Source organism: Sphingobium anseongense (assembly GCF_037725245.1).
Lineage (GTDB): Bacteria > Pseudomonadota > Alphaproteobacteria > Sphingomonadales > Sphingomonadaceae > Sphingobium.
On record NZ_JBBJUL010000004.1, the window covers coordinates 169,817 to 227,288 of the forward strand.

The 57,472-nt window shown below is 66.3% G+C and carries 52 protein-coding genes (2 of these 52 cut by a window edge); 33 read left to right on the forward strand and 19 right to left on the reverse strand.

All coding sequences use genetic code 11. The features are described 5' to 3' along the window. Window positions 1–262, reverse strand: partial view of a phosphopantetheine-binding protein gene (locus WG908_RS07175; protein ID WP_340185882.1) — the 5' portion only. The gene continues 26 nt to the left of window position 1, outside the view; only the first 262 of its 288 coding nucleotides appear in the window; the start codon lies at window positions 260–262; the stop codon falls past the left edge of the window. 27 nt (window positions 263–289) lie between these two features. Then, window positions 290–1,306, reverse strand: coding sequence for a GNAT family N-acetyltransferase (locus tag WG908_RS07180; protein ID WP_340185883.1), 1,017 nt, complete (start codon window positions 1,304–1,306; stop codon window positions 290–292). 49 nt (window positions 1,307–1,355) lie between these two features. Between WG908_RS07180 and WG908_RS07185 the strand changes: the two genes are divergently transcribed. From WG908_RS07185 to WG908_RS07245, 13 genes are all read left to right on the forward strand, one after another. Then, a complete protein-coding gene (locus WG908_RS07185) occupies window positions 1,356–2,876 on the forward strand; it encodes an acyl-CoA ligase (AMP-forming), exosortase A system-associated (RefSeq protein WP_340185884.1) in 1,521 nt (506 codons plus the stop codon). Continuing rightward, window positions 2,873–4,105 carry a pyridoxal-dependent decarboxylase, exosortase A system-associated gene (locus tag WG908_RS07190; protein ID WP_340185885.1) on the forward strand — a complete coding sequence of 411 codons (1,233 nt, stop codon included), beginning with the start codon at window positions 2,873–2,875 and terminating at the stop codon, window positions 4,103–4,105. Before WG908_RS07185 ends, WG908_RS07190 begins: the two co-directional genes overlap by 4 nt. 133 nt (window positions 4,106–4,238) lie before the next feature. Continuing rightward, the gene (locus tag WG908_RS07195; RefSeq protein ID WP_340186066.1) at window positions 4,239–4,883 is read left to right on the forward strand and encodes an XrtA/PEP-CTERM system exopolysaccharide export protein; all 645 of its coding nucleotides are present in this window, start codon (window positions 4,239–4,241) and stop codon (window positions 4,881–4,883) included. Between the two features lie 2 nt (window positions 4,884–4,885). Continuing rightward, window positions 4,886–6,403: an XrtA system polysaccharide chain length determinant gene (locus WG908_RS07200; RefSeq protein ID WP_340185886.1), complete on the forward strand. Its 1,518-nt coding sequence runs from the start codon at window positions 4,886–4,888 to the stop codon at window positions 6,401–6,403. 14 nt (window positions 6,404–6,417) lie between these two features. Next, window positions 6,418–7,338 carry an AAA family ATPase gene (locus tag WG908_RS07205; RefSeq protein WP_340185887.1) on the forward strand — a complete coding sequence of 307 codons (921 nt, stop codon included), beginning with the start codon at window positions 6,418–6,420 and terminating at the stop codon, window positions 7,336–7,338. Window positions 7,339–7,341: 3 nt separating this feature from the next. Further along, window positions 7,342–8,943, forward strand: a complete 1,602-nt coding sequence (locus WG908_RS07210; protein WP_445326678.1) for a hypothetical protein — start codon at window positions 7,342–7,344, stop codon at window positions 8,941–8,943. A gap of 32 nt (window positions 8,944–8,975) precedes the next feature. Next, entirely contained in the window at window positions 8,976–10,322 is a 1,347-nt protein-coding gene (locus tag WG908_RS07215; RefSeq protein WP_340185888.1) for an XrtA/PEP-CTERM system-associated ATPase, read from the forward strand. Window positions 10,323–10,380: 58 nt separating this feature from the next. Beyond that, the gene (locus tag WG908_RS07220; RefSeq protein WP_340185889.1) at window positions 10,381–11,229 is read left to right on the forward strand and encodes an XrtA system polysaccharide deacetylase; all 849 of its coding nucleotides are present in this window, start codon (window positions 10,381–10,383) and stop codon (window positions 11,227–11,229) included. Beyond that, entirely contained in the window at window positions 11,226–12,287 is a 1,062-nt protein-coding gene (locus WG908_RS07225) for a FemAB family XrtA/PEP-CTERM system-associated protein (protein WP_340185890.1), read from the forward strand. Before WG908_RS07220 ends, WG908_RS07225 begins: the two co-directional genes overlap by 4 nt. A 73-nt stretch (window positions 12,288–12,360) precedes the next feature. Further along, complete coding sequence (locus WG908_RS07230; RefSeq protein WP_445326679.1) at window positions 12,361–13,419, forward strand: FemAB family XrtA/PEP-CTERM system-associated protein; 1,059 nt, start codon at window positions 12,361–12,363, stop codon at window positions 13,417–13,419. Continuing rightward, window positions 13,416–14,615, forward strand: coding sequence for a TIGR03087 family PEP-CTERM/XrtA system glycosyltransferase (locus WG908_RS07235; RefSeq protein ID WP_340185891.1), 1,200 nt, complete (start codon window positions 13,416–13,418; stop codon window positions 14,613–14,615). Before WG908_RS07230 ends, WG908_RS07235 begins: the two co-directional genes overlap by 4 nt. Then, window positions 14,612–16,141: an exosortase A gene (xrtA, locus tag WG908_RS07240; RefSeq protein WP_340185892.1), complete on the forward strand. Its 1,530-nt coding sequence runs from the start codon at window positions 14,612–14,614 to the stop codon at window positions 16,139–16,141. Before WG908_RS07235 ends, xrtA begins: the two co-directional genes overlap by 4 nt. A gap of 10 nt (window positions 16,142–16,151) precedes the next feature. After that, window positions 16,152–18,050: an XrtA/PEP-CTERM system amidotransferase gene (locus WG908_RS07245; RefSeq protein ID WP_340185893.1), complete on the forward strand. Its 1,899-nt coding sequence runs from the start codon at window positions 16,152–16,154 to the stop codon at window positions 18,048–18,050. Between the two features lie 6 nt (window positions 18,051–18,056). On the opposite strand, the gene WG908_RS07250 is transcribed toward WG908_RS07245, so the two are convergent. Then, a complete protein-coding gene (locus tag WG908_RS07250) occupies window positions 18,057–19,121 on the reverse strand; it encodes a PA0069 family radical SAM protein (RefSeq protein ID WP_340185894.1) in 1,065 nt (354 codons plus the stop codon). A gap of 77 nt (window positions 19,122–19,198) precedes the next feature. On the opposite strand from WG908_RS07250, the gene WG908_RS07255 reads away from it, so the two are divergent. Continuing rightward, window positions 19,199–19,705, forward strand: coding sequence for a YbjN domain-containing protein (locus WG908_RS07255; RefSeq protein WP_340185895.1), 507 nt, complete (start codon window positions 19,199–19,201; stop codon window positions 19,703–19,705). A gap of 19 nt (window positions 19,706–19,724) precedes the next feature. On the opposite strand, the gene moaB is transcribed toward WG908_RS07255, so the two are convergent. From moaB to WG908_RS07270, 3 genes are read right to left on the reverse strand one after another with little or no spacing between them, the layout of a single operon-like run. Further along, a complete protein-coding gene (gene moaB, locus WG908_RS07260; RefSeq protein ID WP_340185896.1) occupies window positions 19,725–20,252 on the reverse strand; it encodes a molybdenum cofactor biosynthesis protein B in 528 nt (175 codons plus the stop codon). Continuing rightward, window positions 20,252–22,045 carry a lytic transglycosylase domain-containing protein gene (locus WG908_RS07265; protein WP_340185897.1) on the reverse strand — a complete coding sequence of 598 codons (1,794 nt, stop codon included), beginning with the start codon at window positions 22,043–22,045 and terminating at the stop codon, window positions 20,252–20,254. Before WG908_RS07265 ends, moaB begins: the two co-directional genes overlap by 1 nt. After that, a complete protein-coding gene (locus tag WG908_RS07270) occupies window positions 22,042–22,764 on the reverse strand; it encodes a uracil-DNA glycosylase family protein (RefSeq protein ID WP_340185898.1) in 723 nt (240 codons plus the stop codon). The genes WG908_RS07265 and WG908_RS07270 overlap by 4 nt, the downstream gene beginning before the upstream one ends. A gap of 125 nt (window positions 22,765–22,889) precedes the next feature. On the opposite strand from WG908_RS07270, the gene WG908_RS07275 reads away from it, so the two are divergent. From WG908_RS07275 to WG908_RS07305, 7 genes are read left to right on the forward strand one after another with little or no spacing between them, the layout of a single operon-like run. Further along, window positions 22,890–24,542, forward strand: a complete 1,653-nt coding sequence (locus tag WG908_RS07275; protein ID WP_340185899.1) for an electron transfer flavoprotein-ubiquinone oxidoreductase — start codon at window positions 22,890–22,892, stop codon at window positions 24,540–24,542. 28 nt (window positions 24,543–24,570) lie between these two features. Next, window positions 24,571–26,205, forward strand: coding sequence for a tetratricopeptide repeat protein (locus WG908_RS07280; protein ID WP_340186069.1), 1,635 nt, complete (start codon window positions 24,571–24,573; stop codon window positions 26,203–26,205). Then, window positions 26,192–27,076, forward strand: coding sequence for a 4-(cytidine 5'-diphospho)-2-C-methyl-D-erythritol kinase (locus tag WG908_RS07285; RefSeq protein ID WP_340185900.1), 885 nt, complete (start codon window positions 26,192–26,194; stop codon window positions 27,074–27,076). The genes WG908_RS07280 and WG908_RS07285 overlap by 14 nt, the downstream gene beginning before the upstream one ends. Further along, window positions 27,073–27,789 carry an N-formylglutamate amidohydrolase gene (locus tag WG908_RS07290; protein WP_340185901.1) on the forward strand — a complete coding sequence of 239 codons (717 nt, stop codon included), beginning with the start codon at window positions 27,073–27,075 and terminating at the stop codon, window positions 27,787–27,789. Before WG908_RS07285 ends, WG908_RS07290 begins: the two co-directional genes overlap by 4 nt. Window positions 27,790–27,829: 40 nt before the next feature. Next, window positions 27,830–28,213 (forward strand): hypothetical protein, encoded by a 384-nt coding sequence (locus tag WG908_RS07295; RefSeq protein WP_340185902.1) that lies wholly within the window; start codon window positions 27,830–27,832, stop codon window positions 28,211–28,213. A 3-nt stretch (window positions 28,214–28,216) separates the two neighbouring features. Further along, the gene (locus WG908_RS07300; RefSeq protein WP_340185903.1) at window positions 28,217–29,587 is read left to right on the forward strand and encodes an NAD(P)H-hydrate dehydratase; all 1,371 of its coding nucleotides are present in this window, start codon (window positions 28,217–28,219) and stop codon (window positions 29,585–29,587) included. Beyond that, complete coding sequence (locus WG908_RS07305; protein WP_340185904.1) at window positions 29,584–30,792, forward strand: class I SAM-dependent RNA methyltransferase; 1,209 nt, start codon at window positions 29,584–29,586, stop codon at window positions 30,790–30,792. The genes WG908_RS07300 and WG908_RS07305 overlap by 4 nt, the downstream gene beginning before the upstream one ends. 68 nt (window positions 30,793–30,860) lie before the next feature. On the opposite strand, the gene WG908_RS07310 is transcribed toward WG908_RS07305, so the two are convergent. The 6 genes from WG908_RS07310 to WG908_RS07335 all read right to left on the reverse strand — a co-directional run bounded on the left by WG908_RS07310 (window position 30,861) and on the right by WG908_RS07335 (window position 37,780). Then, window positions 30,861–32,051: a type III PLP-dependent enzyme gene (locus WG908_RS07310; RefSeq protein ID WP_340185905.1), complete on the reverse strand. Its 1,191-nt coding sequence runs from the start codon at window positions 32,049–32,051 to the stop codon at window positions 30,861–30,863. 149 nt (window positions 32,052–32,200) lie between these two features. Beyond that, window positions 32,201–33,373, reverse strand: a complete 1,173-nt coding sequence (locus WG908_RS07315; RefSeq protein WP_340185906.1) for a carboxynorspermidine decarboxylase — start codon at window positions 33,371–33,373, stop codon at window positions 32,201–32,203. Window positions 33,374–33,475: 102 nt separating this feature from the next. Then, window positions 33,476–34,681 carry a saccharopine dehydrogenase family protein gene (locus tag WG908_RS07320; RefSeq protein ID WP_340185907.1) on the reverse strand — a complete coding sequence of 402 codons (1,206 nt, stop codon included), beginning with the start codon at window positions 34,679–34,681 and terminating at the stop codon, window positions 33,476–33,478. A gap of 85 nt (window positions 34,682–34,766) precedes the next feature. Further along, on the reverse strand, window positions 34,767–34,976 hold the full coding sequence (locus WG908_RS07325) for a hypothetical protein (protein ID WP_340185908.1): 210 nt from the start codon (window positions 34,974–34,976) through the stop codon (window positions 34,767–34,769). A gap of 181 nt (window positions 34,977–35,157) precedes the next feature. Continuing rightward, a complete protein-coding gene (locus WG908_RS07330; protein ID WP_340185909.1) occupies window positions 35,158–36,756 on the reverse strand; it encodes a cisplatin damage response ATP-dependent DNA ligase in 1,599 nt (532 codons plus the stop codon). Window positions 36,757–36,778: 22 nt separating this feature from the next. Then, window positions 36,779–37,780: a ligase-associated DNA damage response exonuclease gene (locus WG908_RS07335; protein ID WP_340185910.1), complete on the reverse strand. Its 1,002-nt coding sequence runs from the start codon at window positions 37,778–37,780 to the stop codon at window positions 36,779–36,781. 130 nt (window positions 37,781–37,910) lie between these two features. Here WG908_RS07335 and WG908_RS07340 point away from each other — a divergent pair, with 130 nt between their 5' ends. The 4 genes from WG908_RS07340 to WG908_RS07355 all read left to right on the forward strand — a co-directional run bounded on the left by WG908_RS07340 (window position 37,911) and on the right by WG908_RS07355 (window position 40,638). Next, a complete protein-coding gene (locus WG908_RS07340; protein WP_340185911.1) occupies window positions 37,911–39,134 on the forward strand; it encodes a BtaA family protein in 1,224 nt (407 codons plus the stop codon). Next, entirely contained in the window at window positions 39,131–39,781 is a 651-nt protein-coding gene (locus WG908_RS07345; RefSeq protein WP_340185912.1) for a class I SAM-dependent methyltransferase, read from the forward strand. Before WG908_RS07340 ends, WG908_RS07345 begins: the two co-directional genes overlap by 4 nt. A 193-nt stretch (window positions 39,782–39,974) precedes the next feature. Beyond that, window positions 39,975–40,232, forward strand: coding sequence for a hypothetical protein (locus WG908_RS07350; protein WP_340185913.1), 258 nt, complete (start codon window positions 39,975–39,977; stop codon window positions 40,230–40,232). Between the two features lie 115 nt (window positions 40,233–40,347). Continuing rightward, window positions 40,348–40,638, forward strand: coding sequence for a GIY-YIG nuclease family protein (locus WG908_RS07355; RefSeq protein WP_340185914.1), 291 nt, complete (start codon window positions 40,348–40,350; stop codon window positions 40,636–40,638). A 312-nt stretch (window positions 40,639–40,950) separates the two neighbouring features. On the opposite strand, the gene hemA is transcribed toward WG908_RS07355, so the two are convergent. After that, window positions 40,951–42,177: a 5-aminolevulinate synthase gene (gene hemA / locus WG908_RS07360; RefSeq protein ID WP_340185915.1), complete on the reverse strand. Its 1,227-nt coding sequence runs from the start codon at window positions 42,175–42,177 to the stop codon at window positions 40,951–40,953. A gap of 138 nt (window positions 42,178–42,315) precedes the next feature. Then, a complete protein-coding gene (gene murI / locus WG908_RS07365; RefSeq protein WP_340185916.1) occupies window positions 42,316–43,131 on the reverse strand; it encodes a glutamate racemase in 816 nt (271 codons plus the stop codon). A gap of 124 nt (window positions 43,132–43,255) precedes the next feature. Between murI and plsY the strand changes: the two genes are divergently transcribed. The 5 genes from plsY to WG908_RS07390 all read left to right on the forward strand — a co-directional run bounded on the left by plsY (window position 43,256) and on the right by WG908_RS07390 (window position 48,596). Next, on the forward strand, window positions 43,256–43,861 hold the full coding sequence (plsY, locus tag WG908_RS07370) for a glycerol-3-phosphate 1-O-acyltransferase PlsY (protein WP_340185917.1): 606 nt from the start codon (window positions 43,256–43,258) through the stop codon (window positions 43,859–43,861). Then, on the forward strand, window positions 43,858–44,940 hold the full coding sequence (dprA, locus tag WG908_RS07375; RefSeq protein WP_340185918.1) for a DNA-processing protein DprA: 1,083 nt from the start codon (window positions 43,858–43,860) through the stop codon (window positions 44,938–44,940). Before plsY ends, dprA begins: the two co-directional genes overlap by 4 nt. Window positions 44,941–44,977: 37 nt before the next feature. Beyond that, window positions 44,978–45,130 (forward strand): DUF1275 family protein, encoded by a 153-nt coding sequence (locus WG908_RS07380; RefSeq protein WP_340185919.1) that lies wholly within the window; start codon window positions 44,978–44,980, stop codon window positions 45,128–45,130. A gap of 213 nt (window positions 45,131–45,343) precedes the next feature. Then, entirely contained in the window at window positions 45,344–47,950 is a 2,607-nt protein-coding gene (gene topA, locus WG908_RS07385) for a type I DNA topoisomerase (protein WP_340185920.1), read from the forward strand. Between the two features lie 13 nt (window positions 47,951–47,963). Next, window positions 47,964–48,596, forward strand: a complete 633-nt coding sequence (locus WG908_RS07390; RefSeq protein WP_340185921.1) for a DUF1345 domain-containing protein — start codon at window positions 47,964–47,966, stop codon at window positions 48,594–48,596. A gap of 1 nt (window position 48,597) precedes the next feature. Here the strand turns inward: WG908_RS07390 and era are convergent, their stop codons facing one another. The 3 genes from era to lepB are packed head-to-tail and all read right to left on the reverse strand — an operon-like array spanning window position 48,598 to window position 51,071. Continuing rightward, window positions 48,598–49,503: a GTPase Era gene (era, locus tag WG908_RS07395; protein ID WP_445326684.1), complete on the reverse strand. Its 906-nt coding sequence runs from the start codon at window positions 49,501–49,503 to the stop codon at window positions 48,598–48,600. A gap of 60 nt (window positions 49,504–49,563) precedes the next feature. Then, entirely contained in the window at window positions 49,564–50,235 is a 672-nt protein-coding gene (gene rnc, locus WG908_RS07400) for a ribonuclease III (RefSeq protein WP_340185923.1), read from the reverse strand. Then, complete coding sequence (gene lepB, locus WG908_RS07405) at window positions 50,232–51,071, reverse strand: signal peptidase I (protein ID WP_340185924.1); 840 nt, start codon at window positions 51,069–51,071, stop codon at window positions 50,232–50,234. Before lepB ends, rnc begins: the two co-directional genes overlap by 4 nt. 170 nt (window positions 51,072–51,241) lie before the next feature. Between lepB and pgi the strand changes: the two genes are divergently transcribed. Together pgi and gorA are read left to right on the forward strand one after the other, a co-directional pair. Further along, entirely contained in the window at window positions 51,242–52,747 is a 1,506-nt protein-coding gene (pgi, locus tag WG908_RS07410) for a glucose-6-phosphate isomerase (RefSeq protein WP_340185925.1), read from the forward strand. A gap of 20 nt (window positions 52,748–52,767) precedes the next feature. Then, complete coding sequence (gene gorA, locus WG908_RS07415) at window positions 52,768–54,114, forward strand: glutathione-disulfide reductase (RefSeq protein WP_340185926.1); 1,347 nt, start codon at window positions 52,768–52,770, stop codon at window positions 54,112–54,114. A gap of 3 nt (window positions 54,115–54,117) precedes the next feature. Here the strand turns inward: gorA and WG908_RS07420 are convergent, their stop codons facing one another. Together WG908_RS07420 and WG908_RS07425 are read right to left on the reverse strand one after the other, a co-directional pair. Further along, window positions 54,118–54,834: a 2OG-Fe dioxygenase family protein gene (locus WG908_RS07420; protein WP_340185927.1), complete on the reverse strand. Its 717-nt coding sequence runs from the start codon at window positions 54,832–54,834 to the stop codon at window positions 54,118–54,120. 60 nt (window positions 54,835–54,894) lie between these two features. Next, window positions 54,895–56,310: a helix-turn-helix domain-containing protein gene (locus WG908_RS07425; RefSeq protein WP_340185928.1), complete on the reverse strand. Its 1,416-nt coding sequence runs from the start codon at window positions 56,308–56,310 to the stop codon at window positions 54,895–54,897. A gap of 122 nt (window positions 56,311–56,432) precedes the next feature. Here WG908_RS07425 and WG908_RS07430 point away from each other — a divergent pair, with 122 nt between their 5' ends. After that, window positions 56,433–57,472, forward strand: the 5' portion of a protein-coding gene (locus WG908_RS07430; protein ID WP_340185929.1) for an acyl-CoA carboxylase subunit beta. The gene runs 493 nt beyond the window's last position; 1,040 of the gene's 1,533 nt are visible here — the first part of the coding sequence; its start codon is at window positions 56,433–56,435; the stop codon falls past the right edge of the window.

A 57,472-nucleotide genomic window follows, 5' to 3' on the forward strand; every position in this document is an offset into this window, starting at 1 on the left:
CCACCAGCGTGCCGAAGGTTTCGAAGGTGTCGCCGTCGATATCGTCATCCTCGATGATGATGTCGAGCCGGTCTTCCATTTCGGTGAGCAGTCCCGCGACCGCCATCGAGTCCAGTTCGGGCAGGGCGCCGAACAGCGGCGTGTCGTCGGTAAAGTCGTCGACCTGGCGTTGCGGCAGCGCAAGCACGTCCCGCAACAGCGATCGCACCATGGTGGAGATCGAATCCGTCCGGTCGACCGGTTGCGTATTTTGTACCCGCATAGTCGTGTCGCAATATCGCCTTGCGGCTCAGCCGACAAGCGCGGAAATGGCGGCGCGCGCGGCGGGCAGCCAGCTGGATGCGAAGCGCGGGTTGAAGGCGTCGATACGGTAGAGCGTCCGCCGCCTGTCCATCCAGTCGGCCTTGTAGCCATTGTCGCCGGTGCCATAATCTATCGCATCGACCCGATCGACGTCGATGGCGTGGGCGAACATCGCATGGCTGAGCAAGGTGCCGGGCGAAAGCGCGTCATAGGCGCGATCATGGGCGAGCTTGTGAATGAGCGCGACGCCATGGTCGATCGTCCACAATTGCGTGGCGACCGCCACGCCGTCCAGCCGCGCAAAGCCCAGGCGCAACGCACCGGCATCGGCTTCCCGTTGCGCCAGCGCGCGCAGGAAGGGCAGGGCGGTTTCCGGCTCTTTCCAGCTGCGCGCGCCGACCGCGACATAATCGTTCCAGTCGCGGTCGGTCAGTCGGTCGGTGATGGTGACCGTCAGGCGCGGGTGTCGCGACCGGCGCCGGACCAGCGTGCGCAGCGGGCCGGGGCGCTGCGCCCACCAGGTGGCGAAGTCGCGCCCGTCCAGCCGCAGATCATATCGTCCGCCAAAGGCCCGGCGCACCGCGAACCAGCCGGCGCCGCGAAAGGCGCGGATCAATTCGTCCGCCGTGCCATCGTCGGCGGTGACGGGAAACATGTCCGCCATCGCCACGTCGGGCGTCAGCATTCCGATGGCGGCACGCAGCAGCCGCTGGCGCAGCGCCGTGTCGGGATTGCCCAGAAAGATCGGATTCCAGGAAAAGCTGTACCAGTTGGCGAGCGCGCAGGCGCGCCGCGCTTGCGGCGACAGCAGGAACAGCCACAATTCGGCATCGCCTTCGTTCGCGCGCAATATCCGTACCGGCATGCGCGCAAAGCAGTGGCGGTGGAGCGATTGCAGCCAGTCGATGCCGTCGAACAGGCAGGGCGCGGCGTCGCGATCGAGCCGCCCGCCAAGGGCTTCCCGTGCTTGCGTCAGGCCGCGATATTCCCTTGCGTCGGGCAACCCATTATCTCCATGGCATGACCAGCGCGCTTAAGGGATAAGTCTGGACATGCCGTTAACCAACGTCCCCTCCGAAGGCGTCCGACCCATAGACCATCTGCTGTTGCGGGGCGACATCGACGCGCCCGCGCTGGACGGGCGTTCGGGGTCGCAAAATTATGGCGAGCTGGAATGCAGCCTGGGCCGGCTGGCGGCGTGGCTGGCGCGGTTCGGGCTGGAGCCGGGCGCGCGAGTCGCGAGCTGGATCGCCAAGGGGCCGGTCGCGGCGCTGATGCCGCTTGCCGCGCCGCGCGCGGGGCTGGTCCATGTGCCTGTCAATCCGCTGCTCAAACATCGGCAGGTCGCGCACATCCTGAACGACAGCGGCGCGGCGCTGATGATCGGCACGGCCAGCCGGCTGTCGACGCTGAAGGACGGCGATGTGCCGCCGGGGTGCGAGGTCCATCGCGAGGACGATGCCGCCTGCGCGATGACCGGCGGCGACGCGCTGGGGCCGTCGGATGCCGCGCCCGACGATCTGGCCGCGATCCTCTATACCAGCGGATCGACCGGCCGGCCCAAGGGGGTGATGCTGTCCCACGCCAATCTGTGGCTGGGCGCGGTGGCCGTGGCCGATTATCTTGGGCTGACCCCCGCCGACCGGACGCTGTGCGTGCTGCCGTTCAGCTTCGACTATGGCCAGAACCAGCTGTTTTCGACCTGGATATCGGGCGGCTGCGTCTATCCGCTCGATTATCTGACGCCGCGCGATGTGCTCAAGTCGGTCGACCGGCGGGATATCACGACGCTGGCCGGGGTGCCGCCGCTCTGGGTGCAGCTGGTCGAGCTGGACTGGCCCACCGAAGTCGCGGCCAAGCTCCGGCGGCTGACCAACAGCGGCGGCGCGCTGACCCGGCCGCTGGTGGGCAAGCTGCGCGCGATCTTTCCCGGCGCGGATCTTTATCCGATGTATGGCCTGACCGAAGCGTTCCGTTCGACCTACCTGCCCCCGGCATTGGTCGACAGCCATCCCGACAGCATGGGTTCGGCCATTCCCTTTGCCGAAATATTGGTGGTGCGACCCGACGGGTCGGTAACCGCCGACGATGAACCGGGCGAGCTGGTGCATTGCGGGCCGCTGGTGGCGCAGGGCTATTGGCGCGACCCGGCGCGGACCGCCGAGCGTTTCCGGGCCGCGCCGGCCGCATCGCGCTATGGCGGCATGGCGGTGTGGTCGGGCGACACGGTGCGGCGCGACGCGCGAGGATTGCTGTATTTCGTCGGCCGCGACGATGCGATGATCAAGTCGGCCGGCAACCGCATCAGCCCGACCGAGATCGAGGAAGCGGCCGTCGCCGTCGACGGGGTTGCGGAGGCCGTGGCGCTGGGGGTCAGCGACGAACGGCTGGGGCAGGCGGTGCTGCTGCTGGTGCGCGCCAGCCCCGGCGATGTGCCCGCGATCGAAAAGCGGCTGAAGGCCGACCTGCCCAATTTCATGCAGCCGCGCGAGATCAGGGCGCTTGCCAAATTCCCGCGCAACCCCAATGGCAAGATCGACCGGGCCGCACTTGCAGGGGAATATGCGTCATGAAGCCGATGGGACCGATCCCGCCCTGGTTCGCGGCCGAGGAGGGTATGCTGCTGATCGGCGGATGCGGCGCGGCGAGCCTGGTCGACGAGGCGGGCGACATGCCGCTGTTCGTATACGACATGGGGATAGTCGAAGCGCAGGTCCGCCGCTTTCGCGATGCGATGCCGCCCGCGCTGCACCTTCATTATGCGATCAAGGCCAATCCCCATGCGCCGTTGCTGGCGCGGATGGCCGGGCTGGTCGGCGGCTTCGACGTCGCGTCGGGCGGCGAGGTCGAATTGGCGCTGGACGCCGGGATGGCGCCGGACCGGATCAGCTTTGCAGGGCCGGGCAAGCGCGACGATGAATTGTCCGCCGCCATATTCGCCGGGGTGACGATCAACCTTGAGTCGGAGGGCGAGGGCGCGCGCGCGCTGCGCATCGCCGAAAAGCTCGGCCGCACGCCGCGCCTTGCCGTGCGGGTCAATCCCGATTTCGACCTCAAGGGATCGGGGATGCGGATGGGCGGCGGGGCCAAACCCTTTGGCGTCGATGCCGACCGCGCCGCCGCGCTGGCCCGCGCGATGATCGACGCCGGGGCCGACTGGCGCGGCTGGCATATCTTCGCCGGCTCGCAGAATCTCGACCCGATGGCGATCATAGAGACGCAGGCGGCGACGATCGCGCTGGCGGCTCGCCTGTCCGACGCGGTCGGCATGGCCCCGCCGCTCGTCAATCTGGGCGGTGGCTTTGGCCTTGCCTATTTCCCCGGCGACATGGCGCTGGACATCCGCCCGATCGGCGTCGCGCTCGACAGCGCGCTCGAATCGCTGCCGGACATTCTGAAGGACGGCCAGTTCGCGATCGAACTGGGCCGCTGGCTGGTGGGAGAGGCCGGGGTTTACCTCACGCGCGTCATCGACGTGAAGGTCAGCCAGGGCGAGACGTTCGTCGTCGTCGACGGCGGCCTGCATCACCAGCTCGCGGCCAGCGGCAATTTCGGCACCGTCGTCCGCCGCAACTATCCGATCGCCATCGCCAATCATTTCGGCGCGCCGCCCGCCGACCAGCCCGTTACCGTGGTCGGTTGTCTGTGTACGCCGATCGACCGGCTGGGCGACAAGGTAGCGCTGCCCCCGGTTGCGCCCGGCGATCTTGTCGCCATCTTCCTTGCCGGCGCCTATGGCGCGTCGGCAAGTCCTTCGGCATTTCTTGGTCATCCGCCTGCGCGTCAGCTTTTACTTGGCTGATCTTTTCGCAACTTAAATCCTAACGGTATCTTTACCCTTTCCCGGCAAGAGGAGGACCAGAGCCATGTGCTTGGGTTCGCCGGTCCTCTTTGGCGATTCTCGCGCGCATGGCAGCCAAAAGAGGGTGATGACCATGCGTTTCTTGTCGGTTTCACGAGCCTTTATCGGGGCATCCCTGCCGGCGATCGCGCTCGCGGGCTGTGCATCCTCCTCATCCGGGCCGCAATTGCCGCCGGCGTCCTTCGTGTCGACCGACGAAGGGCCGGGCGAGGAATATATCATCGGCCCGCTCGATGACCTGACCATCTTTGTGTGGCGCAATCCCGAACTTGGCGCGAAGGTCCAGGTGCGTCCCGATGGCCGCATCACCACGCCGCTGATCGCCGACATGCCGGCGGTGGGCAAGACCCCAAAGGTCCTGGCCGACGACATCAAGCAGGCGCTGACCAAATATATCGAAAATCCGCTGGTGTCGGTGATCGTCAACAATTTTTCCGGCACGTTCAGCCAGCAGGTGCGGATCGTGGGCGCGACCGAAAAGCCCGCATCGCTGCCCTATCGCGCCAACATGACGCTGCTGGATGCGATGATTTCGGTCGGCGGCCTGTCCGAATATGCGGCGGGCAACCGCGCGCGGCTGGTCCGCTACGACAAGGCCAGCGGCAAGCAGAAGGAATATCAGCTGCGGCTGACCGATCTGTTGAAGCGCGGCGACACCAGGGCGAACGTCCAGCTTGCGCCGGGCGACGTCATCATCATCCCTGAAAGCATGTTCTGATCATGGCCGGTCTTTACGACGAAATCCTGATCGCGCTGCACGGCATATGGAACCGCCGCTGGCTGGCGCTGGCGGTGGCCTGGGGCGTGTGCATGGTCGGCTGGCTGGGAGTCGCGCTGATCCCCAACAGCTATGAATCCAAGGCCAAGGTCTATGTTCAGACCCAGTCGCTGCTGGAAGGCAAGATCGGCATCACGCCGGTCGAGGCGCAGCAGGACCTGGACCGTGTGCGCCAGACGCTGGCCAGCGCCGACAATCTGGAAAAGGTGGTGCGCGGCACCGACCTGGCCCAGACGATATCCGGCCCGCGCGACATCGCCGGCAAGATCACGACCCTGCGCGAGAATATCAAGGTGGTCGCACAGCTCGACCCCAACATGATCGAAATCAGCGCGGCTTCGGCCGACAGCGGCCTTTCGGACGGCGCCAACGCCAAGATCGCGCCGCAGATCGTGCAAAAGCTGATCGACATATTTCAGGAAGAAAATCTGTCGGGCGACCGGCGTGAAACGCGGCAGAGCCTGGCGTTCCTGGACCAGCAGGTCGCGACGCGCGGCAAGCAGCTGGCCATGGCCGAGCAGCGCCGGGTCGAATTCGCGCAGCGCTATGTGGGGCTGTTGCCCGGTGCTGGGTCGATCAGCCAGCGCATGGACGCCGCGCGGGTCGAACTCAACAATCTCGATTCGCAGCTGATGCAGGCGCAAAGCGCGCTTTCCGCGATGAACGGCCAGCTGGTCGGCACCCCGCCGACGCTGCCCGGCGTCGGCGCGGGCGGCGGTCCATCGGCGCTGGGCCAGGCGCAGGCCGACCTTGCGGGCATGCGATCGCGCGGATGGACCAGCAGCCATCCCGACGTCATTGCGGCGCAGCGGCAGGTCGATGCCCTGCGCAAGCAGGGCGGCGGCGGGGGCGGCGCGGGCGGCACCCCCAACCCGGCCTATTTGTCGATCAAGTCGATGCAGGCCGAACGGGCCGCGACCGTCCAGGCATTGCAGGCGCGCAAGAACCAGATTCAGACGGACCTCAATGCGATGTCGGCCAAGCAGACCGAAGAACCGGGGCTTGCCGCCGAACAGGAAAAGCTCGACCGCGAATATGAGGCGCTCAAGGCCCAATATGACAAGCTGATTTCCGACCGCGAGGAAATCCGCCTGCGCGGCGACGTGAAGTCGGAAACCGGATCGGTGCAGTTCCGCGTCATCCAGCCGCCCAGCGTCCCCAGCGCGCCCAAGGCGCCCAACCGGCCGCTGCTGCTGCTGGGCGTCCTGATCCTGGGGATCGCGGCGGGCGCCGGCGTCGCCTTTGCCATGGGCCAGCTCAAGGGCACATTCCCCACCGCGGCGCGGCTGGAGCGGGCGACCGGCCTGCCGGTAATCGGTACGATCACGCGCACGCGCAGCGCCGCCGACATCGCGCATGACAAGCAGCGGATGAAGTGGTTCGCGGGCGCCAGCGGCGCGCTGGCCGGCGTGTGCCTGCTGCTGATCGTGGTCGAATTCGTCCAGCGCGGCATGGCGTGAAGGAGTTCCCGGACATGAACAAGCATAGCTCCATCGCCGCCGCCGGTTCGCTGATCGAGCGCGCCACCAACCTGTATGATTTCACCGACGCCTTGCGCGGACGGGCCGCGCCGGCGATGGAACTGCCGGCCGACCTGCCGCCGCCGGTGACGCCGGCTGTCGTCGACCCTGCCGCATCGGCGCCCCCATCGGTGCCGCCTGTCGCCCTGCCATGGCGCGGCCCTGTCCAGCGGATCGACCGGGAAAAGCTGGTCGAGGGCGGCTATATCCTGCCCGACGACCAGGCGACGGCGCTCAGCGAGGAATTTCGCATCGTCAAGCGCGACCTGATCGCCCAACTGGCGGGCAACCCGCGCGGAAATCGCGTGCTCGTCTGTTCGGCCCATAGCGGCGAGGGCAAGACCTTCTGCGCGATCAACCTCGCGCTCAGCCTGGCGGCGGAGAAGGACCGCGACGTTTTGCTGGTCGACGCCGATTTCGGCAAGCCCGGCATTCCCGAGGCGCTCGGCCTGTCGAGCGGTCCGGGGTTGATGGATGCACTGACCGATCCGACCGTGCAAATCGAGGATTGCGTCCTGCGCACCGATCTGCCCTCGCTCGCGATCCTGCCCGCCGGGCAGCGCAGCAACGCCGACACCGAATTTCTGGCGTCCGCGCGCACGGCCATCCTGCTCGACCGGCTGACGCAGGGCAGGCCCGACCGGATCGTGATCTTCGATTCGCCGCCCTTGCTCGCGGCATCGCCCGCCGCCGTCCTCGCCAGCCATGCTGCGGTCGCGCTGCTGGTGGTGCGCGCCGACCGCACCGGCGAAAGCGCGCTGCGCGACGCCGCCGGGATGCTCAAGGGCGGGGTGCAGGTACAACTCATTCTGAATGCGGTGCAATTTTCCGCGACCGGCCGCCGCTTCGGCAGCTATTATTCCAAGGGGGACTGAAGCGTGCGTGCCAACGCCTTCACAATCGGGGCATCGCTGGGCGCGATCGCGCTGGCCTGCGGCATCATGCCCGCAAGCGGCCAGACGCGCGCCGACGAGCGGCTCGTCTTCCTTCCCTATGTCGGCATCGATCAGGTGGTCACCGCGCCGATCAGGGGCGGCGGCGATGTTCTGACCTACACCAACCTGTCCGCCGGCTTCACCGCCGAGGTCAACAACCGCCGGGTCGAGGCGTTGGCCGACGTCCAATATAATCACAGCTTCGGCTGGGGCGGCCAGGCCCCCGACCAGGACGTGCTGAGCGGGATCGTCAACGCGCGTTACCATGTCGCGCGCGGGCTGAGCCTGGAAGCCGGCGGCTTTGCGACGCGGATACGCAGCGACGGTCTGTCGGGCGCAACGCCGCTCAACGACAGCTACACCAGCCAGGTCTATTCGGGCTATGTCGGCCCGTCCTACACCACCAAGGTCGGCGTGCTGGACGTCAGCGCCTCCTATCGGCTGGGCTATACCAGGGTAGAGGATGACGTCAGCGTCGCGCTCCCCGGTGCGCCCTCGGGCGGTTCCTATGACGATGCGCTTTCCCACATCCTCACCGGATCGGTGGGATTCAGCCCCGGCACGCTGTTGCCCGTGGGTCTCGTCGCCAGCGGCGGCTATGTCCGCGAGGACCCCAGCCAGCTCGACCAGCGGTTCGAGGATGTGTGGGGCCGGGTCGACGCGACCCTGCCCGTCACGCCCACGGTCGCGCTGGTCGGCGGCATCGGCTATGAGGAAATCAGCATCAGCCAGCGATCGCCGCTGCTCGCCGGCAACGGCACGCCGCTGATCGTCAATGGCCGCTATGTCACCGACGAAAGCTCGCCGCGCGCGCTGATCTACGATCAGGACGGCCTGATCTGGGACGCGGGCGTCCTGTGGCGGCCCAGCCGTCGCACCGCGCTCGAAGCGCGGGTGGGCGAACGCTATGGCGGCATGACCTATCAGGGCAGCTTCACCTGGCAGGGCCGCGACAGCAGCTTTGGCGTGGCGGTGTTCGACGGCATCGACAGCTTTGGCCGGGTCATCAACGCCAATGTCGCGGCGCTTTCGGGCAACCTCGACGTGGTGCGCAATCCGTTTACCGGCAATATCACCGGCTGCGCCTTTTCCACCACCGGCGGCGGCCAGTGCTTCAACGACGGGCTGTCGGGAATCACAGACGCGAATTTCCGCTATCGGGGCGTTGCCGCGCAATATTCCAGGCGGCGCGGTCCGTGGGGCTGGGGGCTGGGCGCGGGCTATTCGCAGCGCAAGTTCATCACCCCGCGCACCGACGCCGTCATCATTCGCGGGTCGAGCGACGAAAACTGGTATGGCAACGGTTCCGTCACCTACACCATCAACGACAACAGCAGCCTGGAAAGCGTCGTTTACGTCAATTATTTCGACGCCAGCGGCGGCCGGACCGACACGCTCAACTATGGCGGCTTCACCAGCTATTATCGCGGCATCACCCGCCGCCTGTCGGCATCGGCTTCGGTCGGGGTCGACGGCGTGAAGGCCGACGATATCGACACCATCATCAGCGCGATGGGCCAGCTTGGCCTTCGTTACAGCTTCTAGAGCCGCCACGGCCGGGGACGGAGAAACAGGGCATGTACGATCAGTTCTACGCATTGCAGGGCCGGCCCTTCCAGCTGACGCCGGACCCGCATTTCTATTTCGAAAGCGCGACCCATCGCAAGGCGCTGTCCTATCTGGGCTATGGCCTGGCGCAGGGTGAAGGCTTCATCGTCATCACCGGCGATATCGGCGCGGGCAAGACGACGCTGGTCAGCCATTTGATGGAAACGATAGATCCGTCGCGCCTGACCGCAGTCAAGATCGTGTCGACCCAGGTCGAAGGCGACGACATGCTGCGGCTGGCGGCGCAAAGCTTCGGCGTTGCGATCGACGGCGCGCCCAAGGCGCAGCTGCTCCAGCGCATCGAAGCCTTCCTCCACGCCCAGGCGCGCGCCGGCCGCCGCTCGCTGCTGATCGTCGACGAAGCGCAGAACCTGCCCGTCTCGGCGATCGAGGAATTGCGGATGCTGAGCAATTTCCAGCTTGGCGGCCAGTCGCTGCTCCAGATATTCCTGCTCGGCCAGCCCGAATTCCGCGATTTGCTCAAATCGCCCGAACTGGAACAGCTGCGCCAGCGCGTCATCGCCACCCATCATCTGGAACCGATGATGGCGCAAGAGGTCGAACCTTATATCATCCATCGCCTGTCGATTGTCGGCTGGGCCGGCAATCCGGCGTTTACGCCGCAGGCCTTCGCCGCGATCTATGCCGCGACCGGCGGCGTGCCGCGCCGGGTCAATGCGCTCGCCAGCCGCGTGCTGCTGATGGGCGCGATCGACCAGCTGGCGCTGATCGACGCCGACGTGGTTCGGGCGGTGGTGGACGACATGAATGTCGACAGCGAAGCCCAGCCCGCGGCCATCGCGCCGTCGCCGCTCGACGCCGATGTCGATGTCGATGTCGAACTGATGCTTGAGCCGGCAGCGATGATGGACGCAGAGCCGGCCGCCGAGCCTGATCATGTCGCGGCGGTCGAGGAACCGGACGTCGCCGTCGCAGAGCCGGTCGAAGAGGAAGCGATCGAGGAAGCGCCCGCCGCTCCCTTCGCCATGCCCCAGCCGGCCTTTGCTGCCCCGGCCTTTACCGCCGCCCCGGTTGCGGGCACAGTCGACAACAGCGAGGCCTATGCCGAAATCGAAGCTCTGCGCGAGGAAGTCGCGCAATTGCGCGCGGCGCTCGTCAAGATGCCGATGCCCGGCCCCCTGCCCGAACTGGTCGATCCGGACGCGCTGCGCGATTGCCTTGGCATCATCGACGACCGGCTGAACCGGCTGGAGGCGAGCGCGCAGGAACAGGATGCGGCGCTGCGCCGGGTGCTGACCCTGCTGGTCGACTGGGTGGAGCGCGAGGACCAGATGGCCAGCACCGCCGCTGCCTGAACGCCCTGCGGGCTTACATCCCGGCTTGCCCGGCCGGGACGCACCGGCCAGAGTGGATATGATGCAGAACGCCCTGTCGGTGGATGTGGAGGACTGGTTCCAGGTCGGCGCTTTCGAGCGCACGATCAGCCGCGCCGACTGGGATGGCCTGTCCCATCGCGTCGAGCGCAACACCGACGCGGTGCTGGCGCTGTTCGACGAGGCGGGGGTCAAGGCGACATTCTTCACGCTGGGCTGGGTGGCCGAACGCTATCCCGCATTGATGCGCCGCATCGTCGCGGCGGGGCACGAACTTGCCAGCCACGGCTATGATCATGCCCGCGTCTTCACCTTCACGCCCGAACAGTTTCGCGCCGACCTGGCGCGGGCGCGCGGGTTGCTGGAGGATGCATCGGGGCAGGCGGTGACGGGCTATCGCGCGCCCAGTTTCTCGATCGACGCGCGCACGCCATGGGCGCACCCGATCTTGGCCGAACAGGGCTATGCCTATTCCAGCAGCGTCGCGCCGATAAAGCATGACCATTATGGCTGGCCGCAATCGCCACGCTTTGCGTGGAAGCCGGTGCCGGATGCGGACTTCATCGAATTGCCGGTGACGACCGCCAAATGGCGCGGACGCACGCTGGCCGCGGGCGGCGGCGGCTTTTTCCGCCTGTTGCCCTATGCCTTTTCGCGCTGGGCGATCACCCAGGTGAATGACGAGGCACAGCGGCCCGCGATCATCTATTTCCACCCGTGGGAAATCGACCCGGACCAGCCCCGCGTGGCCGATGCGCCGCTGCGGTCGCGGCTGCGGCACTATACCAACCTGCGCGCGATGGCGCCGAAGTTGCGGCGATTGACGAGGGATTTCGCCTGGGGCCGGGTCGATGTCCTGGCGGCGCGGGAAGCGGAGCGGGCGGCATGATCGTGGGAACAGGATGCGACCTGGGGGTGACGACGCTGAACCTGCGCGATCCCACCCTGGTCGCGGCCGCCGACGCCTATGTGCTGGCGCGGGCGGACGGCACGGCGTTTCATCGCCCGGCATGGCTGGCCGCGGTCGAACAGGGCACCGGCAATCGCGCGCATATGCTGGCGGCGGTGTCACCCGCGGGCCGCATCGCCGGGCTGTTGCCGATCACCCATGTACGCAGCCGCCTGTTCGGGCAGGCGCTGGTGTCGTCGGCCTTCGCCGTCGATGGCGGGGTGCTGGCCGACGATGCCGCGATCGCCGCAATGCTCGTGCGTTCGGCCCGGCGGCTGGCTGACGACCTTGGCGGCCTGTCCATCGAATTGCGCGGCGGCGCGACGCCGGGGGACGGCTGGCGCAGCGATGGCGACAGCTATCTGGGCTTCATGCGCGTGCTGGCGGCGGACGATGAGGCCGAATTGCTGGCGGTCCCGCGCAAGCACCGCGCGGAAGTGCGCAAGGCGCTGGCCAACCCCGCGCTGACCGTGGAAGTCGGCGGCGCCGAACTGCTGCGCGACCATTATCATGTCTATGCGACCAGCGTTCGCAACCTTGGCACGCCGGTTTTCCCCGCCGCGCTGTTCCGCGCGGTGCTGACGCGGTTCGCGCCGGACGCCGACATAATAATCGTCCGGCACGATGGCCGACCGGTGTCGGCGGTGCTGACCCTTTATCATCGCGGCATGGTCATGCCCTTCTGGGGCGGCGGGCTGAGCGAGGCGCGCGGGCTGCGCGCCAATGAGCTGATGTATTATCGCCTGATGCGCCATGGCCGCGCGCGCGGCATGACCCATTTCGATTTCGGCCGATCCAAGGCTGGCACCGGGCAGGCGGCGTGGAAGAAAAGCTGGGGTTTCGATCCCGTCCCGCTGATCTATCACCATTTCGGACCGGACCAGCGCGACATCAACCCGACAAACCCCAAATATCAGCGGCGGATCGCGCTGTGGAAGCGCTTGCCGCTGCCGGTCGCCAATCTGATCGGCCCCCTGATCGCGCGCGGCCTCGGATGAAACGCACATATAATCTTCAGCTCCTGGCGATAGGATGGCGGCAATCCTTGGGGGCCTGCCGGTAATGAGTGCGATGACTGACATCAGCCTGGTGGTCGAACAGGCGCGGCTGGGCGATGCGGCGCTGATGGCGCAGGTCGACGCATGGGTCCGCGCCCATCCCGATGGCACGCCCTTTCATCGTCCCGGTTGGATAAGCGGAGTGGAAGCGGGCACCGGCCAGAAGGCGATCCTGCTGGTCGCCCGGTCGCTTTCGGGCGAGATCGTCGGGCTTTTGCCGCTGACCCACATCCGTTCGCATCTGTTCGGCCACGCGCTGGTGGGCAGTGGCTTTGCCGTCGATGGCGGCATATTGGCGAGCGATCGCAGGGCGCCGCAACTGCTGGCCGATGCGTGCTGGACGCTGGCGGAACAGCTTGGCTGCGCGACCGTCGAGCTGCGCGGCGGCCCCGCGCCCGCCGGATGGGAGATCAAGGCCGACGCCTATCTGGGCTTCGCGCGCGCGCTTGCGGTCGATGACGACGCGGAATTGAAGGCCGTGCCCAAGCGTCATCGCGCCGAAATCCGCAAAGGGCTGGACAAGGGCCTTGCCTTCGAAACCGGCCGGGACAAGCGGCTGCGCGACATCCATTACCGGCTTTACGCCCAAAGCGTGCATCATCTGGGCACACCGGTCTTTCCGCGCGCGCTGTTCGACAGGATCATGGACCAGTTCGGCGACGATGCGATCATCGCGCTGGTGTCGAAGGACGGGCGGCCGCTGTCGGCCGTCATCGCCTTTTATCATGGCGGCGCGTGCATGCCCTATTGGCATGGGGCGGGCGACGACGCGCGCGCGATGCGATCGAACGAGGTCCTCTATTTCCTGCTGATGCGCGATGCGCGCGAACGCGGCTGCACGATGTTCGATTTCGGCCGGTCCAAGGTCGGCACCGGTCCCGCCGCGTGGAAGAAAAGCTGGGGCTTCGACGGCCAGCCGCTCGGCTATGCCGTCCGCACCAGACCCGGCCGGGCGACGCGCGACGTCAATCCGCTGTCCCCGCAATATCGGCGCAAGGTCGACCTGTGGAAGAAGCTGCCATTGTCGGTCGCCAACCTGATCGGCCCGCATATCGCGCGGGGGCTGGGATGAAGGGGGACATATTGTTCCTGTGCCATCGCATCCCCTTTCCGCCCGATCGCGGGGACAAGATCCGATCCTATAACCTGTTGAATGCGCTGGCACGGATCGCGCCGGTGCATGTCGGCTGCTTTGCCGACGATGATCGCGACATGGGCTTTGCGTCCGACATGATGGCGATCAGCGCCAGCCAGTGCGTGCTGCGGCGCGATCGACCGAAGGTCGTCGCCGGGCTGATGGGCCTTGCAAAGCGCCAGCCGCTGCTGGTTGCGCTGTTCGATCGTCCAGCCCTGCACCGCTGGGTGGCCCGGACGATCGCCGAGCGGCCGATCGCCGCGGTCGTCGCCTATTCGGCGCAGATGGCGCATTTCGTGCCGACGCTGCCTGTGGGCGTCCGCTTCCTGATGGACTTCGTCGATTTCGATTCGGCCAAATATGCCGCCTATGGCGCGCAGGGGCGCGGGCCGATGGCGTGGATCAACCGTCGCGAGGGCAGGGTGCTGTTCGATTTCGAACGCGCCGTCGCCGCGCGCGCCGACCTGTCCACATTCGTCAGCGAAGCCGAAGCCGCGTTGTTCCGCCGCGCCAGCGGCCTTGGGCCGGACAAGGTCCGCGCGCTCGACAATGGCGTGGCGCTCGACTTTTTCGATCCCGCCGCCGATTTTACGGCGGTGGACGGGGGTGACGGGCCGCTGATCGTCTTCACCGGCCAGATGGACTATCGCCCCAATGTCGAAGCGGCGCAAAGCTTTGCGCGCGACACGATGCCCGCCATTCGCGCGATGCACCCGCAGGCGCGCTTTGCCATCGTCGGGCGCAATCCCGATCCCGCCGTTGCCATGCTCGGCCAGTTGCCCGGCGTCGTCGTCACCGGGTCGGTTGCCGATACGCGCGGCTGGCTGGCGGCGGCCGATGTCGTCGTCGCGCCGCTGCGCATCGCCCGCGGCGTTCAGAACAAGGTGCTGGAAGCCATGGCCATGGCCCGCCCCGTCGTCGCATCGCGCCAGGCGGCCGAGGGGATAGACGCGCAGGCGGGTGAGCATCTGCTGGTCGCTGACGACCCGGCGGCGGAGGCCGCCGCCGTCTGCGCCCTGATCGACGATCCGGTGCGCGCTCGCGCGATGGGGCTGGCCGCGCGCGCGCGGATGGACGCGCGCTATCGCTGGTCCGCCACGCTGTCCGGCCTGCCGGCGATGCTGGAGCCATGAAAGGCGTAGCGCTCGCCTTGCGGTCGTCCGTCGACCTGACCGGATGGCGCGGCCATCTTGTCGCGCTTGGCCTTCTGTCCTGCGCGATCCTGCTGATATTCGCGCGCGACGTCGTCGACATGGTGACGATCTGGTGGACCGCATCGACCTTTGGCCACTGCCTGTTCATCCCGCCGCTGATCGCCTGGCTGGTGCAGCAACGCTTGCCGGGCCTGCGCCAGATTACCCCAGTCGCCTGGGCGCCGGGCCTGCTTTGGCTGGCGGCGGGCGCTGTCGGATGGATGCTGGGCGAAGCGGCGAGCGTGGCGATGGTGCGGCAGGCGGGGCTTGTCGTGATGCTTCAGGGCGGGGTGATCGCGCTGCTGGGCCCTGCGGTGGCGCGGGCGCTTGCCTTCCCGCTCTTCTATGCCCTTTTCATGATCCCCGCCGGCGAGGAAATCGTTCCCGCCCTGCAACTGCTGACCGCGCGGCTGTCGATGGTCTTCCTGGCGCTGGCCGGCGTGCCCGCGCATATCGAAGGGATCTTCATCACCACCCCGACCGGCTATTTCGAGGTGGCCGAAGCCTGTTCCGGCGCGAAATTCCTGATCGCCATGACCGCCTATGGCGCGCTCGTCTGCAACGTCTGCTTTCGCAGCTGGCGGCGCCGGATCGCGTTTCTGGTCGGCGCGCTGGCGCTGTCGATCTTCGCCAACGGCGTGCGCGCCTTCGCCACCATCCTGGTCGCGCACCTGACCACGGTCGACGCGGCGGTGGGGTTCGACCATGTCGTTTTCGGCTGGATCTTCTTCGCCATCGTCATCACGCTGGCGATGGCGGCGGCCTGGCCCTTTTTCGACCGCAAGCCGGGCGATCCGTGGTTCGACCCGGCGCGCCTTCAGGGCGCAGCGCCCGTCCGCCGGAGCCTGACGGCGATCACCGCGGCGGCGCTGATGCTCGCCATGGCCTCGCCGCTGTGGCTGGTCGTTTCGGCCGGCGCCTCCGGGGCATTGCCGCAGACGGTGGCGCTGCCGCCCGTGTCCGGCTGGACCCGCACCGATGCGGCGCAGGCCCATCCTTGGCGGCCGCGTTTCGACGGCGCTGATCGTTTCGTCGCCGGGCGCTACCGCGACCGCGACGGGCAGACCGTCGACCTCTTCATTGCCGCATTTTCCCACCAGGCGGAGGGGCGCGAGCTGGTCGGCTTCGCGCAGGGGGCGGCCGATCCCGACAGCCAGTGGGTATGGTCCTCGCCCGCGCCCGCGCCGCCCGGCGGACATGGCGAGCAGATCACCGCCCCCGGTCCCGTCGTCCGGCACGCCGTCACTTTCTACAAGGTGGGCGGCGGGGCGCTGACCGGCAGCAGGACGCGGGTCAAGCTCGACACGCTCGTCGCTCGCCTGCTGGGGCGCGACCAGCGGGCCATGGCGATAGTGATTTCCGCCGAGCAACGCGAAGGCGCGCCGGCCGACCGCGCGATCGACGCCTTCCTGCGCGATCTGGGGCTGGTGCAGGAATTGGCTGACCGCAGCCTCGCTATCCGATAAGGCCGGTCACATGTGTGGGATAGCGGGCATTTTTCATCTGGAGACGGCCAAGCCGGTCGATCCGGCGCGCGTCGCCAGGATGCTGGAGGCGATGCCGCATCGCGGGCCGGACGGCAGCGGCGTGTGGACCGCGCCGGGCGTAGGGTTGGGGCATTTGCGGCTGTCGATCATCGACATCGGCGGCGGGGCGCAGCCGATGCTGACGCAGGACGAGAGCCTGGCGGTGGTTTTCAACGGCGAAATCTACAATTTCGCGCAGGTCCGGGCCGAACTGGTGGCCAAGGGCCATATGTTCCGCACCCATAGCGATACCGAAGTCATCCTGCATGGGTATCGGCAGTGGGGAGAAGCCTGTGTCGAGCGGTTCGACGGCATGTTCGCCTTTGCGCTGTTCGATGCGCGGGCGCAGGCGCTGTGGCTGGTGCGCGACCGGCTGGGGGTCAAGCCGCTTCATTATGCGCAACTGTCCGACGGCAGCCTGATCTTCGGATCGGAATTGAAGAGCCTGATCGCCCATCCGCTGCTGCGCCGCGCGCCCGACCTGACCGCGGTCGAGGATTATATGGCCTATGGCTATGTCCCCGACGACGCCTGCCTGGTGGCGGGGGTGAAGAAGCTGGGCGCGGGGGAGACGCTGCGGCTGGTGCGGGGGCGGCCGATGCCGGCGCCGGTGCGCTACTGGGATGTGAGCTTTGCCGAGCGCAGCCGCGCAACGCCGCAAGCGCTGGAGGAGGAACTGGTCGCGCTGCTGCGCGCGGCGGTGCGATCGCGCATGGTCGCCGATGTGCCGCTGGGCGCATTCCTGTCGGGCGGAGTCGACAGCAGCAGCGTCGTCGCGCTGATGGCCGAAGCGTCGGGTCAGGCGGTCAAGACCTGCACGATCGGCTTCGATGTCGCGGCGCTCGACGAGACGGCCTATGCCGACCGTGTCGCCCGGCGCTTTGCCACCGATCATCGCACGCGGATCGTGTCGCCCGACGATTACGGGCTGATCGACCGCCTGGCGCATCATTTCGACGAACCGTTCGCCGATGCCTCCGCACTGCCGACCTACCGGGTGTGCGAACTGGCGCGCGAGCAGGTGACGGTGGCATTGTCGGGGGACGGCGCGGACGAGGCCTTTGCGGGCTATCGACGGCATCGGTTCCAGTTGCAGGGCGAGCGGGTGCGCGGCCTTTTGCCCGCGTCGGTGCGCCAGCCGCTGTTCGGAACGCTGGGGCGCTATTACCCCAAGGCGGACTGGGCGCCGCGCGTGCTGCGGGCGAAATCGACGCTGCTGGAACTGGCGGGGGACGGGGGCGAAGCCTATGCGGCGTCCGTGGGCATCAGCCCCCATGCGCTGCGCCAGCGGCTCTACAGCGCCGAATTCAAGACAGGCTTGCAGGGTCACCGGGCCGAGGACCGCTATGTCAGGGCGATGCGCGATGCGCCCGCGCGCGACGCGCTCGACCGCGCCCAATATGCCGACATCAAGATCTGGCTGCCCGGCGACATATTGACCAAGACCGACCGGATGAGCATGGCCGTCAGCCTGGAGGCGCGCGAGCCTCTGCTCGACCACCGGCTGGTCGAATTCGCCGCGCGCCTGCCGGTCAACCAGCGCATTCGCGGCAACAGCGGGAAATATCTGCTGAAAAAGTCGATGGAAGCCTATCTGCCCCAGGATATTCTCTATCGGACCAAGATGGGGTTCGTGACGCCGATCAGCGCCTGGTTCAGGGGTGCCCTGGCGGGCGAGGCGAGCGCGATCGCGGGCGGATCGGCGCTGGCCAGGACCGGCTGGTTCGATACCGCGCAACTGGCCAGGGTGGCGGCCGATCATCGGTCGGGCGTGTCCGATCATGGCCGGCTGCTGTGGCAATTGCTGATGCTGGACAAGGCGCTGGGGACTATGTTCGGCCTGCGATAGGTGCCGCTAGAATAGTCGCAGTTGCGCCCCTTGCGGCGGGCGGAACAGGTCGCGGCGCAGCGTCAGCCGTTCATCGCCCAATCCGGCCCGCTTGCGCGCCTTGACGAAGCGGGTGCGGATCAGGTCCGCCCACACCCCCTGGCCGCGCATCCGCGTGCCGAAACCGGGGTCATTGTCGCGCCCGCCGCGCATGTCGCGGATGATGGCCATCACCTTGGCCGCCCGGTCTGGATAATGCGCGTCGAGCCAGGCGCGGAACAAGGGCGCGACCTCATGCGGCAGCCGGACCGGAATATGCGAGACGCCGCGCGCGCCCGCCGCGGCGACACGCGCGACGATCGCTTCGATCTCATGATCGGTGATGGCCGGGATGACGGGCGAAACGCAGGCATGGACGGGGACGCCGGCCTGGGCGAGCCGATCGATGGCGGCGATGCGCTTTTCGGGATGCGCGGCGCGCGGTTCGAGCGTGCGCGCGACCTTGGGATCGAGCGTGGTGACCGAGATGCCGACGGCGACCAGACCGTCCTTCGCCATGTCGGCGAGCAGGTCGATATCGCCCAGCACCCGGTCCGACTTGGTGGTGATCATCAGCGGGTGGCGGCAGTCCGCGAGTATTTCGATGCACGAACGGGTAATGCGCCATTCCCGCTCGATCGGTTGATAGGGATCGGTATTGGTGCCCATCGCGATCGTTTCGACCCTGTAGCGCGGATGCGCCAGTTCGGCGCGCAGCAGGGCGGCGGCGTCGGGCTTGGCGAACAGCCTGGTTTCGAAGTCCAGACCGGGCGACAGGTCGTGATAGGCATGGGTCGGCCGGGCGAAGCAGTAGATGCAGCCATGTTCGCAACCGCGATAGGCGTTGATCGACTGCGAGAAACCGATGTCGGGGGAGTTGTTGCGGCTGATGATAGTGCGCGGTCGTTCGACGGTTACGGTGGTGCGCAGCCGGGGGACCGCGCCGTCGACATCCGCCAGCGCGTCGAGCCAGTCGCCATCGGCTTCCCGCCTTGGCAGGTCGAAACGATGGCTTTCTGTATTGCCGGTAGCGCCTCTGCCTTTTTCGATCATCACCCGCGATAAGAACATATAAGGAACATATTGACAAGAGCTACGATTGTGCCGACGAAGGAAGCGAGCAGGGGGAGATGGACATGCGACTGGTGAAGGCGGCGCTCGCCGTGCTGATGATCGGACTGGGCGCATTTCCCGCCCTTGCCGCCGATACCGCGCCATGCGGCAGGGGGCTGATATGCGCGAACGCGCCGAAAAGCGTTGCCGATGCGATCAGCGCGGCGGGTTACAAGGCGCAGCTTGGCACCGACGATGTCGGCGATCCCAAGATCAGGAGCGCGGCCAACGGCTATGATTTCAACATCTTCTTTTACGATTGCGACAAGGGCAAGGCCTGCGCCGGTTTGCAGTTCCAGATCATCTTTGCCGATGACGGCAAGAACAGCCTGGCTCTGGCCAATGAGTGGAACCGCAAGAAGCGGTTCGCGCAGATGTCGATCCAGCCCGACAAGAGCCTGCGCGTGAGTTATGACGTCACCACCAAGGGCGGAATGACGGCCGCTAATTTCGCCGATGTGGTGGATTGGTGGGCAGTGATGATGGGTGAACTGCGCGTCTATTTCAAAGAGCAGGCGAGCTGAGGTCGACGCCGGGGCAATCTCAACGCTCGGTCAGGCGCGGCATCAGTTCGACGAAGTTGCAGGGGCGGTGGCGGCTGTCGAGCTGGGTGACGAGGATGCCGTCCCACGCGTCCTTCACCGCGCCCGTGGAGCCGGGCAAGGCGAAGATATAGGTGCCGCGCGCGACGCAGGCGGTGGCGCGCGACTGGATGGTGGACGTGCCGATCGATTGGTAGCTGAGCCAGCGGAACAGTTCGCCGAACCCTGGGATGTCCTTGTCCTGCACCTGGGCCAGCGCTTCGGGGGTCACGTCGCGGCCCGTGACGCCGGTGCCGCCGGTGGTGATGACGCAATCGACCTGCGGATCGTCGATCCAGGCGTGGAGCCGCGCGACGATGGCCGAGCGTTCGTCACGGATGATGTGCCGGTCGGCAAGTATGTGGCCCGCCGCCTCGATCCGCGCGACCAGCGTGTCGCCCGAACGATCTTCGACGAGGGTGCGGCTGTCGGACACGGTAAGGACAGCGATGCGGACGGGAAGGAAGGGCAGGCTTTCGTCGATGGGCATCAGCGCGCGCCGTCGGCAAAGGCGCCCGCCGACGGCGTGGCCCCGTTCTGCGTGACACGAACCAGCCTGGTGCCCTTCGCGCCGGGGAACATCGGCCACATGCCCTGCGCCATGCCGGTCAGGCAATCGGCCGTGCCCTTGGCCTGGATCTGGTACATCCAGTAATTGCGCATGACGATGTTCACATAGGCACGGGTTTCATAATAGGGCACCGATTCGATGAACAGCAGCGGATCGCCGCCGTCCTTCACTTCATAATTCCAGCGTTCGACCGGCGTCGGTCCGGCATTGTACGCCGCCATCACCTTGGGCAGGAAGCCGCCGGTCGCGCTCATGTCGCGCAGCGATTCGAGATAGCGCTGGCCCGCCTCCATATTGGTGGACGGGATGAACAGCTGATCGGGCGAGGCCAGTCCCATGTCGCCGCCGGTCCGCGGCATCACCTGCATCAGGCCGCGCGCGCCCGCCGGGCTGACGACATTGGCGCGAAAGCCCGATTCCTGGAGGGTATGGGCAAAGATGAGCGCCGGGTCGACGCGCCAGCCGCCATCGGGCCGCCAGTTGCCGGGCGCGGGGAAGCGGGCGAAGCTGTCGGGCTGTTTGCCGGCCGGGCCGTTATGCGCCAGCCATAGCTGGGTTTCGGGCAGGTTGAGCGCGCTGGCGAGGTGCAGCAGCGCGTCATAATGCGCCGCCCCGCCCATCTTCGCCTGATGGCGCAGCAGGCCGTCGGCGATGCCCGTTTCGCCGATCGAGGCCAGAAGGATGGCGGCGCGGGCATTGGGCGCGTCCTTGACCGCTTGCCACTGGGAACTGGCGAGGCCGGCAGCCAGGGGAGCGGCGCCGAGCGGCATGCCGAGCGTTTCACGCGCGAGCAGGCCGTAAAAGGTTTCGTCCGACCGGGCGGCGCTGCGCAACAGATTTTCGACCTTGGCCGCATCGCCGCAGGCCATATAGGCGCGCGCGGCCCAATAGGCGCCGGCGGCGCGCATGTCGGCATTGGTGGCGAGCGCGGCGACATTGGCGAAGGCGGGGGCGGCGGCACGGCAGTCCTGCTGGCGCCAGGCGGCCAGGCCGCTCGTCCAGTGCGCCTGCACCGTCCATTCGCCGCCGATGCGCTGGTCGAGCGCGCGGATGGCCATGCGGCGGGCCGACGCGTCGTCATTTTCGATATAATAGGACCAGGCGATGCGCTGGCGCAGTTCGGTGACGCCTTCGGGCGACAGGCCGGCCTCGCTGGTGGCGAGCAGCGATTCCGCGCCGGCGGGATTGTCCGCCTTGATCAGGGGCTGGATGCGCGCGAGCAGCGCCTGGGCCAGGGGATCGGCCTTGACCGAAGCGATATATTCGCGGCGCGGGGCCGCCCCGAGCCACACCATCTTCTGCACCTGCGGCAATTCGGGCAGCATGGTCGCGCCGCGCTTTTCGGCGAGGCGGGACAGCTGGTCGGCCCTGGGCAGCCAGGCGGCCTTGTTGATCAGCGAGAGGAGGTCGAACAGTTCGACCTTGGGCGATCCCTTGGCCAGATAGAGTTCGGACAGGGCCACCGAGCGGAGCGGGTCGCCTTCATCGAGCGCCAGTGTCAGCGCCTTCGCTTCGTCCCAGCGCTGGCCGCGCAGCGCGGCGAAGATCGCGCCGTAGCGGGCACGATCCGTATCGGCGATCGAAAATGGCGTCGTTGCGGCGGAGCTGGCGGTGGTGGGCAGCGATTCGCTTGGCGCGGCCGATGCCTGCGACAGACCGAGGAACAGGGACGCGGTCGTCAGGGCAAGGGCGCGGACAAGGGCAGGGTTCACAGGCGCGGTTCCTCGATCAGGCATTGCAGGGCGCGCCAGCATTCCGCCTTGGCCGCGGGCTGTTGCAACAGCAGGCGGGGGTGAAATGTGGCGATCGCGGACACGCTACCGCCATCATGGTTAAAGGGGCGTAAACCATTCATATGGGCGTCGCCGTCCATCGGCCCCAGGGCACGGATCGTCCGGTCGCCGAGCAGGAGCAGGCGACGGGGGGTGGCGAGCGCGATGTGGGCACGCATCCGGGCGGCGAGCGCATCGGCGTCGGCGACGTCCATCATGCCGCCGGGCGGACGGGCCAGAGCCAGCGACGCGAGATAGATATCGGCGCGGGCAAGGCCGATGGCGCGAAGCATGGCGTCCAGCAACTGGCCGGGGGCGCCCGTGAACAGCGCCCCCGCCTGAACATCCGATGGATCGGGCATGTCGGTAACGACCATGAGCGATGCGCCCGCAGCGCCGACGGGTATCAGCCGGGCGCCGGGCCAGCGCGATTCGGGCTGATTCGCATCGGATTGCAACCAGCCGTGGAAGGCGTCCAGATCCGTGGGAGCGGCCGGCGCGGGCGGCGGCGGCATGCGAATCACCGGTGGCTGGATCTTCGCGGGGCGCAACCAGTCGATGGCCGTCTCGCCGACCGCGCAATCCACGCCGGCCAGTGTCCACCACGCCATATAGGCGTCGGCAGCCGCTGCCGCATTGTCCTGCAATTGTCCCCGCATCGCATTCATCTAGGGCCAGAGGTTGACGGCGCGGTCAAGAATCTTCATCGCCAATACCTGTCAAACGTTTGGGTAACGCGGCGATCGGAGGGGGAGCAACTTCCCGTCGCGCGATGGAGGAAAAGATGAGCGAGCGGGAATCGATGCCCTATGACGTGGTCATCGTCGGCGGGGGACCGGCGGGGCTGTCGGCGGCGATCCGGTTGAAGCAGCTGGCCAACGATGCTGGCGCGGAACTGGGCGTGTGCGTGCTGGAGAAAGGCTCCGAAATCGGCGCGCATATCCTGTCGGGCGCGGTCATCGATCCCAAGGCGCTGGACGAGCTGATCCCGCAATGGAAGGACATGGGCTGTTCGCTGGCCGATGTGCCCGTCACCGACAACCAGCACTGGTTCCTGACCAAGGGCGGCAAGATGGCGATGCCGCACATCATGACGCCGGGCTTCATGCACAACAAGGGCACCTATACCGGCTCGCTGGGCAATCTGTGCCGCTGGCTGGCCGAACAGGCCGAAGGGCTGGGCGTGGAAATCTTCCCCGGCTTCGCCGCCGCCGAGATCCTCTATAATGAAGACGGGTCGGTGAAGGGCGTCGCGACCGGCGACATGGGGATAGCGCGCGATGGCGAGAAGAAGGGCGACTGGCAGCCGGGCCTTGAGCTGCACGCCAAATATACCTTCTTCGCCGAAGGCGCGCGCGGCCACCTGACCAAGATATTGAAGCGCCAATATGCGCTGGATGCCGATTGCGAGCCGCAGGTCTATGGCCTGGGCATGAAGGAATTGTGGGACATCGACCCCGAACTGCACCAGCCGGGGCTTGTCATCCATACTCAGGGTTGGCCGTTAACCGACGCATATGGCGGCGGTTTCCTCTATCATCAGGCCAATGGCCAGGTGGCGTTGGGCTTCGTCGTCGGGCTGGGCTATCGCAACCCCCATCTCTATCCGTTCGAAGAGTTCCAGCGCTGGAAGCAGCATCCTTCGATCCGCAAATATCTCGAAGGGGGCCGGCGTGTTTCCTATGGCGCGCGCGCCATCAACGAGGGCGGCTGGCAGTCGGTGCCCAAGCTGGAGTTCCCCGGCGGCGCGCTGATCGGCTGTTCGGCGGGCTTCGTCAACGTGCCGCGGATCAAGGGCACGCACACCGCGATGAAGTCGGGCATGCTGGCCGCCGAGGCCGCCTTTGCCGCGATCCAGTCGGGTCGGGAAGCTGACGAACTGACCGCCTATGGCGAAAATCTGAGGTCGAGCTGGATCGCCGACGAGCTGAAGCTGGTCAAGAATGCCGAACCGGCGCTGTCGAAGTTCGGCGGCACGCTCGGTACGCTGATCGCGGGCACCGACATGTGGATGCGCACGCTCAAGATCGGCCTGCCGATCACGATGAAGCACAAGCCCGACGCCGAAAAGCTGTGGCCCAAGGATGCGTGCGAAAAGATCGTCTATCCCAAGCCCGACGGCGTGATCAGCTTCGATCGCCTGTCATCGGTGTTCCTGTCGAACACCAATCATGAAGAGGACCAGCCGGTTCATTTGCAGTTGAAGGATCCGGCCATCCCGATTTCCTACAATCTGCCGCTTTATGACGAGCCGGCGCAACGCTATTGTCCGGCGGGCGTCTATGAAGTGGTGGGCGAGGAAGAGGGCAATCCCCGTTTCCAGATCAACGCCCAGAATTGCGTTCATTGCAAGACGTGCGACATCAAGGACCCGACCCAGAATATCAACTGGGTCGTGCCGGAGGGCGGCGGAGGACCGAATTATCCCAACATGTAGGCGCCGTTTCCTGCTGCTGCCCTTGTCGCTGCTGGCTTGTCCGGCGGCGGCTTCGGTCGACGCCCCGGCCCTGCACGCCTATGCGCGCGGGCGGCTGGCGGACAGCGATGGCGCGCTGAACCTGGCGTCGAGCAGCTATCGCGCTGCGCTTGAGCAGGATCCGGCGAGCGTCGACATCGCGCGACGCTCCTATTTCCAGGCGCTGGAAAGCGGCGATATGCCGCTGGCGCTGCAATCGGCCAGGTTGCTGGAGGACCAGGGCCTGCTGCCCCGCGACGGCACACTGCTGATGATCGCCGATGCGCTGGCGCGCAAGGATTGGGCAGAGGCGCGGCGCTGGACAAGGCGGATGGAAGAGGAAGTCAATTTCGGCTTCCTCACGTCCATCGTCGATAGCTGGATTTCGCTGGGCGAGGGCCGCTATGTCGCCCCCGCGATCAACTCGGGTGACCGGTTCGCGGCGCTCGCCAGCCGCTATATCGACGAACATACGGCCTTGCAGGCGCTGGCCTGGCGCGACCTGTCCGCCGCCATGCCCGCGATCCGCCGGGCGCTGGCGCTGCGCTTGGTCGACCTGACCGGGATGCGCCTGACCTTCGCGGCGCAACTCGCGGCCGCCGGGGACAAGGACATGGCGAGCGCGCTGCTGCCAGAGGGGCGGCTGAGCTTTGCCCGCGCCCGCGCCGATATCGCGAGCGGCAAGGGGCGCGCTGCCGGCGCGCCGATGACGCCGCGACAGGGCTTTGCCCGGTTGATCGCGCGGCTGGCGAGCGACGTGGCGAGCGATGCTGCCAGGGATTCGGCCACCGGTGCGAGCACGGCGGCGCTGGGCATCAGGCTGGGACGAATAGCGATCTTTGCCGATCCCGACGCGGCCGAACCGCGCCTGGTCGCCGCCCGGCTGCTCGGCCAGGGCGGCTATCCCGCATTCGCCGCCGACGAGTCGCGCGCGGTGCCTTTGGGCAGCTGGTTTCATATGATCGCGCAAGGCGAACTGGTCGATGCGCTGGCCGATGGCGGGGACAAGGCGGCCGCCACCGCGCTGGCGCGGCGCATTGCGGCGATGCCCGATGCGGAAAGCGAACGGCATGTGCGCCTCGGTCGATTGCTGGCCGACGCAAAGGATTTTACCGGGGCGGCGGCGGCGTTTCGCGCGGCGCAGGGCCATTATTCGCCCGATGCCGTTCCCTGGGCGCTGTTGTTGTTCGAAGGCAGCGCGCTGGAACAGGGCGGGCAGTGGGACGCGGCGCGGGCGGTGCTGGAACGGGCGGCCGCGCTTGCGCCCGAAGAACCGATGATCCTCAATTATCTGGGCTATGCACAGGTGGAGCGTCGGCAGAATGTCGCGACGGCGCTGGGGCTGCTGAAAAAAGCGAGCAGCCTGAGGCCCGACGATGCGTCGATTGCCGATTCGCTGGGCTGGGCGCGGTTCGTTTCGGGTGACAAGGCGGGCGCGGTGCCGATCCTGGAGGCGGCGGTTGCGGGCGCGCCGGACGATGCGACGATAAACGAACATCTGGGCGACGCATATTGGAGCGTGGGGCGGCGGTTCGAGGCGCGCTATGCCTGGACGGCGGCATCGACATTTGCCGACGGGGCGATCGCGCAGCGGCTGGCGGCGAAGATGCGCGAAGGCATGAAACCCGAATATGCCGCACCCTGATACAGCCGAGCCAGCGACCGCTTTGCTGACGGAAACCGCCTTTGCCAAGATCAACATCGCGCTGCATGTGCGGGCGCGGCGTGCGGATGGCTATCATGAACTGGACAGCCTGTTCGCCTTTGCCGAACATGGCGACGTCCTGCGCGGCGTGGCGCGCGGCGATGACGTGATCGCGCTGACGATCGACGGGCCGTTCGGGGCGGGGCTGGACGCGGGCGAGGGCAATCTGGTGGTGCGCGCGGCGCGGGCGCTGGCCGCCTGGGACGGCGGCATCCGGGGCGCCGACCTGCATCTGACCAAGAACCTGCCGGTCGCATCGGGCATCGGCGGGGGGTCGGCCGATGCGGCGGCGGCGCTGCGGCTGCTGATCCGGCTGTGGGATATCGCGCCCGCCCCGGACGCGCTGCACGATCTGGCGCTGGCGCTGGGATCGGATGTGCCGGCCTGCCTGGCCAGCGCGACGCTGCGGGTCGGCGGGCGGGGCGATCAACTGGCGCCTGCGGCCATTGACGGGCTGGCGGGGGCGCCGATTCTGCTGGTCAATCCACGCATTCCGGTGGCGACCGGCCCGGTATTCGCGCAATGGGATGGCCAGGATCGCGGCGCGCTCGACGCGTCGAGCCTGAAGGCGCTGGTCGCGCGCGGGCGGAACGACCTGGAGCCGCCCGCGATGCGGCTGGCCCCCATGATCGGCGACGTGCTGGCGCAGCTGCGCGGGCGGGCGGGGGTCCGGCTGGCGCGGATGTCGGGATCAGGCGCGACCTGTTTCGCGCTGTTCGATGACGATGCGGGCCGGGACGCGGCCGGGCGGGCGCTGGCGGCGACGCATCCGCACTGGTGGACGATGGCGACGAGGATCAGGGACCTATGAGCGAGGCTTTCACGGTGCTGCGCGGTGGCGACCTCAACCTGCTGATCGTCGCCGACCATGCCAGCGCGCATGTGCCGGCAGACATCAACCTGGGGGTGGATCGGACGTTGCTGACCGATCATGTCGCGATCGACATCGGCGTTGCGGATGTGGCGGCGCTGCTGGTCGAACAGATGGGATGCAGCGCCATCCTGGGCGGGGTGTCGCGGCTGGTGATCGACCTCAACCGCGAGGAGGATGCGCCGGGCCTGTTGCCGGTGATGAGCGATGGCCATGCGATTCCGGGCAATCGATCCGCTGACCTGGCCCAGCGGATGATCCGCTTCCACCATCCCTATCATCATCAGCTTGGGCGGATGCTGGCGGCGATGCCATCGCCCTTCATCCTGTCGCTGCACAGCTTTACCCCGATGCTCGCGAGCGATCCCGATCAACAGCGGCCATGGGACATCGGCATATTATATAATCGCGACGACCGCGCGGCGCGGATCGCGATTCCGATGCTGGAGCAGGCCGGGCTAATCGTGGGCGACCAGCTTCCCTATTCGGGGCAATTGCTCAACGCCACGATGAACCGCCATGCCGAAGGCAACGGCATTCCCTATCTGGGCGTCGAGATGCAGCAGGATCGCCTCGCCGACGCTGCCGGCCAGCGGCGCTATGCCGACATTCTGGGGCCGGTCGTACTGGACTGCATGGCCCGGCTCGCCTGAAGGTTCGACAATCGGGCCGGCTTTCCTGTAAGGGGCGGGGATGGATGCTCGCTTTCTGTTCCCCGCCCTGCTCGCTTGCCTGATGCTGCCCGCCTGCGATGGCGGCGGAGCGGCGGATGCGCCGGTCAATGCGGTGGTGACGGCGACGAAGCCGGCTGACGACGGTCGCGCCGAATGCGCGATCGGCCGTGGCGGGCAATGGGTTCGGAACTGCCGGATAGAGCAGGATGGCGACATGCTGACGCTGCGGCACGCCGATGGCGGTTTCCGGCGCTTTCGCATCGTCGACGATGGCAGGGGCGTGCAACCCGCCGACGGCGCGGAGGGCGCCCGGATCGCGGTGGTCGGCGATCGTTCGATCGAAATCAGCGTGGGCGATGATCGCTACCGCCTGCCGGCGACCATGGCTGCGTCCGCGCGCTGAGCCATGGCCGAACCGATCCTGACCGCCCGGCAGATGCGTGCCGCCGAACAGGCGCTGTTCGACGCGGGCATGGACGAATATGCGCTGATGGAGCGTGCCGGCGCTGCGGCGGCGGAATTCGTGTGGCGCGCGGGCGGCAGGCGCGACACGCTGGTCCTGTGCGGGCCGGGCAATAATGGCGGCGACGGCTATGTGATCGCTCGGCTGCTGGCGGCGCGCGGCGTGCCGGTGCGGGTGGCGGCGCTGGGGGAAAGCGGAACGCCCTCGTCGCGGCGGGCGCGATCCCTGTGGGCTGGCCCGGTCTGCTCGCTGGCCCAGGCGGAACCGGCCACGCAACTGGTCGATGCGCTGTTCGGCACCGGCCTGTCGCGCGGGCTGGAGGCGGGGGTCGCCGCTCGCCTTTGCGATCTGGGCGGGGCGGCGCAGATCTGCCATGCGATCGACCTGCCGAGCGGTGTTGACAGCGACAGCGGCGCGATGCTGTCGGCCATTCCTCGCTATGACCTTTGCATCGCGCTGGGGGCGTGGAAGCCCGCGCATGTGCTGTATCCGGCGGCCGGGCGGGTGGCGCGACCGGTGCTGGCCGATATCGGGATCGATACCGGGGACCGGGTCGCGCGCCTCGCGCCGCCCCGAATCGCCGCGCCGGGCCATAGCGCCCATAAATATAGCCGCGGGCTTGTCGCCGTGCTGGGCGGGGCGATGCCGGGCGCGAGCCTGCTTGCCGCGCGGGCGGCCGCCCATGGCGGCGCGGGCATGGTGCGGCTGATCGTGCGGGACTGGGTGTCGCCGGGCCTGGACGCCATCGTCGTGCTGGCGGATGAAGGCGCGCTGGACGATGCGCGGGTGGCGGCGGCTCTGGTCGGGCCGGGGCTGGGCCGCGACGATCAGGCGCGTGCCCTGCTGGACGGAGCGATGCGCGCGGGGTGGCCGCTGGTGCTGGATGCCGATGCGCTCACGCTCCTCAGCGAGGATGGGCCGGAGGCTGTTCCCGACGGCAGCGTCCTGACACCGCATGACGGCGAATTCATGCGCCTGTTCGGCGACCTGCCGGGCAGCAAGATCGACCGGGCGATGCAAGCGGCGCGGCGTGCCCGTTCGGTGGTGATCTACAAGGGTGCGGACAGCGTGATCGCGGCGGCGGACGGGCGTGTCGCGGTGGCGGGCGGTGCGTCGTCCTGGCTGTCGACGGCGGGCACCGGCGATGTGCTGGCGGGGCTGGTCGCATCGCGGCTGGCGGTAACGGGCGATCCGTTCCGGGCCGCTTGCGAGGCGGTCTGGCTGCATGGCGAGGCGGCCCGGCGAGCGGGCGCGGCGTTTGTTGCCGATGACCTGATCGTGCGGATAGCGCCCGCGCTGGCGTCGCGCCTGTGAGCGGGGAGGCAGGCGCGGACGTGATCGTGCGGGTGGCCGCGCGCGGCGATGGCGTCACCGCCGACGGACGGCATCTGCCGCTCAGCGCGCCGGGCGACCGCATCGGGGCGGACGGTGTGCTGGTGCGCGGCCCGCATCATGTCGATCCGCCCTGCGTCCATTTTCCCGTCTGCGGCGGATGCCAGTTGCAGCAACTGGACGAGGCGAGCGTGGCGGATTTCGTGACCCAGCGCGTCACCGGCGCGCTGGCGGGGCAGGGGATCGCGGCGGCGAACGTGCTCGCTCCGCACATTTCGCCGCCCCGTGCGCGGCGCAGGGCGGCGCTGCGCGCGATGCGTCAGGGCGGTCAGGTGACGATCGGCTTTGCGCAGGCCGGCAGCCACATGCTGATCGACCTGATGATGTGCGATGTGCTGAACCCGCGCCTGTTCGCCCTGCTGGCGCCGCTACGTGGATTGCTCGCGACGCTGCTGCCCGACAAGCGCGCGGCGCATGTCAAGCTGTCGCTGACCGATCAGGGCGTCGATCTGCTGCTTGAAGGCGTGGGCGTAGAAGGTTTGGCGGCTGACGAGGCGCTGGGCGATTTCGCCCGCACGCAGGGGCTGGCGCGGCTGACGATCGACCAGGGCGATGGGCCGCAGACGCGGTGGGAACCAGAACCGGTGACGGTGACTTTTGGCGGCGTGGCGGTTGCCTTTCCGCCCCATGCTTTCCTTCAGGCGACGGCCGATGGAGAGGCGGCGCTGGTCGCGGCGGCGGCCGCGGCCTTGCCCGCGCGGGGGGCTTTGGCCGATCTGTTCTGCGGGCTGGGCACGTTCGCGCTGGCGCTGGGCGGCGATTGCGCGGTCTATGCGGCGGAAGCGGCGCGCGATCTGGTGCTGGCGCTCAAGGGCGCGGGAGCGGGGGCCGGGCGGCGCATGGCGGTGGAGCATCGCGACCTGTTCCGTCGCCCGCTGTCGCCCGCCGAACTGAACCGGTTCGGCGCGGTGCTGATAGATCCGCCCCGCGCGGGCGCGCGCGAACAGGTGATGCAGATCGCGGCGAGCCAGGTGCCGGTTGCGGTCTATGTGTCGTGTAATCCGGCAAGCTTTGCCCGCGATGCCGCCCATCTGGTGGCGGGGGGATACCGGCTCGACAGCGTCCTGCCGGTCGGCCAGTTCCGCTGGTCGACCCATGTCGAACTGGTGGGGATATTCCGGCGCTGATAAAATTTGTCCTCCGTCACCCGGAGGCGGCGGAGGACAGGCACCCTCTCCCAAGGGGAGCTTCGGCTTTAGCCGAGCTTTATGACGGTCGCGCTACGCCTGACCGGCTGCGCTTCGATATAGAGGCTCGCCATCGGTTCATCCTCGACCTGCGCCAGCGTTTCCGACGAAAAGCCGTTGAAACCGGTCCGCATCGCGCAGCCATAGGCGCCCAGCATGCCGATCTCGATATAATCCCCGGCCTGCACATCGGCGGGCAGCATGAAGGGGCCGACCATATGGTCCATATCGTCGCAGGTCGGACCGTAGAAGGAAAAGCCCTTAAGGTCGACGCTGCTTTCCTGTTCCCGCAGCAGCGCGACGGGGAAGCGCCAGCCGATATGCGCCGCGTCGAACAGCGCGCCATAGGCGCCGTCGTTGATATAGAGTTCGTCGCCGCGACGACGCTCCACCCGGACGATCAGCGAGCTGTATTCGGCCGACAGCGCCCGGCCGGGTTCGCACCACAATTCCGATGAATAGCTGACCGGCAGGCTTTCGAAGGCGCGATGGATGGCGTCGAAATAGCGTTCCAGCGCCGGCGGCTCCATGCCGGGATAGACCGACGGGAAGCCGCCGCCGACATCGATGATGTCGACCGTGACCGCCGCATCGACGATCGCCGCGCGCACCCGCTCGATGGCGTTGGTGTAGGCGACCGGGCTCATCGCCTGGCTGCCGACATGGAAGCAGATGCCGAGCGCATCGGCGGCCTGGCGCGTCGCCATCAGCAGATCGCGGGTCTCGCCCAGTTCGACGCCGAATTTCGACGCGAGGCTGAGCTCGGAATGTTCGGACGACACGCGCAGGCGAACGCACAATTCCAGGTCGGTCGCGTCGTGGGTGGCGCGCATGATCTTTTCCAGCTCGTCGATCGTGTCGAGCGAAAAGGTGCGCACGCCATGCGTGTGATAGGCTTCGAAGATCGCTTCCTCGGCCTTGACCGGGTGCATGAAGCACAGCTTCGCTTGCGGCAGCGTGCGGGCGACGAGGCGAACCTCGGCGATCGACGCGACGTCGTAATGCGTGATTCCGCTATCCCAGAGCGTCTGAAGCAGTTCAGGCGATGGATTGGCCTTTACGGCGTACAGCGAGCGCCCCGGAAACTTCTCGGAGAAGAATCGGGCGGCGCGGGCGGCTGCCTGCGGGCGAATAAGCGTTACCGGAGCTGCCGGTTTGAGGGCGGTTGCTACCCCCAGCGCGCTAGGATGCTTGTGCAATTCAAGGGACCTCCAGTGTCGTTCAGGGCGAAATAAGCTGCCTTGCGGTGGAAGTCCCATGGGGCAGCGGAAGGGCGCTATATGCCCAGGGGTCCCCCCTGTAAAGCGAATGCGTAAATTTTGTTGCGCAGGAGGCTATGAAGCGTGCGTCACGAGAGACGCGCCTTGAAATCGGCGTAGGAAAACGCCCGGATTTGCCGCAGGTCGTCGGTATCGGAATTCCACAGCCAGATGGCGGGCAGCGGCACGCCGTTGAAGGTGTTGGTCTTGACCATCGAATAATGCGCCTGGTCGAGGAAGGCGATGCGCGCGCCCGGCTCCGCCCCGCCCGGCACGCGATAATCGCCGATGATGTCGCCCGCCAGGCAGGAAGGGCCGCCAAGGCGCGTGACCGGCCCTCCGTCCGGCTCGTGCAGCATCGCCGGGCGGTAGGGCGCTTCGATCACGTCGGGCATGTGGCAGGTCGCGGAAATGTCGGTGATCGCAACCGCCATTCCGTTGTCGATGACGTCGAGGATTTCGCCGATGAGGATGCCGCCGTCGAGCGCCATCGCTTCGCCCGGTTCCAAGTAGAGGGTAAGGCCGGTCTGGCCCTTGATCCGTTGCAGGAAGGCAACGAGCGCATCGCGCTGATAGTCCGCTCTGCTGATATGGTGTCCACCGCCAAAGTTAAGCCATTTCAATGACTTGAAATATGGAGCTAATCGCGATTCTATGGCTGCCCAGGTCCGTTCCAGCGGCAGGAAGTCCTGTTCGCACAGGCTGTGGAAATGCAGGCCGCTGACGCCTTCGAGATGGTCGGCGCGAAGCTGGTCGATGGGGAAGCCCAGGCGGCTGTGCGGCTGGCAGGGATCATATTTGGGCACGTCCCCTTCGGCATGAAGGGGGTTGATGCGCAGGCCGATGTCGAAACCGTGCCCGGCCGCGCGGGCGGCATCGAGCACCGGTTTCATCCGCGCGATCTGGCCGGGGCTGTTGAAAATGACGTGATCGGAGATTTTGAGGATCTCGGCGAGATCGCCGGGCTTGTAGGCGGCGCAATAGGTTGCGACCTCGCCCCTATATTCCTCGCGCCCCAGCCGTGCTTCGTAGAGGCCGGAGGCGCAGACGCCGTCGAGATATTCGCCGACGACACCGCCCAGCGACCACATGGAAAAGGCCTTGAGTGCGCCCAGAATCTTTATGCCCGCCCGGTCGCGGACATCGGCGAGGATGGCGAGGTTGCGACGGATCGCGGCCTCGTCCACCACGAATGCGGGCGAGGGGACGCGGTACAGGTCGAAGCGGGCGAAGGCACCGGGATCGCCGGCTCTGGTTTCCATATGATTTACTCCGTCACCCCAGCGCAGGCTGTGGTCTCAGACGAGAGGGCACGACGTCGCCGCACGAGACCCCGGCCTTCGCCGAGGTGACGGCTAAAGCCGTCAAAAATTCAGCGGCCCGTCCAGTTCCTTCACCTGCCAGGGCAGGCCGTGCCTGTTCAGCATGTCCATGAAGGGATCGGGATCGAACTGTTCGATGTTGAACACCCCTTCGCCGCGCCACGCGCCGGTCAGCATCATCGCCGCGCCGATCATCGCGGGCACGCCGGTGGTGTAGCTGACGGCCTGGTTGCCCGTCTCCGCATAGGCGTCCTCATGGTCGCAGATGTTGAGGACATAGACGGTCTTTTCCTTGCCGTCCTTCACGCCGGTGGCGATGTCGCCGATATTGGTCTTGCCCCTGGTGGTCGAACCCAGGCTCGACGGTTCGGGCAGGACCGCCTTGAGGAATTGCAGCGGGATGATCTCGCGGCCTTCGTACATGACCGGGTCGATGCGGGTCATGCCGACATTCTGGAGCACTTCGAGATGCTTGAGATAGGCGTCGCCAAAGGTCATCCAGAAACGGATACGCTTGATTTCGGGGTAGAATTTGGCGAGGCTTTCCAGCTCCTCATGATACATGAGGTACATGTTCTTCGTCCCCACGCCCTCGAAATCGAACGGCTGGCGATGCTTGAGCGGCGGCCCTTCGACCCATTTGCCGCCTTCCCAGTGACGCGACGGCGCGGTGACTTCGCGGATGTTGATTTCGGGATTGAAGTTGGTCGCGAAATGCTGGCCATGGTCGCCGCCATTGCAATCGAGAATGTCGAGCGTGTCGATGCGGTCGAGCAGATGTTTCTTGATGTAGGACGCGAACACACTGGTGACGCCGGGGTCGAAGCCCGAACCCAGCAGCGCCATGATGCCGGCGTCCCTGAATCGCTCCTGATAGGCCCATTGCCAGCCATATTCGAACTTGGGCGTGTCGCGCGGTTCGTAATTGGCGGTGTCGAGATAATCGGTCCTGGTCGCCAGGCACGCGTCCATGATGTTGAGGTCCTGATAGGGCAGGGCCAGATTGACGACCAGCTTGGGCTGCACCCGCTCAATGAGGGCGATGGTGGCGGCGACGTCATCGGCGTCGACCTGTGCCACGTCGATGGCGACGCCGGTGCGGGTCTTGACCGATTCGGCGACCTTTTCGCAACTGACGATGCGCCGGCTGGCGAGGGTGATGTGCGAGAAGATGTCGGGATTCATCGCCATTTTGTGAACCGCGACAGACCCGACGCCGCCCGCGCCGATGACCAGAACCTTGCTCAATTCAACTGCTCCATGACTTGCCGCGCCGGCGCGGGAAAGCGCCCATATAGGGTGTCGTGGTTACAGCGCAAAGTCGCTCTGCGCGTCAGCCGCCGCCGCACCCGCAGCCGCGCCATTGCGTGAGCGGTTCGATCTCGGCCAGATAATCTTCCGGCGTCACGCCGCCTGCGAAGGCATCGCGATATTCGTCGGTCGCGCTGGAAATGGCCCAGCCGATCCCGCTTTCTTCGGCATGGCGGCGCAAGGCGCGGTGCCATTCCTCCAGGCTGGGGGCGTCGGGGGAGATCGGGGGCATTACGCGCGAAGCCCGACCATGGCGGGCATGTCCGTGCCGCATTGGCATCTGCCGGTATAGGCCATGGTCGATACTCCATTCCGTGCGACAGGCCACATGACAATGGCCAGGCGGCGGCGCTATTTCAAGTCCATGAGCGACGCCAGGATCATGTTTCGCCGCCCGAGGCCGGTCCGCCCCGCTAGCTGACCAGTCGCTTGAGCGCCGCCACCGTATCGGCCTCCGCCGCCGGCTTGTCGCGCCTGATCCGCGCGATCCGGGGAAAGCGCATGGCAAGGCCCGATTTGTGCCGCTTGCTGTCGTGGATGCTGTCGAACGCGACTTCCAGCACCAGCGTCTTTTCGACTTCGCGCACCGGGCCGAAGCGGTTGACGGTATTGCCGCGCACGAAGCGGTCGAGCCATTTGAGTTCTTCGTCGGTGAAGCCGCTATAGGCCTTTCCCACCGGCAACAATTCGCCGTCCTGCGTCCAGCAGCCGAACGTATAGTCCGAATAAAAGGACGAGCGCTTGCCGTGGCCGCGCTGGGCGTACATCATCACGCAATCGGCGGTCAGCGGATCGCGTTTCCATTTATACCACAGCGCCGCCTTGCGCCCCGCGACATAGGGGCTGTCGCGGCGCTTGAGCATCACCCCTTCGATCGCGGCGTCGCGCGCGCCCGCGCGGATGTCGGCCAGCGCGGCGAAATCGGCGGCGTCGATGACGGTGGAGATGTCGAAGCGCGTGGGGTCGAGCCGCGCCATATGGGTTTCGAGCCGGGCGCGGCGCCCGGTCCAGGGCAGCGCGCGCAGATCCTCCTCGCCTTCCAGCAGGATGTCGTACAGCCGGACGAAGGCGGGATAGTCGTCCAGCATCTTCACGCTGACCGTCTTGCGGCCCAGCCGCTGCTGAAGCGCGTTGAAGCTGGCCGCCGAACCGCCATGTTCGCTGGTCCCCTGAAATTCGCCGCGCACCATCAGTTCGCCATCGAGCACCGCATCGCCGGTAAAGGCGCGGGCGATGTCAGGGAAGCTGGCGGAAATATCGTCGCCGCCCCGGCTGTAGAGGCGCGTTTCGGCGCCTGTCCCCACGATCTGGACGCGGATGCCGTCCCATTTCCATTCGGCGGCATAGTCGGTCAGGTCGACGCTGTCGGCTTCGAGGGGGTGGGCGAGCATGAACGGGCGAAAGAAGGGCGTGCCCGCCGGGTCGGGGCGACCGGCGCGGCCCTCGGCCCATTCGAACAGGGCGGCATAGGGCGGCGGCAGCGCGTGCCAGACCTGTTCGACATCATCGACGTCGAGGCCGAAGGCCAGCGCGAAGCCGGTCTTGGCGAGGCGCGCCGAAATGCCCACCCGCAAGCCTCCGGTGGCGAGCTTGACCAGGGCGAAACGGCCCGACGCATCGAGATGGTCCATCATCGCGGCCAGCGCCCTGGGCGCGTCGGCGCGGCTGGTCGCCGACAGCCTATCGACCACGGTGGCGATGCCCAGCGACCCGTCGTCGATTTCCGGCGGCTGGTCTTCGCGCCGGGGCCACAGCAGCGCCACGGTTTCGGCAAGGTCGCCGACATAATCGCGGCTCATTTCGAACAGCACGGGATCGGTGCGGTCGCGGATCATTTCGCCGATGGCGGACGATTTGACGGCCTTGAGGTCGAGATTGCCGGTCAGCGCGGCGAGCGCCCAGCCGCGATCGGGGTCGGGCGCTTCGCGCATATAGCGCGCGATCAGGTCCAGCTTGCCGTTGCGCGATCGGGTATAGACCAGGCCGTCGAGCAGTTGGGAGAAGCGCCTCATGAAACCCTGTCTCGCTCCGCCATCATTCCTCCTCCTCCTCATCGTCCCGCCCGACCAGCGCCAGGGCGCGGGCGCGCATCTGGCGGGTCATGCACCAGTGCAGCAGCGCCTCGTCGCGGCCGTGGGTGATCCAGGTTTCCGATGGCGCGACCTCCAGGATGGTGGCGGTCAGCTCGTCCCAGTCGGCATGGTCGGAAATGACCAGCGGCAGTTCGACATTCCTTTGCCGCGCGCGCTGGCGCACGCGCATCCACCCGGATGCCATGGCGGTGATGGGGTCGGGCAGGCGGCGGCTCCACCGGTCGTTGAGCGCGGACGGCGGCGAAAGGATGATGTGGCCGCGCATGTCCTTGGCGGCAACGCCGGCGGCGGGGCGCAATTCGCCCAGGTCGATGCCGAAATCGGCGTACAGCGCACACATCCGTTCCATCGCGCCGTGGATATAGATGGGGTCGTGATGGCCCCGCGCCCGCAATTCGCATATCACCCGCTGCGCCTTGCCCAGCGCATAGGCGCCGACCAGCACGCAGCGGTCGGGATGGGCGTGGAGCACGGTCAGCAGGCGATCCATCTCGCTGCCGGTGTGGGGGTGGCGGAACACCGGCAGGCCAAAGGTCGCCTCGGTGACGAAGATGTCGCAGGGGACGGGCTGGAACGGCGGACAGGTCGGGTCGGGCCGGCGCTTGTAGTCGCCGGTGACGACGACCCGCTCGCCGGCGTGGTCGAGGACGATCTGCGCGGACCCCAGCACATGGCCGGCGGGAACGTAGCGGATGGTGACCCCGCCCAGCCGCATCTCTTCGCCATAGGCCATCGCCGTGCCCGATGCCGTGCCATAGCGCAGGCCCATGATCGCCAGCGTTTCGCGGGTGGCCCAAACATGGCCGTGCCCGCCGCGCGCATGATCGGCATGGCCGTGCGTGACGAGCGCCCGGTCGCGGGGCGTGGACGGATCGATCCAGGCGTCGGCGGGGCGGACATAGATGCCGGTCGGGTGCGGCTCGATCCAGTGATGCGCGGGCATGGCTGAACAAGATGGTGCGGGGCCATGTGGTTCCGCAAGGCCATCATATAATCGTAACGCGCTCGTCACGCCGATGACTTTGCAACGCCTTATGAGCCGCCCATCGACCCGGCAGCAAGGAGGCAAGGCCATGGCGTCTGTGGCACATCAGGGGGTGGCGCGCGCCGTTCACCGCCATCGGCACCTGTCCAGGCAGGGGCTGCTGGAACGGGCCTTCACCTTCGCGTTCCGGGGCCTCGTCTATGCCCAGATCTGGGAGGACCCGGTGGTCGACATGGAAGCGTTGGCGATCACGCCCGACTGCCATGTCGTGACCATCGCATCGGGCGGGTGCAATATGCTGAGCTACCTGACCGCCGATCCCCGGCGGATCACCGCCGTCGACCTCAACACCGCGCATGTCGCGCTCGGCCGGCTGAAGCTTGCGGCGGCGCGCGCGCTGCCCGATCATGCGGCGTTCCACCGCTTCTTCGCCCAGGCCGACTGTAGCCAGAATATCGCCGCCTATCGTGCCCATGTCGCGCCGCTGCTCGATGACGCGACCCGGCGCTATTGGGAGGGGCGCGACCTGATCGGGCGGCGGCGGATCGGCGGGTTTGCGCGCGGCATCTACAAGCGCGGGCTGCTGGGCGGGTTCATCGGCGCGGCGCATCTGCTGGCGCGGGTGCATGGCGTCGACCTTCGGCGCATGCTGGCGGCGCGCACGATCGAGGAGCAGAAAGCGATCTACGATGCGGAGCTTGCGCCGCTGTTCGACCGGGCGTTCGTGCGGTGGCTGACGAGCCAGCCCGCATCGCTGTTCGGCCTGGGCATCCCGCCCGCGCAGTTCGATGCGCTGGCCGGCGACGAGCCAATGGACGCGGTGTTGAAGGCCCGGCTGGAAAAGCTCGCCTGCGGCTTTGCGCTCAAGGATAATTATTTCGCGCGGCAGGCGTTCGGGCGATGCTATGGCCAGGATGGCGGCGCGGCGCTGCCGCCCTATCTGGAGGCGCGGAACCACGAAGCGGTGGCGGCGCGGGCCGGGCGGGTCGATGTGCGGCACGTCAATATGGTGGATTTCCTCAAGGAGAATGCGGCGGGATCGCTCGACCGCTATGTCCTGCTCGACGCGCAGGACTGGATGGACAATGACCAGCTCAATGCGCTGTGGGGCGAAATCACCCGGACCGCGCGGCCGGGCGCGCGGGTGTTGTTCCGCACGGCGGGCGAACCGAGCATATTGCCGGGCCGGGTTCGCGACGACCTGCTTGGCCGATGGCGTTACGAGGCGCGGGCGTCGCGCGATTATACCGCGCACGATCGGTCGGCCATTTATGGCGGCGTGCATCTTTATGTGCTGGAGCGCGCGATGTGAGCGGGCTGCGGCATGGGGCGCTGATGGACAGCGTCTATCGGCGCCAGCGGCATGTCTATGATCTGACGCGTAAATATTATCTGCTGGGGCGCGATCCGATGATCCGCGACCTGGCGCCGCCGCCGGGGGGCACGGTGCTGGAAATCGGTTGCGGCACCGGGCGCAATCTGATCGCGGTGGGGCGGCAATGGCCCGATGCGCGGCTTTACGGCGTGGACATCAGCCAGGCGATGCTCGACACCGCGCAGGTCGCCGTCGAGCGCGTTGGCCTGTGCGGCCGCGTCCGGCTGGGGCGAGGCGATGCTTGCGATTTCGATCCGCAGGCGCTGTTCGGCCAGGCCCGGTTCGACCGCGTGTTCATCAGCTACGCGCTCTCGATGATCCCCGACTGGCAGGGCGCGCTGGAGCAGGCGGCACGGTGCGTCGCGCCCGGCGGTCGGCTGGAGGTGGTCGACTTCGGCCAGCAGGACCGCTTGCCGGGGGTATGGCGCCGCGCGCTGTTCGGCTGGCTCCACGCCTTCCACGTCACCCCCCGCGCCGACCTGCCCCAAGCCATCGAAGCGGTGGCATCGCGGATCGGCGCGACGGCGCATGGCAGGACGCTCTATCGCGGCTATGCGGTGCGGGGCGGGTTGGTACGGGCCTGAAGGGCGGGGGGTATGGCAAAAGCCCACCCCGCCGCGACTAACCTCGCCTGCGGCCCGCCAAGTCTCGCTCCCCCCCCGCTTGCGGGAGGGGCTGGGGGTGGGCTGGTGCTATGTCCGAAAGGGGTGGTTAAGCGAAGGTCCGCTATCAGCGCTGGACCTTGCCAAAACGGACATAAGAAATGCATTATGCAGCATGGCTGTAGCACTTCTCGCGCTACCAAGCGGCGGATCATCGCTGGAATTTGCGCCGGAAGATACCGCTGCCGTGCGTGAAGTGATCGCTGCGCTCTTTGGAGGGATCGCAGAGCGCCTATCGGCGTCTTATTCTACCGTGGCCTTCGCGGGCGAAAGCTTTCTGTTGGAATGGGAATGGGATGAGCCATGTCTGATCGCCACGAATGCGAGAGGGAGCGAATTGCTGTCGCAGATCGAAAAACGTCTAAACGGATAAACGGGTGGACTGCGGACAGTCCGGTTTACGGATGCAACTGTCGTAGAGCAGCATAAAATCCAACGTCACCCCAGCGAAGGCTGGGGTCTCGGGCGGCGGCGCGCTACGATAGGGCATGGCGAGAGGCGGTTACACCTATATCATGACCAATAAGGCAAGAGGCGTTCTCTATGTCGGTGTCACAGCCGACATCGCAGCGCGCGCAGAGCAGCATCGCAACGGCACCGGCTCTGTCTTTTGCAGGAAATATGGCCTGACGCGCCTCGTTCTGGTGGAGCCACATGATGACATCATGCTCGCCATCGCCCGCGAGAAGGCGCTCAAAGCGTGGAAACGGGAATGGAAAATCCGACTTGTAGAGGAAAGCAATCCCGACTGGCGCGACATGACGGAAATCATCCTCTGACCGCCTGAGACCCCAGCCTTCGCTGGGGTGACGCCTGAGGGAGTGGCCGTTTCCAAACAACGGTCCTGCACCTTCCAGCGGCAATTATTGGTCGATTGCCGTAATTCCCCATTTCGTCATCCCGGCTCATGGCCGGGATGACGAGCTAAAACCGCTGTCCTACATCCCGCCGCACATGCGATAAGCCTCGCCGCAGGCTCTTTCCCATCGTCGATCTGTCATCCCGTGCCCGGCCCGATAGGATCAGGCGCAAGCAACAAAATAACAAATCGAGCGGGAAAAGTGCGAAGTTAAGGCCCGCTGCGATGCGACTCAGGCCGCCTGCCGCGCCGCCTTTTCCAGTTCCAGCCGCTCCCAGATTTCGACCAGCGCCTTCACCAGGTCGCGCATCATGGCTTCATCATGGGCGGGGCCGGGGGTGAAGCGCAGCCGTTCGGTGCCGCGCGGCACGGTCGGGTAATTGATCGGCTGCACATAGACGCCATATTCGGCGAGCAATATGTCGCTGATCCGCTTGGCCTTGATCGGATCGCCCACCATCAGCGGCACGATATGCGTGACCGACGGCATCACCGGCAGGCCGGCGTCGGCCATCAGGGCCTTGAGCGTCGCGGCGGCGGCCTGCTGGCCTTCGCGCTCGACGCTGGAGGATTTGAGGTGGCGCACGCTCGCCAGCACGCCCGCGACCAGCACCGGCGACAGCGATGTGGTGAAGATGAAGCCGGGCGCATAGCTGCGGATCACGTCGACGATCATCTGGTCGGCGGCGATATAGCCGCCCATCACGCCGAACGCCTTGCCCAGCGTCCCTTCGATGATGGTCACGCGATCGGCGACGCCGTCGCGTTCGGAAATGCCGCCGCCGCGCGGGCCATACATGCCGACCGCATGCACTTCGTCGAGATAGGTCAGCGCGTTGAACTCGTCGGCCAGGTCGCACAGTGCAGCGATCGGGGCGATGTCGCCATCCATCGAATAGACGCTTTCGAACGCGATCAGCTTGGGCGCGTCGGGATCGGCGGCCTCCAGCAGTTCGCGCAAATGATCGACGTCATTGTGACGGAACACCTGCTTTTCGCAGCCCGAATTGCGGATACCCGCGATCATGCTGGCGTGGTTCAGTTCGTCGGAAAAGACGATGCAGCCAGGCAGCAGCTTTGCGAGCGTCGAGAGCGTCGCTTCGTTCGAAACATAGCCCGACGTGAACAGCAGCGCCGCTTCCTTGCCGTGCAGGTCGGCCAGTTCGCCTTCCAGATCGACATGATAATGGGTGTTGCCGCCGATATTGCGGGTGCCGCCGGAGCCGGCGCCGACATCGTGCAGCGCCTCTTCCATCGCGGCGACGACCTTGGGATGCTGGCCCATGGCGAGATAGTCGTTGGAACACCATACGGTGATCGGCTTTGGCCCGTTATGGCCGTGGAAGCAGCGCGCGTTGGGATAGGCGCCCTTGTTGCGCAGGATATCGATGAACACGCGGTAACGACCCTCGCTATGGAGCCGGTCGATCGCCTGCGCGAAGACATGCTTGTAGTTCACTGCGCCTGTATTCCCTATGCCACACCCGCTTTCACCTAGGCGCATCTACCCGTAGAACGCCGAAATTACCAGCGATAACAGCTCGCATCTAGCCGCGGGCGCGGGCCACGGCCATTGGACATTCGGTCCAGGGAGCAATTACAGCTGTTCGATGCGACCCAGGCCATAGCCCGCAAGTGCGGGCGCAAGGCGGCGGACATCGTCGTCGACGCGGGTGAACACCGCGACGCCCGGTGACGGCATGGCCGGCCAGGGCTGGCCCTGCGTCAGGAAGGCGATGCGCCGTGCGATGCCCTCGCCGCCATGAACGAAGCGCAACGGCCCCAGCCCGGCGCGCTGCGCAGCGGCGGCAAGTTCCGCCTCGACCAAAGGAAAATGGGTGCAGGCGAGCGCGATCACGTCCATGCGGTCGCCGCCCGGCTGGTCGGTCAGGCCAGCGAGCGCGGCGCTGGCAATGTGCGGATCGATCGGGTCGCCGCGCAGCTTCGCTTCGGCCAGTTGCACCAGCGCGGCGCAGCCGTGACGCAGCACCGTGCAATCGGCGCCATGTTCGGCGGCGAGCCGGTCGACATAGGGCTGGCGGACGGTTGCGTCGGTGCCCAGCACACCGAAGACGCGGGTCTTTGACGCCAAGGCGGCGGGCTTTATCGCAGGCACGGTGCCGACGACCGGGATGTCGAGCGCGGCGCGCACATGCTGGAGCGCGATGGTCGACGCGGTATTGCAGGCGATGACCGCGATGCGGGGCCGATAGCGTTCGACCAGGCGACCGAGCAGGGCGGGGATGCGCGCGGCGATTTCGGCTTCGCTGCGGGTGCCATAGGGAAAGCCGGCACTGTCGGCGGCATAGATCACCGGCGCGGTCGGCAGCAGCGCACGAGCGGGCCCAAGGATCGACAGGCCGCCGACGCCGGAATCGAAGAAGAGGACAGGGGATTGGCGCGCGACCGTCATTGACGCGATATGTCGCGGGCGGTGGAGGCGGTGTCAACCGGTTGGCATCGTCGGGCGCCAAGGCTAGGGATTGCTCCGCCCGTTCGCGGCGCTATGGTCGCCGCGCATTCATCTGGCGAGACATATGACCCCGGCTTGGCTCCTCCCCGCGTTCGTTCTGATATTCGCCTATCTGCTTGGGTCGATCCCGTTCGGGCTGCTGCTGACGCGGGCGAGCGGGGCGGGCGACCTGCGGCAGATCGGATCGGGCAATATCGGCGCGACCAACGTGCTGCGCACGGGCCGCAAGGGGCTGGCTGCGGCGACCTTGCTGCTCGATCTGTTCAAGGGCGCGGCGGCGGTGCTGATCGGCGGCTGGCTGGTCGATGGCGGCGGACCGATGGCGGGGGCGATGGCGTTCATCGGCCATTGCTATCCGGTCTGGCTGCGCTTTGCCGGGGGCAAGGGCGTGGCGACGATGATGGGCGTGGTGAGCGCGCTCCACTGGCCCGCCGGGATCGTGTTTGCGGTCGTATGGCTGGGCGCGCTGTTCGGCACGCGATGGTCGTCGGTCGGCGGCATGGCGGCGGCGATCAGCGCGCCCGTGGCGATGTGGGCTTTCGACCGGATCGACCTCATGCCCGTCACGCTGGCGCTGGCGCTGATCGTACTGTGGCGGCATCGGGCGAATATCGCGCGGCTGGCGACGGGGGCCGAACCGAAAATCGGCGGTGGAAAAGCATCGGTATGAGCGAGCAGGAGCGGTTCGACCGCCTGCGTCTCATCCGGTCGCCCCGCATCGGCCCCGTCAGCTATCGGCAATTGCTGGCACGGTTTGGCAATGCGGCGGAGGCGTTGCGGGCGCTGCCTGATCTGGCCGCGCGCGGCGGCGGCCGGGCGAGCATCGCCGATGCAGGCGCAGTGGAGCGCGAGATTGCCGCCACCCGCGCGCTGGGCGCGCGTTACCTGCTGATGGGCGATGCTGGCTATCCTGCGCTGCTCGACCATATGGAGGGCGCGCCGCCCGCATTGATCGTGCGGGGCGATGTCGCTCTGGCCGCGCGACCCTGCGTGGCGATGGTCGGCGCGCGCAATGCTTCCGCGGCGGCGTGCCGGTTTGCGCGAAGCCTTGCCCAGGAACTGGGGCAGCGCGGCGCGGTGGTGGTGTCCGGGCTGGCGCGCGGTATCGATACAGAGGCGCATCGCGGGTCGATCGACAGCGGAACAATCGGCGTCATCGCCAGCGGCATCGACATCGTCTTTCCGCCGGAGAATCGGGATTTGCAGGGCCATGTGGCCGAGCGCGGCCTGCTCGTCACCGAACATCCGCCGGGCGTCCAGCCGCTGGCGCGGCATTTTCCGGCGCGCAACCGTATCATCGCGGGCCTGGCGCTGGGAACGGTGGTGGTGGAGGCCGCGCCCAAGTCCGGGTCGCTCATCACTGCGCGGCTGGCTGGTGAGGCAGGGCGGGAGGTGATGGCCGTGCCGGGATCGCCGCTGGACCCGCGCGCACAGGGGTGCAACAGCCTGATCCGCGAGGGGGCAACGCTGGTGCAGAATGGCGCGGACGTGATGGAGGCGATCGGCACGTTCGACCCGAGGATGGTGCGGCAGGGCAGCTTCGAATTTCTGGGCGAGCCGGCATCCAGCGATGTGGTGGAGCGGGATCGCGCGGCGGTGGTCGCGTTACTGGGGCCGGCTCCGGTGCCCGTGGACGAAATCATCCGCCTGTCGGGCCTTTCGCCGGCCGTGGTGCAGACGGTGCTGCTGGAACTGGAGCTTGCGGACCGGCTGGCGCGCCATGCCGGCGGGAGGGTTTCCCTGTCGTGATGGTCGGGGCAAGGCCATGATCCGGTTCGAGCGTCACATGCGTTCATTTGCAATCGCCCTTGCCTTCCTGGCGGGGTATATCGATGTGCTCGGCTTTCTGACGACGTCGGGCTTCTTCGTTTCGTTCATGAGCGGCAATTCGACGCGACTGGCTGTCGGTGCGTTGCAGAGGCGCGAGGCGATGCTGTAGCGGCCGCTATCCTCATTCTCTGCTTTGTCGCCGGGGTATGCGCTGGCGCGATTGTCGGTGCGAGCGCGGGTCGGCGCCAAAGCGCTGCCATATTGCTGCTGGTGGCGCTCATGGCGGAGATGGCCCGTCGAGCGCAGCAGAACGCTTGACGCCTTCCTCCGCCCCCCTACACACTCGCGCGTATATGTGAGAGATTTCCAAATCGGGGTCATAATGCAGCTTGTCATCGTCGAGTCTCCCGCCAAGGCGAAGACCATCGAGAAATATCTGGGCGGGGATTTTCATGTTCTGGCCAGTTACGGCCATATCCGCGATCTGCCGGCCAAGGATGGATCGGTCGACCCGGACCATGGCTTTGCGATGCAGTGGGAAAATTATGGCGACAAGGGCAAGCAGCTCAAGGCCATCAGCGACGCCGCCAAGCAGGCGAGCCGGCTGATCCTGGCCACCGACCCCGACCGCGAGGGGGAAGCGATCAGCTGGCATGTGCAGGAGGTGCTGCGCGCCAAGAAGGCGCTGCCCGCCGTCGTGGACCGGGTGACGTTCAACGCGATCACCAAGGCGGCGGTGCTGGACGCGATGGCCAAGCCGCGCGCATTGGACGAGGATCTGATCGACGCCTACCGCGCGCGCCGCGCTCTAGACTATCTGGTGGGCTTCACCCTGTCGCCGGTGCTGTGGCGCAAGCTGCCCGGCGCCAAGTCGGCAGGCCGGGTGCAGTCGGTTGCGCTGCGGCTGGTGGTGGAGCGCGAGCGCGAGATCGAGAGCTTCACTCCGCAGGAATATTGGTCGGTCGCCGCCGACATGGAGCAGGATGGCACCGCCTTCACCGCGCGGCTGGTCCGCTGGAAGGGCGAGAAGATCGAGCGGCTGACGATCGGTCGCGAAGGCGATGCGATGGCCGCTAAGGCCGATGTCGAGGCCGGGCGCTTCACGGTGGAGAAGGTCGAGACCAAGCCGCTCACCCGCAACCCGCCGCCGCCTTTCACTACATCGACGCTGCAACAGGAGGCCGCGCGCAAGCTCGGTTTCTCCGCCAGCCATACGATGCGGATCGCGCAGCAACTGTATGAGGATGGCGCGATCACCTACATGCGGACCGACGGCGTGCAGATGGACGGCAGCGCCATTTCTGCCGCGCGCAGGGCGATCGCGGAGCGCTATGACGGCGGCTACGTGCCCGACAAGCCGCGGATCTACCAGACCAAGGCGAAGAATGCGCAGGAAGCGCACGAAGCCATCCGCCCGACCGAGTTTTCGCGCGACAAGGTGGGCAGCGGCGACCATGCGCGGCTCTATGACCTGGTGTTCAAGCGGGCGCTGGCCAGCCAGATGGCGTCGGCGCGGCTGGAACGCACCACGATCGACATGAACGACGCCACCGGCACGCATACGCTGCGCGCAACCGGGCAGGTGGTGATCTTCCCCGGCTTCCTGGCGCTGTATGAGGAAGGCCGCGATGACGTTTCTGCTGCCGACCACGGCAAACATGCCGGGTCGGGGGACGACGATGACGGCAAGCTACTGCCACGCATGAGCGAGGGTGACGCGCCGGCCAAGAAGAAGGTCAGCGCCGAGCAGCATTTCACCCAGCCGCCGCCGCGCTATTCGGAAGCCAGCCTCGTCAAGCGGCTGGAAGAATTGGGCATCGGGCGTCCGTCCACCTATGCCTCGACGCTCCAGGTGCTCAAGGACCGCGACTATGTGCGGATCGAAAAGAACCGCTTTTTCGCCGAGGAAAGCGGGCGGCTGGTCACGGCCTTCCTCGAACGCTTTTTCGAGCGCTATGTCTCCTATGATTTTACCGCGGGGCTTGAGGACGAACTGGACGATATTTCCGGTGGCCGAGCGCAGTGGCAGGCGGTGCTGGAAGCGTTCTGGAAGGATTTCAAGCCCAAGACCGCCGAGGTGATGGAGCAGAAGCCGAGCGACATTACCGCCGCGCTCGACAAGTTTCTGGAGCCGATGCTGTTCCCGCCCAAGGCCGACGGCAGCAATCCGCGCGCTTGCCCGCTTTGTGGTGAGGGGCAATTGTCGTTGCGCGGCGGGCGGTTCGGGGCGTTCATCGCCTGCTCCAACTATCCGGAATGCAAATATACCCGCAAGTTCGGCCAGCCAGGCGGCAAGGATGGCGAGGATACGGGACCCGAAGTGCTGGGGAAGCATCCCGAGACCGGCCAGGATATCGTCAGGAAATCCGGCCGATTTGGTCCCTATATCGAAATGGGCGAAGGCAAGGAGGCCAAGCGCGGGTCGATTCCCAAGGATCTGCCCGATGGCGAACTGACGCTGGACTGGGCTGTCAAACTGCTCAGCCTGCCGCGCGAGATTGGCCTGCACCCCGAAACGGGCAAGCCGATTGTCGCGAATATCGGGCGCTTTGGACCCTATCTGCTGCATGACGGCAAATATGGGCGGCTGTCATCGACGTCGGAGATTTTCGAGGTCGGCATGAACAGCGCGGTCGTTAAGCTGGCCGAAGCCGCCAACCGGGGGCCGCGCAGCGCCGGGCGGGAGCCGCTCAAGGTGCTGGGCGCGCATCCGCGCACGGAGCTGGAGATCAAGCTAATGGAGGGTCGCTATGGCGCTTACGTCACCGACGGCACCACCAACGCGACCCTGCCCAAGACGGTGGACAAGGATGCGCTGACGCTGGAGGAAGCCGCGCAACTGATCGATGCGCGCGCGGCGGCGGCCCCGGCCAAGAAGGGCAAGAAAAAGGCCGCGCCGAAGAAAGCGGCGACGAAGAAGGCCGATACGGCGAAGAAGCCCGGAGCCGCGAAAAAGGCTCCGGCCAAGAAAGCCGCAAAGGAAGCGTGATCGTGGGGCGGTCATGACTACGTCCGCCAAGCCATTTTTCCCCTGGCGTTACGGCATGTTCCTGGCGCTGTTGTCGACGATGGCTCCATTCGCGCTGGTGCTGCCGTGGCCGGAAGCGGTCATGGCCGGCTTCGACGTCGCGGCAATCGCCTTTCTGCTGTCGGTCATTCCGCTGATCGACACGCATGCCGATAGTATCCGGCAACATGCCGCTGCCAATGATGCGAACCGGGGAATGATGCTTCTGCTCACCGCGATCGTGTCGTTCGTGGTCCTGATCGCGGTCGGGCTGGCGACCGTGTGGGAGTATGGCGGGTATGGCGGCGCCGGCATCGCCTTGCTATTGGTGACGCTGGCGAGTGCCTGGCTGTTTTCCAATACCATATATGGGTTGCATTATGCCCATATCTTTTACCTGCCGAACGCGCAGGGCGAAAACAGCAGCGGACTGGCCTTTCCGGGCGAGGACGAGCCGGCCTATTGGGATTTCCTCTATTTCGCCTTCACGCTCGGCATGACGTTCCAGACATCGGACATATCGATCACCACCAGCACGATGCGACGCACGGTCATCCTGCACGGCCTGCTGGCCTTTGCTTTCAACATCGGCGTGCTGGCGTTCACCATCAACGTGCTCGGCGGCTAGGCTATTCCACCCAGTCCAGTCCGATGTCGCGATAGATGCCGCGATCGTCTTCCCAATCTTCCTTCACCTTGACGTGAAGGTAGAGGTGGACCGTGACGCCCAGCAGTTGCGCCAGTTCGGCGCGCGCCTTCGATCCAATTTCCTTGAGCCGCTGGCCGCCCTTGCCAAGCACGATCGCGCGCTGGCTGGTGCGGCCGATCAGGATCTGCTGGTGGATCTCGACCGAGCCGTCGGGACGTTCCTTATATTGTTCTGTATCGACAGCCGCAGCGTAGGGCAGTTCGGCGTGGAGTTGGTGATAGAGTTGTTCGCGCGTGATTTCCGCCGCCAGCATGCGGTCGGTGGCGTCTGACACCTGATCTGCGGGGAAATGCCACGGTCCTCGCGGCATGGCGGCGGCAAAGGCGCTCTTGAGTTCGGGCAGGCCGTCGCCGGTCTGGGCCGAAACGAAATAGGTTTCGGCGATGTCGAGCTTGTCGGTCAGGCGCTGGGTGTGCAGCAGCAGCTTTTCCTTGATCGCGATGTCGACCTTGTTGAGGATCAGCCATTTGCGTTCCTTGCGCGCCGCGAGCGCGTCGATGATCGGCTCCATCTTGGCGCCGAGACCCGCTTTGCCGTCGACCACCAGCGCGATCAGGTCCGCGCCCTGCGCGCCGCCCCAGGCGGCCTGCACCATCGCGCGGTCCAGCCGGCGCCTGGGTGCGAAGATGCCGGGCGTGTCGACCAGCACCAACTGCGCATCGCCATCGATCGCCACGCCCATGACGCGGGTTCGGGTGGTCTGCGCCTTGGCGCTCGTGATCGCGACCTTTTGGCCCACCAGCGCGTTGACCAGCGTCGATTTGCCCGCATTGGGCGCGCCGACGATGGCGATGACGCCGCAGCGCTTGGCATTTTGTTCTACGATCTCGTTCACTCTGTCTCCGTTCGCGCTGATGCGGTAGCTGCCGCACGGCATAGCATAAATTCAGCCGGTCAGCTTATCCAGCAGCGCGGTGGCTGCGGCCGTTTCGGCTTCCTGCTTCGACCCGCCCTCTGCGCTGGCCTCGCCCGCGCCCTTGATCGATACGGTGACAGCAAAGCGCAGCGCGTGATGAGGGCCGGACTTGCCGGTCATCACATATTCGGGTGGCTTGCGCTTGTGCGCGGCGGCCCATTCCTGAAGCGCGGATTTGGGATGCTTGGGGGCTGCCGCCTGGTTGTCTACGCGGTCGGCCCACAGGCGGCGGACCAGCGCCTTGGCCGCGTCCATGCCGGCATCGAGGAATAGCGCGCCGATCATCGCTTCCATGACGTCGCCCAGAACATTGTCGCTGTCGACCGCGCCATCGTCCCGCGCCTGCTTGCCCAGGATCAGATGCGCAGGCACGCCGACGGCGCGCGCGATGTCGGCGCAGGTTTCGCCCGAAACCAGCACGTTGAAACGACGGGACAGCTTGCCTTCGGGTTCGTCGGGAAAGCGAGCGAACAGCCATTCGGCGATGATGAGACCCAGCACGCGGTCGCCCAGAAATTCGAGCCGTTCGTAATTATTGGCGTTGGCGCTGCCATGGGTCAGCGCCTGGACGAAGCGGCCGGTGTCGACGGGCGCGCGACCCGTCAGCGCTTCCAGCCACGCGCCTGTGTCGGTTCGTATCAAAAACCTTCCCCGATGCGGTCGAAGCGGGCCGCCGTCACCCAGGTCCAGGGCAGCAGCCAGTTGGCGCTGCCATCGGTTGAAAATACCGAAATGAGTGCGCGGCCGACCAGATTTTCCTGGGGAACGAGGCCGATGCCGGCGCCCTCCTGCGCGGGGAAGCGGCTGTCGGCGCTGCGGTCGCGATTGTCGCCCATCATGAACAGCTTGCCGTCGGGCACCAGCACCGTGTCGAAATTGTCCTTGGGGCTGTCGGGAATGAGGTCGAGCACATTATAGCTTTTGGCCGGCCCATCCTTGCCGGCGGGCAGTGTTTCGCGGAATTGGGGATAGCGGCACTGGCGGCCGCCGCCGGGCGCGGCTTCCTCGAACGAGGGGCGGAAGCAGGGGGAGGCATCGCCAGCGCGATTGGCGGCTTCGGTCATATTGGGGGTAACCGGGATGACGAGGTCGGCGACCTTCTGCCGGGGCACGGCCTGGCCGTTCAGATAGACGGTGCCTTCCTGCACCGAAATCAGGTCTCCCGGCAGGCCGATGACGCGCTTGATATAATCGTTTTTCTGGGTCGGAGGCGCCTTGAACACCACCACATCGCCGTGCGCGGGAGTGGACGAAAAAATGCGGCCGGGGATCAACGGAACGCTAAATGGCAATGAGTAGCGCGAATAGCCATAGGGCCATTTGGCCACCAGCAGATAGTCGCCGATGAGCAGGCGCGGCTGCATCGATTCCGACGGGATGTTGAATGGCGAAACGATGAAGCTGCGGAGGATGAAGACGAAGAGGGCGAGCTTGGCGAGGAACCAGAGAAAGTCCCGCGTTTCTGATTTTGCGCTCATGCCGGCTCGTCTTTCCAGTCAAAATGCCCCGAACGCGGGCGTGGCGGCTTTTGCGGCCTGGCATGATCCGCGTCAAGCGTCCGGAGGCGGTGCATTGCCGGGCTTTATTGGCTAGGGAGGAAAGAATCGATGAGTGCGGCGTCGATGTCGATCAGTGATGGAGAATGAAAATGACGAGTGCTGCTCTCGCCGCATTGTCGCAAATGCCGCAAATCGACCTCAGGACGGTGTTCAGGACCGACCCGGTTCGGTTGTCGAAATATGTGCTGTCCCATGGGCCTATCCGGTTCGACTGGTCGAAGACGCACCTGACCGACGCGGTTGTGGCGGGGTTTCTGGACCTTGCAGACGAACGGGGCTTTGCCACCCGTCGCGACGCGCTGTTCGCGGGCGAGGCCGTCAATGTGACCGAAGGGCGTGCGGCCGAGCATCCGGCCGAGCGGGGCGAGGGGCATCCTGAAAGCGTCGCGCGCGCGAAGATACTGCATCAGCGGATGCGCGCGCTGATCGATGCGATCGAGGCCGAGGCGCTGGGGCCCGTGCGACACATATTGCATATCGGCATCGGCGGATCGGCGTTGGGGCCGGAACTGATCGTCGACGCACTGGACGGCGATGGTGCGCGCTATGATGTGGCAATCGTGTCCAATGTCGACGGGGTGGCGCTGGAACGGGTGATGGACCGGTTCGATCCCGCCGCGACGTTGATCGCGATCGCATCGAAAACCTTCACGACCACAGAAACGATGCTCAATGCTGCAAGTGCTATCAACTGGATGATAGAGGCTGGCGTGGACGACCCCTATGGCCGGGTCGTCGCTCTGACCGCCGCGCCTGAAAGGGCGATGGAGTGGGGCGTGGATGAAACGCGGGTGCTGCCGTTCAGCGAAAGCGTCGGCGGGCGCTATTCGCTCTGGTCGTCGATCGGTTTTCCCGCGGCTTTGGCGCTGGGATGGGATGCGTTTGAAAGCCTGCTGGAAGGCGCGGCGACGATGGACCGGCATTTTCGCCTGAGCGACCCGCGTGAGAACGCGCCGTTGATTGCGGCGTTTGTCGATCAATATTATGCGCAGGTGATGAAGTGCCAGACCCGCGCGGTGTTCGCCTATGACGAGCGGCTGGCGCTGTTGCCATCGTACCTGCAACAACTGGAGATGGAGAGCAACGGCAAGGGGGTAACGCTGGATGGCGCGGCCGTGACCGGTATGACGGCGCCCATTACCTGGGGCGGCGTCGGCACCGACGCGCAACATGCGGTGTTCCAGTTGCTGCATCAGGGCACCGTGCTGACGCCGGTTGAATTCATCGCGTCGCGCGAGCCGGGTCATGCGCTCGACCCGGCGCATCACCGCGCGCTGCTGGTCAACTGTTTCGCGCAAGGAGCGGCGTTGATGCAGGGCAGGGGCAATGATGCCGATCCGGCGCGCGCCTATCCTGGCGGGCGGCCGTCGACCACCATCCTGCTGGACGATGTGACGCCGCACGCGCTGGGCGCGCTGATCGCATTCTACGAACATCGTACCTTCGCCAACGCGGTGCTGATGGGGATCAATCCGTTCGACCAGTTCGGCGTGGAACTGGGCAAGGAGATTGCAAGGTCGATAGGGGCTGCGGGCGCGAAGGGTTTCGACCCGTCCACCACGGCGCTGATCGACATCGCGCTGGGCGCGGCCTGACATCATATTAGGAGAGGTGCATGAGCGACTATGATTTCGATCTGTTCGTCATCGGCGCAGGGTCAGGCGGGGTGCGTGCTTCGCGCGTTGCCGCCGCGCACGGCGCCAGGGTCGCGGTTGCCGAGGAGTTTCGCGTCGGCGGCACTTGCGTCATTCGGGGATGCGTTCCCAAGAAGCTGTTGATCTATGGCGCGCATTTCGCCGAGGATTTGAGCGATGCGCGCCGCTTTGGCTGGAACGTCCCCGACTGCGGGTTCGAATGGACGACGCTGCGCGACAATGTGTTGGGCGAGGTCGACCGGCTGGAAGGTCTCTACAAAAATACCCTCGACAGCCACAAGGTCGAGATGATCCCGGAGCGCGCAACCATCACCGGGCCACATGGCGTCAGGCTGGCGAGCGGGCGTGAAGTGAGCGCGAAATATATATTGGTGGCGACCGGCGCCTGGCCGGTCATTCCCGATACGCCCGGCGCCGAACATGGCATTACGTCCAACGAGGTATTCCACCTGGACAGGTGCCCGGGACGCATCGTGATCGTCGGCGGCGGCTATATCGCTAACGAGTTCGCGGGCATCTTTCACCAGTTCGGCAGCCATGTCACCATGGTCAACCGCACCGGCACGCTGCTGCGCGGCTATGAGGAAGCGGTGCGCGACCGGCTGCTGCAAATCTCGATCACCAAGGGAATCAATTTTCGCTTCAACGCGGTGATGGAGAAGATCGAAAAGAACGAGGATGGCACATTGTGCGTCCGCTTCGCCGACGGCGATCCGGTAGCATGCGACACGCTGTTGTTCGCGACCGGTCGGCGGCCGCATGTCGAAGGGCTTGGGCTTGAAAGCGCTGGCGTCGAGGTCAACGACAAGGGCGCGATCAAGGTCGACGATTACAGTCGCACCAGTTGCGAAAGCATCTATGCGGTGGGCGACGTCACCGACCGGGTGCAGTTGACGCCGGTGGCGATCCGCGAGGGCCATGCCTTTGCCGATACCGTGTTCGGCGGCAACCCGCGCATGGTCGACTATAGCTGCATCCCGTCCGCCGTGTTCAGCCATCCGCCGCTGGCCGGGGTCGGTATGACCGAAGCACAGGCGCGCAACAAGCTGGGGACGGTAAAGATCTATACATCCGACTTCCGGCCGATGAAGAACGTGCTGGCCGGACGCGAAGAGAGAGCGCTGTATAAGATGGTGGTGGATGCGACCACCGATCGTGTCGTGGGCCTGCATATGATCGGCCCGGATGCGCCCGAAATATTGCAGGCGGCGGCGGTCGCGGTGAAGGCCGGGCTGACCAAGCAGGATTTCGACGATACTGTCGCGCTGCACCCGAGCATGGCGGAAGAGCTGGTGCTGTTGAAATAGCGGTCAGGCAGCGGGAGCGAAGGTCAGCACCAGCGCATCGCGCCACGCTGGCCGCGTGGGATCGACCGCGTGAATTTCCGTTACACCGTGCAGGATGCGGCGGTCGTCGATCAGCATCGCGTCGCCGGGCCTGGCCAGCATGAATTTGCCCAGCGCCATGCCATCGGGCGCGCCGATGCGGGTGACGCCCTCGCGCACATTGGTCCTGGCGATCAGCATCACCAGCACATGATCGACACCGTCGCGATGCAGGCCTTCGGGCGTGGGCCGGCCGACATGGCCGGGCCGGGTCTCGATGCGGAACTGGTGCATTTCGACGTGGCGTGGCCGGGGATCGGGAAATGTATCGGCGCACAGGGCAAAGATCGCTTTCGTGACGGGATGGTCGATCACCGCCTGGTCGACCGGGTCGAACCAGCGCTGCACATCGCCATTGAGCGGATTATAGTCCCGGCTTTGGAAATGGGGCCGGTGGGCGAGTCGCCCGAAATCGCGTCCCGTGCAGCGAAAGGTCGCATGCGCGCGGCGGCGATAGCGTCCGCCATCGGCCATATAGAGGTCTGGTCCCAGATGATCCCATGATGCCGCGAAATCGGCCCACCCTGTGCGAGCCGCCTCGCCCAGCAGGCCGAAGGTCCGGTCCGCGGCGATACGGGCAAGGCCGTGGGCGGCGATATCGGCGCGCAGATGCGTTGCCAGCGTGGCTTGGGTGTCGATCATGACCATCGGATAGGTGATAGCAGGGACGAGCGACAGGGCCGCTTTCCGCAGGGTGGCGGTTCACCCGATCCAGTAGGGGACGATCTGCCGGTTGTCCGGATCGACATGGATGGGACGGTCCGCCGGGGGAAAAGCGCGCTGATCGCAGCTTTGGCGGGGGCAGAGGCGACAGCTGACACCGATCGGCGTCGCCGCACCCTCATCCTCCAGCAGCAAGCCGTCGGCATAGACGAAATTGGCTGCGTGCGCGACCTCGCAGCCCAGCACAACCGCGTAGCGGCGCGGGGTGCGGGCGTAGCTGCCCGACGGCTTCACCAGTCCCTTGGCCATCGATACATAGCGCACGCCGTCGGGTGTTTCGCCGAGCTGGACGTTGATGCGGTCGGGGATGGCGACCGCCTCATGCACGTTCCATAGCGGGCAGGCACCGCCGAAGCGCGCGAACTGCAGGCGGGTGGCGCTGTGGCGCTTGGTGATGTTGCCGGCCATGTCGACACGGCAGAAGAAAAAGGGAATGCCGCGCAGACCGGGCCGTTGCAGGGTGGACAGGCGGTGGCAGGCCTGTTCGAAACTGACGCCAAAGCGCCGGGCCAGCCGGTCGATGTCATGCCGCGCCACGCGCGCGGCTTCGCGGAACTGGGCATAGGGCAGCAGCAGCGCGCCGGCGGCATAATTGCCAAGGCCGATCGTGAGCAGGCGATCCGCGCCGACGACGGGCAACGCCGCGCGATTGACGATGTCCGCGATCTCCGCCGCGCCTTCCAGCATCATCAGCTGGTGTGCGAGCATGAACTTGCGGCTTTCAGTAGGCAGTGCTGCGTTGATGAACAGCCGCTTTTCCGAAGGCGTGTAGGATCGCAGCGAGGAATCGGGGGTATCGGCCACCAGCGTTTCGATGCCGTGCCGCCGCGCCAGCGCCTCGACCAGCATGCCCTCGTCGAGCGATTGGCCCGCGGTCAGCTTCGCGGCCAGTTCTTCGGCGAGGCAGTCGATGGCGTGGATATAATTGCCGGCTTCATGGAACCAGTCGCGCGCCGCTTCCCAGGGCAGCCGCGCCTCGACCCCATTGTCGCTGGCGATCGCTTCCTCGATCATGTTGATCCGCTCGTTGGCGCGCAGATGGGCATTGTACAGATCGACATAGCGCGCCGCGAATTCAGGGAATTGCAGGTGCAGCTTTTCGATTCGCTCCGGCTCCAGCGATGCGCCCGGCAGTTCGGGATGGCCCAGTGCAAAGGTGAATGCGCCCAGCAGATGCTCTTCCTCGCGCTTGTCGAAGCTGGCCCAGTCGACCGGGAAAGCGCCGGCGAGCGCTGCCTTCACCTTGGCCGTCAAAGGGCGGTCGTCATTCTCAAGCTGCGAGAGATAAGAGACTGAAATGCCCAGCGCGAGCGCCATTGTCGCCTGGTCCATTCGGTGGTCGAGGCGGAGCTGTCTAAGCCTGGGGCCAGCGAAGATGCGAGTGCCGCGCGCCATGAAAGAGCTATATTTGCAAAATCGGTATTTGCAAATCCGCAAATTTGCATTTGCGAAATGGCCGCAGCTTTGAGAAGGGGGGGCGTCACATTTGGCCCGCCTCGGACGGAGAACCGCCGCACATGTCGAAACTTGCCATCATCGAGAAGCTCGAAGCCAAGCGCGAGGGCGCCCGCATGGGCGGCGGCCAGCGTCGTATCGACGCCCAGCACGCGAAGGGCAAGTTGACTGCCCGCGAGCGGATCGAAGTGCTGCTGGACGAACATAGCTTTGAAGAACTCGACATGTATGTCGAGCATAATTGCGTCGATTTCGGCATGAACGAACAGCATATTCCAGGCGACGGCGTGGTAACCGGGTCGGGCACGATCAACGGTCGGCTGGTTTTCGTCTTCAGCCAGGACTTTACCGTGTATGGCGGCGCGGTGTCGGAACGGCATGCGATGAAGATATGCAAGATCATGGACATGGCGCTGAAGGTCGGCGCGCCCGTGATCGGCCTCAACGACTCCGGCGGCGCGCGCATTCAGGAGGGTGTGGCATCGCTCGCCGGCTATGCCGAGATTTTCCAGCGCAATGTGCTCGCCTCGGGCGTGGTGCCGCAGATCAGTGTCATTATGGGGCCATGTGCGGGCGGCGCGGTCTATTCGCCGGCGATGACCGACTTCATCTTCATGGTGAAGGACAGCTCCTTCATGTTCGTGACCGGGCCGGACGTGGTCAAGACTGTCACCAACGAAGTGGTGACGCAGGAAGAACTGGGCGGCGCCGTCACGCACACGACCAAGTCGGGCGTAGCCGACATGGCGTTCGAGAATGACGTCGAGGCGCTGCTGGCGGTGCGTGACTTTGTTGATTTCCTGCCGGCTTCGAACAAGGGACCCGTGCCGGAACGCCCGACCGCCGACCCGTGGGACCGGATCGAACCGAGCCTGGACACGCTGATCCCGGCTAACGCCAACCAGCCCTATGACATGCATGAACTGATCCGGAAGATCGTCGATGAAGGCGATTTCTTCGAGGTGCAGCCAGCCCATGCCGGCAACATCATCTGCGGCTTTGGCCGGGTCGAGGGCAAGACCATCGGCATCGTCGCTAACCAGCCGTTCGTGCTGGCCGGCGTGCTCGACATCAATTCATCGAAGAAGGCGGGGCGTTTCGT

Bases quoted from the DNA above. Each gene is read 5' to 3' on its own strand.
- WG908_RS07350 (WP_340185913.1), top strand. From the start codon at position 39,975: ATGGCTGTAGCACTTCTCGCGCTACCAAGCGGCGGATCATCGCTGGAA.
- WG908_RS07215 (WP_340185888.1), top strand. From the start codon at position 8,976: ATGTACGATCAGTTCTACGCATTGCAGGGCCGGCCCTTCCAGCTGACG.
- pgi (WP_340185925.1), top strand. From the start codon at position 51,242: ATGACGAGTGCTGCTCTCGCCGCATTGTCGCAAATGCCGCAAATCGAC.
- WG908_RS07300 (WP_340185903.1), top strand. From the start codon at position 28,217: ATGGCCGAACCGATCCTGACCGCCCGGCAGATGCGTGCCGCCGAACAG.
- WG908_RS07205 (WP_340185887.1), top strand. From the start codon at position 6,418: ATGAACAAGCATAGCTCCATCGCCGCCGCCGGTTCGCTGATCGAGCGC.
- WG908_RS07330 (WP_340185909.1), bottom strand. From the start codon at position 36,756: ATGAGGCGCTTCTCCCAACTGCTCGACGGCCTGGTCTATACCCGATCG.
- WG908_RS07325 (WP_340185908.1), bottom strand. From the start codon at position 34,976: ATGCCCCCGATCTCCCCCGACGCCCCCAGCCTGGAGGAATGGCACCGC.
- WG908_RS07335 (WP_340185910.1), bottom strand. From the start codon at position 37,780: ATGCCCGCGCATCACTGGATCGAGCCGCACCCGACCGGCATCTATGTC.
- WG908_RS07390 (WP_340185921.1), top strand. From the start codon at position 47,964: ATGACTACGTCCGCCAAGCCATTTTTCCCCTGGCGTTACGGCATGTTC.
- WG908_RS07255 (WP_340185895.1), top strand. From the start codon at position 19,199: ATGGACATGCGACTGGTGAAGGCGGCGCTCGCCGTGCTGATGATCGGA.
- moaB (WP_340185896.1), bottom strand. From the start codon at position 20,252: ATGCCCATCGACGAAAGCCTGCCCTTCCTTCCCGTCCGCATCGCTGTC.
- WG908_RS07200 (WP_340185886.1), top strand. From the start codon at position 4,886: ATGGCCGGTCTTTACGACGAAATCCTGATCGCGCTGCACGGCATATGG.
- WG908_RS07285 (WP_340185900.1), top strand. From the start codon at position 26,192: ATGCCGCACCCTGATACAGCCGAGCCAGCGACCGCTTTGCTGACGGAA.
- dprA (WP_340185918.1), top strand. From the start codon at position 43,858: ATGAGCGAGCAGGAGCGGTTCGACCGCCTGCGTCTCATCCGGTCGCCC.
- WG908_RS07290 (WP_340185901.1), top strand. From the start codon at position 27,073: ATGAGCGAGGCTTTCACGGTGCTGCGCGGTGGCGACCTCAACCTGCTG.
- WG908_RS07270 (WP_340185898.1), bottom strand. From the start codon at position 22,764: ATGCGGGGACAATTGCAGGACAATGCGGCAGCGGCTGCCGACGCCTAT.
- WG908_RS07420 (WP_340185927.1), bottom strand. From the start codon at position 54,834: ATGATCGACACCCAAGCCACGCTGGCAACGCATCTGCGCGCCGATATC.
- WG908_RS07380 (WP_340185919.1), top strand. From the start codon at position 44,978: ATGCGTTCATTTGCAATCGCCCTTGCCTTCCTGGCGGGGTATATCGAT.
- gorA (WP_340185926.1), top strand. From the start codon at position 52,768: ATGAGCGACTATGATTTCGATCTGTTCGTCATCGGCGCAGGGTCAGGC.
- WG908_RS07185 (WP_340185884.1), top strand. From the start codon at position 1,356: ATGCCGTTAACCAACGTCCCCTCCGAAGGCGTCCGACCCATAGACCAT.
- WG908_RS07225 (WP_340185890.1), top strand. From the start codon at position 11,226: ATGATCGTGGGAACAGGATGCGACCTGGGGGTGACGACGCTGAACCTG.
- WG908_RS07235 (WP_340185891.1), top strand. From the start codon at position 13,416: ATGAAGGGGGACATATTGTTCCTGTGCCATCGCATCCCCTTTCCGCCC.
- WG908_RS07195 (WP_340186066.1), top strand. From the start codon at position 4,239: ATGCGTTTCTTGTCGGTTTCACGAGCCTTTATCGGGGCATCCCTGCCG.
- WG908_RS07355 (WP_340185914.1), top strand. From the start codon at position 40,348: ATGGCGAGAGGCGGTTACACCTATATCATGACCAATAAGGCAAGAGGC.
- xrtA (WP_340185892.1), top strand. From the start codon at position 14,612: ATGAAAGGCGTAGCGCTCGCCTTGCGGTCGTCCGTCGACCTGACCGGA.
- WG908_RS07315 (WP_340185906.1), bottom strand. From the start codon at position 33,373: ATGGAAACCAGAGCCGGCGATCCCGGTGCCTTCGCCCGCTTCGACCTG.
- WG908_RS07230 (WP_445326679.1), top strand. From the start codon at position 12,361: ATGACTGACATCAGCCTGGTGGTCGAACAGGCGCGGCTGGGCGATGCG.
- topA (WP_340185920.1), top strand. From the start codon at position 45,344: ATGCAGCTTGTCATCGTCGAGTCTCCCGCCAAGGCGAAGACCATCGAG.
- WG908_RS07295 (WP_340185902.1), top strand. From the start codon at position 27,830: ATGGATGCTCGCTTTCTGTTCCCCGCCCTGCTCGCTTGCCTGATGCTG.
- WG908_RS07190 (WP_340185885.1), top strand. From the start codon at position 2,873: ATGAAGCCGATGGGACCGATCCCGCCCTGGTTCGCGGCCGAGGAGGGT.
- WG908_RS07425 (WP_340185928.1), bottom strand. From the start codon at position 56,310: ATGGCGCGCGGCACTCGCATCTTCGCTGGCCCCAGGCTTAGACAGCTC.
- murI (WP_340185916.1), bottom strand. From the start codon at position 43,131: ATGACGGTCGCGCGCCAATCCCCTGTCCTCTTCTTCGATTCCGGCGTC.
- lepB (WP_340185924.1), bottom strand. From the start codon at position 51,071: ATGAGCGCAAAATCAGAAACGCGGGACTTTCTCTGGTTCCTCGCCAAG.
- WG908_RS07275 (WP_340185899.1), top strand. From the start codon at position 22,890: ATGAGCGAGCGGGAATCGATGCCCTATGACGTGGTCATCGTCGGCGGG.
- WG908_RS07250 (WP_340185894.1), bottom strand. From the start codon at position 19,121: ATGATCGAAAAAGGCAGAGGCGCTACCGGCAATACAGAAAGCCATCGT.
- WG908_RS07340 (WP_340185911.1), top strand. From the start codon at position 37,911: ATGGCGTCTGTGGCACATCAGGGGGTGGCGCGCGCCGTTCACCGCCAT.
- WG908_RS07220 (WP_340185889.1), top strand. From the start codon at position 10,381: ATGATGCAGAACGCCCTGTCGGTGGATGTGGAGGACTGGTTCCAGGTC.
- plsY (WP_340185917.1), top strand. From the start codon at position 43,256: ATGACCCCGGCTTGGCTCCTCCCCGCGTTCGTTCTGATATTCGCCTAT.
- WG908_RS07245 (WP_340185893.1), top strand. From the start codon at position 16,152: ATGTGTGGGATAGCGGGCATTTTTCATCTGGAGACGGCCAAGCCGGTC.